Annotated in this window: 51 protein-coding genes (2 of these 51 running past the window's edge); 29 read left to right on the top strand and 22 right to left on the bottom strand. The window is 63.7% G+C overall.

The annotated features are described in order from the left end of the window. The 3 genes from NMB96_RS02095 to hemC form a co-directional block, all read left to right on the top strand. A protein-coding gene (locus NMB96_RS02095; protein WP_023905201.1) for a sensor histidine kinase crosses the window boundary here: on the top strand, window positions 1-190 show its end. Its footprint begins 863 nt before the window's first position; only the last 190 of its 1,053 coding nucleotides appear in the window; the start codon falls outside the window, past its left edge; it ends in the stop codon at window positions 188-190. A gap of 31 nt (window positions 191-221) precedes the next feature. Continuing rightward, window positions 222-953 carry a LytR/AlgR family response regulator transcription factor gene (locus NMB96_RS02090; protein ID WP_023905200.1) on the top strand — a complete coding sequence of 244 codons (732 nt, stop codon included), beginning with the start codon at window positions 222-224 and terminating at the stop codon, window positions 951-953. A 114-nt stretch (window positions 954-1,067) separates the two neighbouring features. Next, a complete protein-coding gene (gene hemC, locus NMB96_RS02085) occupies window positions 1,068-1,982 on the top strand; it encodes a hydroxymethylbilane synthase (RefSeq protein ID WP_023905199.1) in 915 nt (304 codons plus the stop codon). 223 nt (window positions 1,983-2,205) lie between these two features. Here the strand turns inward: hemC and NMB96_RS02080 are convergent, their stop codons facing one another. Then, window positions 2,206-3,006: a DUF481 domain-containing protein gene (locus NMB96_RS02080; protein WP_006451606.1), complete on the bottom strand. Its 801-nt coding sequence runs from the start codon at window positions 3,004-3,006 to the stop codon at window positions 2,206-2,208. Window positions 3,007-3,348: 342 nt separating this feature from the next. Between NMB96_RS02080 and NMB96_RS02075 the strand changes: the two genes are divergently transcribed. Then, window positions 3,349-4,314: a helix-turn-helix transcriptional regulator gene (locus NMB96_RS02075; protein ID WP_006451607.1), complete on the top strand. Its 966-nt coding sequence runs from the start codon at window positions 3,349-3,351 to the stop codon at window positions 4,312-4,314. 78 nt (window positions 4,315-4,392) lie between these two features. Here NMB96_RS02075 and NMB96_RS02070 read toward each other — a convergent pair whose 3' ends face one another. After that, the gene (locus NMB96_RS02070) at window positions 4,393-4,962 is read right to left on the bottom strand and encodes a lipocalin family protein (protein ID WP_006451608.1); all 570 of its coding nucleotides are present in this window, start codon (window positions 4,960-4,962) and stop codon (window positions 4,393-4,395) included. A 245-nt stretch (window positions 4,963-5,207) separates the two neighbouring features. On the opposite strand from NMB96_RS02070, the gene NMB96_RS02065 reads away from it, so the two are divergent. After that, on the top strand, window positions 5,208-5,519 hold the full coding sequence (locus NMB96_RS02065; protein ID WP_104552240.1) for a hypothetical protein: 312 nt from the start codon (window positions 5,208-5,210) through the stop codon (window positions 5,517-5,519). 71 nt (window positions 5,520-5,590) lie between these two features. Then, window positions 5,591-7,684 carry a prolyl oligopeptidase family serine peptidase gene (locus NMB96_RS02060; RefSeq protein ID WP_023905196.1) on the top strand — a complete coding sequence of 698 codons (2,094 nt, stop codon included), beginning with the start codon at window positions 5,591-5,593 and terminating at the stop codon, window positions 7,682-7,684. Between the two features lie 79 nt (window positions 7,685-7,763). Here NMB96_RS02060 and NMB96_RS02055 read toward each other — a convergent pair whose 3' ends face one another. Both NMB96_RS02055 and NMB96_RS02050 read right to left on the bottom strand, forming a co-directional pair. Next, window positions 7,764-8,024, bottom strand: coding sequence for a hypothetical protein (locus NMB96_RS02055; protein ID WP_255086100.1), 261 nt, complete (start codon window positions 8,022-8,024; stop codon window positions 7,764-7,766). A gap of 403 nt (window positions 8,025-8,427) precedes the next feature. Beyond that, the gene (locus tag NMB96_RS02050; RefSeq protein ID WP_023905195.1) at window positions 8,428-9,612 is read right to left on the bottom strand and encodes a pyridoxal phosphate-dependent aminotransferase; all 1,185 of its coding nucleotides are present in this window, start codon (window positions 9,610-9,612) and stop codon (window positions 8,428-8,430) included. A 336-nt stretch (window positions 9,613-9,948) separates the two neighbouring features. On the opposite strand from NMB96_RS02050, the gene NMB96_RS02045 reads away from it, so the two are divergent. The 8 genes from NMB96_RS02045 to hslU all read left to right on the top strand — a co-directional run bounded on the left by NMB96_RS02045 (window position 9,949) and on the right by hslU (window position 17,827). Continuing rightward, a complete protein-coding gene (locus NMB96_RS02045) occupies window positions 9,949-12,063 on the top strand; it encodes a S9 family peptidase (RefSeq protein WP_023905193.1) in 2,115 nt (704 codons plus the stop codon). A 161-nt stretch (window positions 12,064-12,224) separates the two neighbouring features. Then, window positions 12,225-12,623 (top strand): YbaN family protein, encoded by a 399-nt coding sequence (locus NMB96_RS02040; protein WP_023905192.1) that lies wholly within the window; start codon window positions 12,225-12,227, stop codon window positions 12,621-12,623. Between the two features lie 39 nt (window positions 12,624-12,662). After that, complete coding sequence (gene lptM / locus NMB96_RS02035) at window positions 12,663-12,917, top strand: LPS translocon maturation chaperone LptM (RefSeq protein ID WP_104549567.1); 255 nt, start codon at window positions 12,663-12,665, stop codon at window positions 12,915-12,917. Next, a complete protein-coding gene (dapF, locus tag NMB96_RS02030) occupies window positions 12,907-13,758 on the top strand; it encodes a diaminopimelate epimerase (RefSeq protein WP_023905190.1) in 852 nt (283 codons plus the stop codon). The genes lptM and dapF overlap by 11 nt, the downstream gene beginning before the upstream one ends. Continuing rightward, a complete protein-coding gene (locus NMB96_RS02025; RefSeq protein ID WP_006451316.1) occupies window positions 13,758-14,429 on the top strand; it encodes a DUF484 family protein in 672 nt (223 codons plus the stop codon). Before dapF ends, NMB96_RS02025 begins: the two co-directional genes overlap by 1 nt. Window positions 14,430-14,508: 79 nt before the next feature. Beyond that, entirely contained in the window at window positions 14,509-15,426 is a 918-nt protein-coding gene (gene xerC / locus NMB96_RS02020; RefSeq protein ID WP_023905188.1) for a tyrosine recombinase XerC, read from the top strand. 381 nt (window positions 15,427-15,807) lie between these two features. Continuing rightward, a complete protein-coding gene (gene hslV / locus NMB96_RS02015) occupies window positions 15,808-16,359 on the top strand; it encodes an ATP-dependent protease subunit HslV (RefSeq protein WP_006451318.1) in 552 nt (183 codons plus the stop codon). A 100-nt stretch (window positions 16,360-16,459) separates the two neighbouring features. Next, window positions 16,460-17,827 carry an ATP-dependent protease ATPase subunit HslU gene (gene hslU, locus NMB96_RS02010; RefSeq protein WP_043889451.1) on the top strand — a complete coding sequence of 456 codons (1,368 nt, stop codon included), beginning with the start codon at window positions 16,460-16,462 and terminating at the stop codon, window positions 17,825-17,827. Between the two features lie 142 nt (window positions 17,828-17,969). On the opposite strand, the gene atpC is transcribed toward hslU, so the two are convergent. From atpC to NMB96_RS01985, 5 genes are all read right to left on the bottom strand, one after another. Continuing rightward, complete coding sequence (atpC, locus tag NMB96_RS02005; protein WP_023905186.1) at window positions 17,970-18,416, bottom strand: ATP synthase F1 subunit epsilon; 447 nt, start codon at window positions 18,414-18,416, stop codon at window positions 17,970-17,972. Window positions 18,417-18,543: 127 nt separating this feature from the next. Then, complete coding sequence (locus NMB96_RS02000; RefSeq protein ID WP_006451321.1) at window positions 18,544-18,999, bottom strand: nucleoside deaminase; 456 nt, start codon at window positions 18,997-18,999, stop codon at window positions 18,544-18,546. Further along, entirely contained in the window at window positions 18,996-19,502 is a 507-nt protein-coding gene (locus NMB96_RS01995; protein ID WP_043889450.1) for a GNAT family N-acetyltransferase, read from the bottom strand. The genes NMB96_RS02000 and NMB96_RS01995 overlap by 4 nt, the downstream gene beginning before the upstream one ends. 476 nt (window positions 19,503-19,978) lie before the next feature. Beyond that, complete coding sequence (locus NMB96_RS01990) at window positions 19,979-21,067, bottom strand: HlyD family secretion protein (RefSeq protein WP_043889449.1); 1,089 nt, start codon at window positions 21,065-21,067, stop codon at window positions 19,979-19,981. Next, window positions 21,064-22,713, bottom strand: coding sequence for an MFS transporter (locus NMB96_RS01985; RefSeq protein WP_183086643.1), 1,650 nt, complete (start codon window positions 22,711-22,713; stop codon window positions 21,064-21,066). Before NMB96_RS01985 ends, NMB96_RS01990 begins: the two co-directional genes overlap by 4 nt. A gap of 88 nt (window positions 22,714-22,801) precedes the next feature. Between NMB96_RS01985 and ubiE the strand changes: the two genes are divergently transcribed. The 11 genes from ubiE (at window position 22,802) to NMB96_RS01930 (ending at window position 38,082) form a co-directional block, all read left to right on the top strand. Beyond that, window positions 22,802-23,563: a bifunctional demethylmenaquinone methyltransferase/2-methoxy-6-polyprenyl-1,4-benzoquinol methylase UbiE gene (gene ubiE, locus NMB96_RS01980; RefSeq protein WP_043889448.1), complete on the top strand. Its 762-nt coding sequence runs from the start codon at window positions 22,802-22,804 to the stop codon at window positions 23,561-23,563. A gap of 203 nt (window positions 23,564-23,766) precedes the next feature. Then, the gene (locus tag NMB96_RS01975) at window positions 23,767-24,657 is read left to right on the top strand and encodes a GGDEF domain-containing protein (protein WP_006452547.1); all 891 of its coding nucleotides are present in this window, start codon (window positions 23,767-23,769) and stop codon (window positions 24,655-24,657) included. Between the two features lie 75 nt (window positions 24,658-24,732). Continuing rightward, window positions 24,733-26,682, top strand: coding sequence for a M1 family metallopeptidase (locus tag NMB96_RS01970; protein WP_255086094.1), 1,950 nt, complete (start codon window positions 24,733-24,735; stop codon window positions 26,680-26,682). Window positions 26,683-26,904: 222 nt separating this feature from the next. Continuing rightward, window positions 26,905-27,624, top strand: coding sequence for a hypothetical protein (locus NMB96_RS01965; protein ID WP_023905179.1), 720 nt, complete (start codon window positions 26,905-26,907; stop codon window positions 27,622-27,624). Between the two features lie 158 nt (window positions 27,625-27,782). Further along, window positions 27,783-28,406 carry an HAD family hydrolase gene (locus NMB96_RS01960; protein WP_043889446.1) on the top strand — a complete coding sequence of 208 codons (624 nt, stop codon included), beginning with the start codon at window positions 27,783-27,785 and terminating at the stop codon, window positions 28,404-28,406. A 545-nt stretch (window positions 28,407-28,951) separates the two neighbouring features. Further along, window positions 28,952-30,970, top strand: coding sequence for a methanol/ethanol family PQQ-dependent dehydrogenase (locus NMB96_RS01955; protein ID WP_023905176.1), 2,019 nt, complete (start codon window positions 28,952-28,954; stop codon window positions 30,968-30,970). After that, on the top strand, window positions 30,967-32,742 hold the full coding sequence (locus tag NMB96_RS01950; RefSeq protein ID WP_023905175.1) for a quinoprotein dehydrogenase-associated putative ABC transporter substrate-binding protein: 1,776 nt from the start codon (window positions 30,967-30,969) through the stop codon (window positions 32,740-32,742). The genes NMB96_RS01955 and NMB96_RS01950 overlap by 4 nt, the downstream gene beginning before the upstream one ends. 37 nt (window positions 32,743-32,779) lie before the next feature. After that, window positions 32,780-33,418: a c-type cytochrome gene (locus tag NMB96_RS01945; RefSeq protein ID WP_023905174.1), complete on the top strand. Its 639-nt coding sequence runs from the start codon at window positions 32,780-32,782 to the stop codon at window positions 33,416-33,418. After that, complete coding sequence (locus NMB96_RS01940; protein ID WP_255086092.1) at window positions 33,415-34,497, top strand: beta-propeller fold lactonase family protein; 1,083 nt, start codon at window positions 33,415-33,417, stop codon at window positions 34,495-34,497. Before NMB96_RS01945 ends, NMB96_RS01940 begins: the two co-directional genes overlap by 4 nt. 35 nt (window positions 34,498-34,532) lie before the next feature. Beyond that, entirely contained in the window at window positions 34,533-35,639 is a 1,107-nt protein-coding gene (locus NMB96_RS01935) for an S-(hydroxymethyl)glutathione dehydrogenase/class III alcohol dehydrogenase (RefSeq protein WP_104549630.1), read from the top strand. Between the two features lie 151 nt (window positions 35,640-35,790). Next, complete coding sequence (locus NMB96_RS01930; RefSeq protein WP_255086918.1) at window positions 35,791-38,082, top strand: TonB-dependent receptor; 2,292 nt, start codon at window positions 35,791-35,793, stop codon at window positions 38,080-38,082. 70 nt (window positions 38,083-38,152) lie between these two features. Here NMB96_RS01930 and NMB96_RS01925 read toward each other — a convergent pair whose 3' ends face one another. Genes NMB96_RS01925 through NMB96_RS01890 form a run of 8 tightly spaced genes read right to left on the bottom strand, consistent with a single transcriptional unit; the run spans window position 38,153 to window position 46,777 of the window. Next, a complete protein-coding gene (locus NMB96_RS01925; RefSeq protein WP_255086089.1) occupies window positions 38,153-38,839 on the bottom strand; it encodes a class I SAM-dependent methyltransferase in 687 nt (228 codons plus the stop codon). 59 nt (window positions 38,840-38,898) lie between these two features. Further along, on the bottom strand, window positions 38,899-40,338 hold the full coding sequence (locus tag NMB96_RS01920; protein ID WP_255086087.1) for a hypothetical protein: 1,440 nt from the start codon (window positions 40,336-40,338) through the stop codon (window positions 38,899-38,901). Further along, window positions 40,320-41,156, bottom strand: a complete 837-nt coding sequence (locus tag NMB96_RS01915) for a sulfite exporter TauE/SafE family protein (RefSeq protein WP_255086086.1) — start codon at window positions 41,154-41,156, stop codon at window positions 40,320-40,322. Before NMB96_RS01915 ends, NMB96_RS01920 begins: the two co-directional genes overlap by 19 nt. Further along, on the bottom strand, window positions 41,156-42,724 hold the full coding sequence (phnY, locus tag NMB96_RS01910; RefSeq protein WP_255086084.1) for a phosphonoacetaldehyde dehydrogenase: 1,569 nt from the start codon (window positions 42,722-42,724) through the stop codon (window positions 41,156-41,158). The genes NMB96_RS01915 and phnY overlap by 1 nt, the downstream gene beginning before the upstream one ends. Further along, a complete protein-coding gene (asnB, locus tag NMB96_RS01905) occupies window positions 42,630-44,648 on the bottom strand; it encodes an asparagine synthase (glutamine-hydrolyzing) (RefSeq protein ID WP_255086082.1) in 2,019 nt (672 codons plus the stop codon). Before asnB ends, phnY begins: the two co-directional genes overlap by 95 nt. A gap of 10 nt (window positions 44,649-44,658) precedes the next feature. Continuing rightward, window positions 44,659-45,384 (bottom strand): phosphocholine cytidylyltransferase family protein, encoded by a 726-nt coding sequence (locus tag NMB96_RS01900; RefSeq protein WP_255086080.1) that lies wholly within the window; start codon window positions 45,382-45,384, stop codon window positions 44,659-44,661. Next, window positions 45,381-46,271, bottom strand: a complete 891-nt coding sequence (locus tag NMB96_RS01895) for a diiron oxygenase (RefSeq protein ID WP_233366533.1) — start codon at window positions 46,269-46,271, stop codon at window positions 45,381-45,383. Before NMB96_RS01895 ends, NMB96_RS01900 begins: the two co-directional genes overlap by 4 nt. A 59-nt stretch (window positions 46,272-46,330) precedes the next feature. Next, entirely contained in the window at window positions 46,331-46,777 is a 447-nt protein-coding gene (locus NMB96_RS01890) for a thiamine pyrophosphate-dependent enzyme (RefSeq protein ID WP_255086079.1), read from the bottom strand. A gap of 99 nt (window positions 46,778-46,876) precedes the next feature. Between NMB96_RS01890 and NMB96_RS01885 the strand changes: the two genes are divergently transcribed. Next, window positions 46,877-47,857: an IS5 family transposase gene (locus NMB96_RS01885; RefSeq protein WP_183086593.1), complete on the top strand. Its 981-nt coding sequence runs from the start codon at window positions 46,877-46,879 to the stop codon at window positions 47,855-47,857. Window positions 47,858-47,961: 104 nt separating this feature from the next. On the opposite strand, the gene NMB96_RS01880 is transcribed toward NMB96_RS01885, so the two are convergent. Further along, complete coding sequence (locus tag NMB96_RS01880; protein WP_255086078.1) at window positions 47,962-48,711, bottom strand: thiamine pyrophosphate-binding protein; 750 nt, start codon at window positions 48,709-48,711, stop codon at window positions 47,962-47,964. After that, complete coding sequence (locus tag NMB96_RS01875; protein ID WP_255086077.1) at window positions 48,708-48,899, bottom strand: hypothetical protein; 192 nt, start codon at window positions 48,897-48,899, stop codon at window positions 48,708-48,710. Before NMB96_RS01875 ends, NMB96_RS01880 begins: the two co-directional genes overlap by 4 nt. Window positions 48,900-48,926: 27 nt before the next feature. Between NMB96_RS01875 and NMB96_RS01870 the strand changes: the two genes are divergently transcribed. Continuing rightward, window positions 48,927-49,907 carry an IS5 family transposase gene (locus NMB96_RS01870; protein ID WP_183086603.1) on the top strand — a complete coding sequence of 327 codons (981 nt, stop codon included), beginning with the start codon at window positions 48,927-48,929 and terminating at the stop codon, window positions 49,905-49,907. A gap of 104 nt (window positions 49,908-50,011) precedes the next feature. Here NMB96_RS01870 and aepX read toward each other — a convergent pair whose 3' ends face one another. The 3 genes from aepX to NMB96_RS01855 all read right to left on the bottom strand — a co-directional run bounded on the left by aepX (window position 50,012) and on the right by NMB96_RS01855 (window position 55,290). Beyond that, window positions 50,012-50,836: a phosphoenolpyruvate mutase gene (gene aepX / locus NMB96_RS01865; RefSeq protein ID WP_255086076.1), complete on the bottom strand. Its 825-nt coding sequence runs from the start codon at window positions 50,834-50,836 to the stop codon at window positions 50,012-50,014. A 1,200-nt stretch (window positions 50,837-52,036) separates the two neighbouring features. Further along, the gene (locus tag NMB96_RS01860) at window positions 52,037-54,010 is read right to left on the bottom strand and encodes a sigma-54-dependent Fis family transcriptional regulator (RefSeq protein ID WP_255086075.1); all 1,974 of its coding nucleotides are present in this window, start codon (window positions 54,008-54,010) and stop codon (window positions 52,037-52,039) included. 347 nt (window positions 54,011-54,357) lie between these two features. Then, the gene (locus NMB96_RS01855) at window positions 54,358-55,290 is read right to left on the bottom strand and encodes a carbohydrate kinase family protein (protein ID WP_006452026.1); all 933 of its coding nucleotides are present in this window, start codon (window positions 55,288-55,290) and stop codon (window positions 54,358-54,360) included. A gap of 276 nt (window positions 55,291-55,566) precedes the next feature. Between NMB96_RS01855 and NMB96_RS01850 the strand changes: the two genes are divergently transcribed. After that, a complete protein-coding gene (locus NMB96_RS01850) occupies window positions 55,567-56,613 on the top strand; it encodes a rod shape-determining protein (protein ID WP_023905168.1) in 1,047 nt (348 codons plus the stop codon). A gap of 165 nt (window positions 56,614-56,778) precedes the next feature. Further along, window positions 56,779-57,671, top strand: the 5' portion of a protein-coding gene (gene mreC / locus NMB96_RS01845) for a rod shape-determining protein MreC (RefSeq protein ID WP_255086073.1). The gene runs 469 nt beyond the window's last position; only the first 893 of its 1,362 coding nucleotides appear in the window; its start codon is at window positions 56,779-56,781; its stop codon lies off the right edge, out of view.

Genomic DNA, 57,671 nt, shown 5'->3' with positions numbered 1-57,671 from the left:
CCAGTTGCAGATCCGCATCGTCAATCCGGCCCCGCAGCCGGGCACCCAGTTGCCGCTGCTTGCCGGCGCCGGGCACGCCCAGGCCAGCATCTCGCACCGGCTGGCGTTTCAGTTCGGGGCCGGGGCACGGATGGCGGCCAGCTGGGCTGAGGGCTACTATGCCTGTGAGATCACATTGCCGCTGCCGTGAGGGGAAAGTCACGGCAGCGAGGGGGGAGTCCATGACGGCCACGCAAGTGCGGGTGCTGATCGCCGATGACGAGCCGCTGGCGCGCGAGCGCCTGCGCATGCTGCTGGGCGAACATCCGCACGTCGAGGTGATCGGCGAGGCCGAAAACGGCCAGCAGGTGCTGCAGCAATGCCAGCATCTGCATCCGGACCTGGTGCTGCTGGATATCGCCATGCCCGGGGTCGACGGCCTGGAAACCGCGCGCCTGCTGCGCCAAGGCCAGCAACCGCCGGCGGTGGTGTTCTGCACCGCCTACGACCAGCACGCGCTGTCGGCCTTCGACGCCGCCGCACTGGATTACCTGATGAAACCCGTGCGCCCGGAGCGCCTGGCCGCCGCGCTGGACAAGGTGGCGACCTTTCTGGCCGGGCGCGCGCCCAGCGTTGCGCCGCCACCGCTACGCACGCATTTGTGTGCCCGTCTGCGCGGCAGTCTGCGGCTGATCGCCATCGGCGACATCCGCTATCTGCAGGCCGAAGAGAAGTACGTCATCGTCCACCACACCCGTGGCGAGGACCTGATCGAAGAGTCGCTCAAATCGCTGGAAGACGAATTCGCCGACCGCCTGGTGCGCATCCACCGCAATTGCCTGGTCGCGCGCGCCGAGCTGGTGGAACTGCGCCGCAGCGGCGATGGCCAGGTGCACGCAGTGCTGCGCAATGTGCCACAACCCCTGGAAGTGAGCCGCCGCTGCGTGGCCAGCCTGCGCGAGCAATTGCGTTAGGGCGCGTCATGCCGCTTGTGATGAGCTCCGTTGGCCGTCAGCGGCGCGGGTGCCGCGTGGTGCCCACTTGCGCTCCAGGTAGGCGTTACGCGCCCGCTCCGGGATAATGGCGGGATGACCACGCTCCGCATCGCCACCCGCAAGAGCCCGCTCGCCCTTTGGCAGAGCGAACACGTCGCCACCGCGCTGCGCCAGCACCATCCCGGGCTGGAGGTCGTGCTGGTGCCGATGAGTACCCGCGGCGACGAAGTGCTGGACCGCTCGCTGGCCGCGATCGGCGGCAAGGGCTTGTTCCTGAAAGAACTGGAGCTGGCGATGCTGCGCGGCGAGGCCGATTGCGCGGTGCATTCGCTCAAGGACGTACCAATGGAACTGGACGCGCCGTTCGTGCTGCCGGCGATCATGGAGCGTGGCGATGCGGCCGATGCGCTGGTGTCCAACCTTTACGCCACCGTGCAGGCGCTGCCGCTGGGCGCGCGTGTGGGCACCTCTTCCCTGCGTCGCCAGGCGCAGTTGCGCGCCGCGCGCCCGGATCTGGAACTGATCGACCTGCGCGGCAACGTCAACACCCGCCTGGCCAAACTCGATAACGGCGGTTACGACGCCATCGTGCTGGCCTGCGCCGGTTTGCAGCGGCTCGGGTTCGATGCGCGCATCACCGCGCGACTGGACGTGCCGGAGTGGCTGCCGGCACCTGCCCAGGGCGCAGTGGCGGTGGAATGCCGTGGCGACGATGCGCACATCCACGGCCTGCTTGCAGTGCTGGATGCCGGCCGCACCCGCGCCTGCGTGGAAGCCGAGCGGGCGATGAATCGTGCGTTGCATGGCAGCTGCCATGTGCCGGTGGCCGCGTTCGCGCGCTGGGACGGCGACGGGTTATTTCTGCAGGGCATGGTCGGCAGCGCCAGCGACGGACGCCTGATCCACGCCGAGGCGCACGGCAGTGCCGAGGACACCGAAGCACTCGGCCGCCTGGTCGCGCAGGGCCTGTTCGACAAGGGTGCCGCGCAGTTGTTGGCGGAGCTGTGACGCGGCTGGCGACCTGCAACGCAAGCGTTGACCTGTAACGCAACCGGCATGGGCGCCAGCGCCGATACGCAAACGCCCAACCCCACCTCCTCGATACTGCACACGCGCGGTAATCGCGTTTCGTAGGAGCGGCCTTGGCCGCGAGAGGCTTTACCGGTAAAACCCTCGCGGCCAAGGCCGCTCCTACCTTCGCGGCCAAGGCCGCTCCTACCTTCGCGGTCGCTTACTTGAACGTGTAGACCAGGTTGACCGTGGTCAGCGTGTCGGTCTTCTTGTCGCCTTCGCTGACCTCGCTGTTGTGGCGCATCTGCCACGCGGCCTTGAGCGCGAAGTGCGAATTCATGCTGACCTGCACGCCGAAATCGTTCTGCGCATAGGTGTTGTACTCGCCCGATTCCACCAGCAGCGTGTTGATCAGATCGGTGTTGTCGGTGACGGTGTATTTGAGATCGAACAGGCCGCGCCCGATCAGTCCGGTCTCGTTGCGATCTTCGTCGCTGTTGTGCGCGCGGCGGATACCCGGGCCCACCTGTGCATCCAGATAGAAACGGTCGGCGTTGATCAGCCGCGTGCCGTAGCCGATACCGAAGGTGGCCAGGCGATCGTAGGTGGCGAAGTCGTCGTGTTCGTAACGGCCGGTGGCGGTGAGCTGGCGGTGTTCGCCCAGCTGCAACGCACTGCCCACGCTGCCGGTGTAGCGCTCGGCAGTGGTCTGGCGCTCGCGTTCGGTGCTGCCGTCGTCGTTGGTATTGGTGTATTCCGAGCTGGAACGCAACGCGGTGGCATCCAGGCTGTGGATCCAGTCGCCGTCGGTATAGCGCAAGCGGACCCGGCCATTGAGGCTGTCGGTGGTGCTGTTGCCATGGGCGGCGGCGTAGCCGAGCTCGCCACTACTCCCGCTCCACGGCGACGGCATCACAGCGGCAGCGGGGTCCACCGGCGCCGGTGCAACTGCCTGGGCCCAGACGGTAGGCGTGATCAACAACAGCGGCAGCAGGGCAGACAACGGGGCACGGCGGGGCATGGGCGGCTCGCTTTGGAAGGCAGGGGCGTAAAGAGGGTGGAAGCGATTTCATGATAACGGACTGGGCGGCTGCGTCATGGCTAGGTGAACGCCGCGCTTCATTGGCGGTTCGGTCGGTCGTCGCCGATGGCACCCGATTGGCCTGATCGGGCCGAGCTGGCGCACCCCGATCAGGCGCACGACGATCGAGCGTGCCACTATCGCGAGTGTTACTTGCAGGAGCCATGCAACACCGCAGCAAGCCCGGCCCTGCGCGGGTCTGCGCATGCGGCCGGCCCGCTATTGTCGCTTCTGCCCATCCGCGCTCACCCTGCCGCGCAAAGACTCGGACATAATCCACGCATGGACCGCTACGAACGCATCAACTCCCTGCATCGCTTGCTCAAGTCGGCGCGCTACCCGGTGACGGTGGCGCGGCTGCAGGATGAGCTGAGCTGTTCCCGCGCAACCGTGTATCGCGATCTGGCCTTTCTGCGCGATGCGCTGATGGCGCCGGTGGAGGGCGATGGCGAATCCGGCTTCCGCTATCTGTCCGGCGAAAGCGACCGCTTCGAGTTGCCCGGGCTGTGGTTGAGCTCGGAAGAGCTGCACGCGTTGCTGGCGTCCCAGCAGTTGCTCGCGCGCACCGGTGGTGGGGTGTTGTCCTCGATGCTGGCGCCGCTGCAGCAACGCATCGAAGGGCTGCTGGCTGCCCAGGCCGGTGTCTCGCAATGGCCGGTGGATCGGGTGCGGGTGATTCCGCACCGCGGGCGCAAGCTGGACGAGGCGAGCTTCCGCACCGTGGCCTCGGGCGTGCTGGAGCGCAAGCAGCTGAGCTTCGACTACCGCGCACGCTCCACCGACGAATCGACCAAGCGCATCGTCTCCCCGCAGCGCATCACCCATTACCGCGACAACTGGTATCTGGACGCCTGGGATCACGGCCGCGACGGCGTACGCAGTTTTGCGGTGGACCGCATCAATCACGCGCGTCTGCTCGAAACCGTGCCGCGCGATGTGCCCGACAGCGAGCTGGACGAGCAGTTGGCGGCCAGCTACGGCATTTTTTCGGGTGCGCCAAAAGGCTGGGCGACGATCGCCTTCAGTGCCAAGGCCGCGCGCTGGGTCGCCGACGAGCACTGGCATTCCAAGCAGCAGGGGCGCTTTCTGCCCGACGGCCGTTACGAGCTCAAAGTGCCGTACAGCAACTCACGCGAACTGCTGATGGACGTGCTGCATTACGGCTCGGATGCGGAAATCGTCGAGCCGGTGTCGTTGCGCGAGCAGGCCAAGGCGCTGCTGTCGCTGGCATTGAGCAATTACGACTGAGCGTGGCGCGCAGGACGTAACGCGCACGCGTCAAGCGGCTGCGGACGGCGTGCAGAAACCGCCGCCCTACGCGTGAACTCAGCGCTTGTTCGGCACTTCAAAGCCCAGACGGTCCACCTGCTCGCGCAACTGCGGTACGCGTTTGAGCTTGTCGGTGTAGATCGAATAATCGTCGCGCATCTTGTCGACCAGCTTGCGGTACTGGTCGCGGCTCATGTCCGGCTTGCGCGCGAAGATCCAGGCCAGGTCGCGGCCGGGGTAGGAGATCAGCATCCAGGAACCGTCAGGTGCGATTTCCAGGATGCGCTGCTTGGCCGGGATGACCTTGTAGAACCACACCCGCCAGTCGCGGTTGCCGCTCTCCGCGTCTACCGAGGCGCGTGCACTGACTTCTTTTTCCGGCTCGCCGAAACCGTCGCGATACAGATAGCGCACCGCCACCTTGCCGTCTTCGACCAGGGTGTACTCGTCGCGGCTGGTGACATGACCGCGTTCCACTGGGTTGGGCATGCGCGCAATCACATACCAGGTGCCCATGATCTTGGACAGATCGACCGCTGGTTCGTCGGTTGGTGTGTCCTTGGCATGCGCCACGGGCAGGCCGAGGACGAGCAGGAAAGCGAGGGCGATCGAAACGGTCAGGCGCATCGCAACATCACGAAAGGGGCGGTTGGGTCAGCACACTACCTCATGCAGGGGGCAAGTTCGCGTCAACGGTCGTGTCTGGCGCCGGTGGCTGCGTTTTGCCCGCCTGAGCGGTAGGCGCAGGCGCCTGGATTGGTGGCGGCGATCGCATCCGTCTCCGCCGCGCCGCGGCCAGGTCGCAGTCGGTGAGATGGACGCAGGCAATCCTGCCGGCCTGTTGTGATCCTTACCTGCCACGGAGTGCCGCCATGTCGCATCGTCCTACCGCTCGTTCCGAACGTCCCGACCCGCGCGTGCTGCGCCCGGTCCGGCAGATTGCCCTGGCCGGGCTGGCCCTGGTGCTGGTGTGGCCGGCCGCGCGCGGCCATAGCGAGTGGATCGGCTGGCTGCCGCTGTGGCTGGTCGGCATGCCGATGCTGGCCTGGTGGAGCCTGCACCGGTTCGCGTTGCCGACCCTGCGGCGGCCCGGCACGCGACGCGCGGCGCCACGTCGGCGCGGGCCACAGGCGCAGCGCCGACGCAACGCTTCGCGAACCGCGCCACAGGTGCGCGCGGCCTGACCTTCGGCAGGGTCGAGCGGGCGGAGGGCTGTGCTACGGTCCGGCCGTCCGCTCGTTCTCCCGGAAAATTCATGTCCAAATTCGCCTCGATCTGCCTGGTTGCCGGCCTGATCACCGCTGGCGCCGTCTCTGCAGAGGAAACCGCCGTGTCCAACGATCCCTACGCCTGGCTGGAAGATGTGACCGGCGCCAAACCGCTGGAGTGGGTGAAGGCGCAAAACGCCAAGACCGAAGCGCGGCTGGCCGCCACGCCCGCGTTCACGCAGATGGAAACCAGCATCCGCGAAGTGCTGGATTCGGACGCCAAGATTCCCGGCGTCCAGAAGATCGGCCCGTACTACTACAACTTCTGGAAGGACAAGCAGCACGAGCGCGGGCTGTGGCGGCGCACCACGCTGGACGAATACCGCAAGCCGGCGCCCAAGTGGGAAACCGTGCTGGATCTGGATGCGCTCAACAAGGCCGAAGGCGAGAACTGGGTCTGGCACGGTGCCGACTGCCTGCGCCCGGACTACCAGCGCTGCCTGATCGCGTTGTCGCGCGGCGGTGCCGATGCCGATGTCACGCGCGAGTTCGATCTGGCCGGCAAGCAGTGGGTCAAGGACGGCTTCTTCCGCCCGGAAGCCAAGGGTGGGCTGGGCTGGGTCGATAAAGACACCGTCTACGTCTACACCGATTTCGGCCCCGGCGCGCTGACCAGCTCCGGCTACCCGCGCATCGCCAAGCAGTGGAAGCGCGGCACTCCGCTGAGCGCAGCCACGGTGGTGTACGAAGGCAAGCCGACCGATATGTATATCGCCGCGATGCACGACGACACGCCCGGATTCGAGCGCGATTTCGTCAGCCGCACGCTGGCCTTCTACAACGAAGAGCTGTATTTCAAGGGTGCCGACGGCAAGCTGGTCAAGGTGGATGCGCCCAACTCGGCCAGCAAGGCGGTCAAGCGCGAATGGCTGACGCTGGAACTGCGCGACCCGTGGACGGTGGGCGGCAAGACCTACAAGGCCGGCTCGTTGCTGGTCACGCGGTTTGACGACTTCATGGCGGGCAAGCGCAACTTCGATGTGCTGTTCGAGCCCACCGACACCACCTCGCTGGCGGGCATCGCCTGGACCAAGTCGCACCTGGTGTTGAACGTGCTGGAAGACGTCAAGAACCGCCTGAGCGTGGTCACTCCCTCGCAGGATGGCTGGAAGAAGAGCGCCTTCGTCGGTGCGCCGGCGTTCGGTACCGTGGATGTCAGCGCGGTGGACAGCGACGACAGCGACGCGCTGTGGTTGACCGTCACCGATTATCTGACCCCGACCACGTTGTCGTGGGTGGAGGTGGGCAGCGCGCCGCAACCGCTCAAGACCATGCCGGCGTTCTTCGATGCCGGCAAGGACAGCATCGAACAGCACTTTGCCACCAGCAAGGACGGCACCCGCGTGCCGTATTTCCTGGTGCGTCCCAAGGACCTGAAGCTCGACGGCAGTGCACCGACGCTGCTGTACGGCTACGGCGGTTTCGAAATCTCGATGACGCCGAATTATTCCGGCTCAATGGGCCGCGCCTGGCTAGAAAAGGGCGGCGTCTACGTGGTGGCCAACATCCGCGGCGGTGGCGAATACGGTCCGCGCTGGCACCAGGCCGCGCTTAAGCAGAACCGCCACAAGGCCTACGAAGACATGGCTGCGGTGGCCAAGGACCTGGTCACGCGCAAGATCACCTCGACCAAGCATCTGGGCGTGCAGGGCGGCAGCAACGGCGGCCTGATGACCGGCAACATGCTCACCCAGTATCCGGAACTGTTCGGTGCGGTGGTGGTGCAGGTGCCATTGCTGGACATGAAGCGCTATAGCCATCTGCTGGCAGGCGCGTCGTGGATGGCCGAATACGGCAACCCGGATACCGACGACTGGAAGTTCATCCAGACCTTCTCGCCGTATCACCTGTTCGACCCGAAAAAGACCTATCCGCCGGTGATCTTCCTGACTTCCACGCGCGATGACCGGGTGCATCCAGGCCACGCACGCAAGATGGCAGCCAAGATGATCGAGGCCGGCAAGGACGTGACCTACTACGAGAACATCGAGGGCGGCCACGGCGGTGCGGCCAACAATGCGCAGGCGGCGCATATGGCGGCGCTGGCGTATAGCTTCCTGTGGGAGCGGTTGGCCGATTGAGGCGCCGGCCGGAAGTGGTTCTGTAAGTCGAGTTGCTTTCGTTGTGTCTTGCTCTGAAGAAAGCCCTGGGTCGATTGGCTCAGGGCTTTTTTTGTGCTTCCTTCTCCCTGCGGGAGAAGGTGCCCGAAGGGCGGATGAGGGTACGGTTTGCACGCGATAGTTGATGCTTGTTCAATGAAGCAACTGCGGAAGTAGAGTCTCGAGCAGAGGCTTGAGGCAAAGCCAAAGCCAAAGCCAAAGCCAAAGCCAAAGCCAAAGCCAAAGCCAAAGCCAAAGCCAAAGCCAAAGCCAAAGCCAAAGCCAAAGCCAAAGCCAAAGCCAAAGCCAAAGCCAAAGCCAAGGCTTCCGCGCCTTGCGGCGCGGGTTACTTTTGTTTCGGCAAAAGTAACCAAAACCATGTCGCCCGACGCGATCCGGTGCGATGGATCCGCACCGGTGCCCTGCGCTCCTCGCCACACGCGGCACGGCGCCCAAACTCGCTACGCTCAGACAGGGCGCCTCTTCGGCCACGCGTGGCTGCGGTGCTCGGCTCGCTCTAGGGCGAGGGGAGGCACAAGCCAGCAGCCAGAAAGCAAAAGCGCAAAAACAGAAGCGCAAAAGCAAAAGCGCAAAAGCAAAAGAACAAAAAAGCTCAGAGGCAGAAAAACAGCAGCTTTGGCTGTCTATATCGACTGCAATGAGTGGGCTGCTGGCGCTCTAGACGCAGCTGAGGCGATGAGCCGTGCTAATCGCGTATCGCTAAATCAAAGATGCCGCAACCCACGCGCAATCCGCTCTACCGCCTGCTCAAGGCGCGGCAGGCTCTGGGTATACGCAATACGGACGTGTTGATTGGCGCGATGAAAGCCGAAGTCGATGCCGGGGGTGAAGGCGACATGCTCAGTTTCCAGGAAGTGGGCGCAGAAGGCCTGGGCATCGCCGGAGAATGCGCTGATATCGGCGTACAGATAAAACGCGCCTTGTGGCTCGACGTCGATCTTGAAACCCAATGTGCGCAAGGCAGGCAGTAAATAATCGCGACGTTGCTGAAACTCGGCCCGGCGGGCTTCGAAGATGGCGATGCTTTCTGGCGTAAAACAGGCCAGTGCGGCGTGCTGGGCGATGGTGGAGGCGCTGATGTAGAGATTCTGCGCGAGTTTCTCCAGCTCGGGCACTGCCCTGGGTGGGGCGATCAGCCAGCCCAGGCGCCAGCCGGTCATGCCGAAATACTTGGAGAAACTGTTCAACACGTAGGCGCCGTCGTCTACTTCCAGCACGCTGTGCGCATCCATGCCATAGGTCAGGCCGTGATAGATCTCGTCCACCACCAAGTGGCCGCCGCGCGCATGCAAGGCCTGCGACAACGCCGCCAGTTGTTCGCGCGACAGCACACTGCCGGTGGGGTTTGCCGGCGAGGCGACCAGTGCGCCGACGCTATCGGCATTCCAGCAGGCGTCCACCAGGCCGGGCGTCAGTTGGTAATCGGTGTCCGCGCCGACCGGCACCAGTTGTGCGGCGCCTTCGACCAGGCGCAGAAAGTGACGGTTGCACGGATAGCCGGGGTCGGCGAGCAGCCAGTGTTTGTTCGGGTCGACCAACAGACTGCTGGCAAGCAGCAAGGCGCCGGAACCGCCGGGCGTGACCAGGATGCGTTCCGGATCGATGTCGCAGCCATAGCGCTGCGCATAAAACCCAGCGATGGCTGCGCGCAGTGCAGGAAGGCCGCGTGCGGCGGTGTAGCGGGTGTGCCCGGCGGCCAATGCGGCCTGTCCGGCGGCAACGATCGGTGCGGCGGTGGTGAAATCCGGTTCGCCGATTTCCAGGTGGATCACATCGTGGCCGGCCTGTTCGAGCGCGTTGGCGCGCGCCAGCAGCGACATCACATGGAACGGCGCGATGTCCTGACTGCGACGGCTATAACCGGAGGAGTGCGGAGGCGTGGTATCCATCGGCAGGATGGTAGACCAGTCATTGCACAGGTTTTGTTACCGCGCGGCAAAGATCACCGCGCGCCCGGGCGTGTGCGTCACCATGGATAACCATCGGGACCAGGTGCGTTCCCGCCGAATGCGAACGTAGTCCTTACGCGCAGACACGCACGGCCATCGGATTCTAGCGGTCGCTGCCCGGCCTGCCGCAGGCCACACACGATCATCCTGATCCCGGACGTCGCAACTTCGCTATCGCGCGCGGCACCAGACTCCTGGCACATGACGCTGCGCGCCGGTCTCTTCTACACTCGGGCGCTGGGATGGCATTGCGTTCATCCAACGGACCCCAATCTGATGAAGCCTGTCCTGACTCTTCTGATCGCCAGCCTGATGACCACATCTGTTCCCTCCGCCTTTGCAGCTCTCCCGTCGCCGCCGGACGTGGCCAAGCACCCACATGTGGTCAAGGCCCCGTTCGGTGCAACCCGCAACGACGATTACTACTGGTTGCGCGACGACAAGCGCGAAGACAAGGCGATGCTGGCCTACCTCAACGCCGAGAACGCCTACACCGACAAGGTGATGGCGCCGCTGAAGCCGTTGGAAGACACGCTGTATACCGAGATCGTCGGGCGCATCAAGCAGGACGACGCCAGCGTGCCGTATCGCGCACGTGGCTACTGGTATTACACCCGTTTCGAAGCCGGCAAGGATTACCCGATCCAGGCGCGCCGTAAAGGCAGCATGGAGGCACCGGAAGAGATCCTGCTGGACGTCAATCAGATGGCCGCAGGCAAGGGCTATTTCAGTGTCGGCGATGCGGAAGTCAGCCAGGACAATCGCATCCTGGCCTGGGCCGACGATGCCGTGGGCCGTCGCCAGTACACGATCCGTTTCAAGAATCTGGACACCGGCGAGATCTACCCGGACACCGTGGAAGGTGTCGCTGCGAACGTGGTCTGGGCCGACGATAACAAGACCCTGTTCTATATCGAAAACGATCCGGAAACACTGCTCACCGTGCGGGTGAAGAAGCACGTGCTGGGCACGCCCTCCAAGAGCGACGTGCTGGTCTATGAAGAGAAGGACGACAGCTTCTACATGGGCATCAGCCGTACCCGCGACGACAAGTACATCGTCATCGGCGTGGAAAGCACGGTGTCGTCCGAATCGCGCTACGCGCCGGCCGACAAGCCCGAGCGCTTCACCGTGCTGGCCAAGCGCGAGCGCGATGTCGAGTATCACCCCGAGCATTTCGATGGCCGCTGGGTGATCCGCACCAATGCCGATGGCGCCAAGAACTTCAAGCTGGTGACTGCGCCCACCGATGCGACCACGCGCAAGCAGTGGACCGATTGGGTGGCGCACGACGACAACGTCTACATCGAAAATTTTGAGCTGTTCGATGGCTTTACGGCGATCGAAGAGCGCTCCGGTGGGCTGGAACGCGTACGCCTGCTCAAGCGCGATGGCAGTCATGAGTACGTCAAGGCGGACGAGCCGGCGTATTCGATGGGCCTGGCGATCAACGCCGAGCCTGACACGGCCTGGTTGCGTTACAGCTATACCTCGCTGACCACACCGGCAACGACGTACGAGCTCAATACGCAGACCGGCGAGCGCAAGTTGCTCAAGCAGCAGCCGGTGATTGGCTACGACTCCAGCAAGTACGTCACCGAGCGCGTGTGGGTGACTGCGCGCGACGGCGTCAAGGTGCCGGTGTCACTGGTCTACAAACAGGGCTTCAAGAAGGACGGCACTGCCGCGCTGTTCCAGTACGCCTATGGCAGCTACGGCATGTCGATGGACCCGGCGTTCAATCTGCCGGCGATCAGCCTGGTGGACCGTGGCGTGGTGTATGCCATCGCGCATATCCGCGGCGGGCAGGAAATGGGCCGGCAGTGGTACGACGACGGCAAGTTGTTGCACAAGAAGAACACCTTCACCGACTTCGTCGATGTCACGCGCGGGTTGGTTGCGCAGGGCTATGCAGCCAAGGATCGCGTCGCCGCATCCGGTGGCAGCGCCGGTGGCCTGCTGATGGGCGCGGTGGCCAACATGGCCCCGCAGGACTACCGCGTGATGGTCGCGCAGGTGCCGTTTGTCGATGTGGTCACCACCATGCTCGACGCCAGCATCCCGCTCACCACCAACGAATACGACGAGTGGGGCAACCCGGAAAACAAGGCCTATTACGACTACATGCTGTCGTACTCGCCGTACGACAACGTGCGCAAACAGGCCTACCCGGCGTTGTTCGTCGGCACCGGTCTGTGGGATTCGCAGGTGCAGTATTGGGAGCCGGCGAAGTGGGTCGCCAAACTGCGCGACGACAACACCGGCACCCAGCCGATCGTGTTCCGCACCAACATGGAAGCCGGCCACGGCGGCAAATCCGGCCGCTTCCGTCGCTACCGCGAGGCGGCCGAATCGTATGCGTTTGTGCTGGATCAGCTTGGGGTCAAGTAGGTTGAGGGGCGGGGATTTGGGAATCGGGATTTGGGATTGGTAAGAGCAGGGCTCCAGTTCCTGCGTGCAGACGTACCCTCATCCGCCCTTCGGGCACCTTCTCCCGGTGGGAGAAGGGGGGCGCTGACCACCTCACCCCCCACTGGTCGTATCATTTACCCATGACGCGACCGACTCGATTCCGCTGGGCCTGGTGGTTGCTGGCCTACGCCAGCCTGGCCACCGGCATCGTCGGTATCTTCGTGCCCGGGTTGCCGACCACCGTCTTCATTCTTATTTCCGCCTGGGCCGCCTCGCATGGCTCCGAGCGTCTGCACAACTGGCTGCTCTCGCATCCGCGCTTCGGCCCGGCCATTGTCGAATGGCAGACCTATCGCGCGGTCAGCCGCAAGGCCAAATGGATGGCCACGCTCACCATGACCGTCTGCGCCGGCATCATGCTGTGGTGCGTGCCGGTGTTCTGGGTCAAATGCCTGTCGATCGGCAGCATGGCGGTGGTGGCGATCTGGCTGTGGCTGCGCCCCGAGCCGCCACCGCGCACCTTGCCCACCGCGCCCTGAGCGCACGGCAGTCAGGGTGTTCTGGCTATACTTCGGTGCATGAGTATTCTGTCCCGACCATCCGTTCGCCTCGCACTGGTTGGTGCGACCTTTGTCCTGCTTGCCGCTTGCGGTAACAAGGGCCCGCTGGTGATGCCGCAGAAGCCGGTGCCGGTGGAAGCCCAGCCCGTGCCGCAGCCGCCGGATGCGCCGCAACCGCTGGACGAGTCGACGCCGGCGCCTGCGCCGGTGAACACCGACACCCAGCCCGCGCCCACCACCGACCAGCCCGCTAGCCGCGGCAATGAGCGCTGACGGTCGCAGCGGGCGCCTGCGTTTCACCAAAATGCATGGCGCCGGTAACGATTTCGTGGTGCTGGACCTGCGCGACGGCACGCCACCGCCGGATGCCGCGCTGGCCGCACGTCTGGCCGACCGTCACTTCGGCGTGGGCTGCGACCAGATCCTGACCATCGAAGCGCCACGCAGCAGTGAGGCGGTGGCCGCTTACGGCATCTGGAATTCCGACGGCTCGGCCGCGCGCCAATGCGGCAACGGTGCGCGCTGTGTCGCCGCCTGGTTGGTGCGCGATGGCACGGCGCAGGGCGATGATTTCGTCATCGACAGCCCGTTCACCGCGCACCGCGTGCAGCGTCTGGACGCCGGCACCTATGCGGTGGCGATGGGCGTGCCGCACTTCGAGCCCACGCAGATCCCGTTGGCCGGCTTTGCACATGCGCGCGAGGAATACGCGCTGCCGGTGCACGGCGAGACCGTGCGCTTTGGCGCGGTGTCGATGGGCAACCCCCACGCCGTGATCGAGGTGGGTCGCGTGGATGCTGCGCCGGTGGAGCGCGTGGGTGGATTGTTGCAGCAGAATGCCGCGTTTCCCGATTCGGTCAACGTCGGCTTTGTGCAGGTTGTCGAGCCCACGCATGTGCGTCTGCGCGTGTTCGAGCGCGGCGTCGGCGAAACCCTGGCCTGCGGCAGTGGCGCGTGCGCAGCCGCCGTGGTGCTGATGCAGCGCGGCCGTGTGGAACGCGATGTGCGCGTGTCCTTGCCCGGTGGCGAGCTGCGCATCCGCTGGGCCGGCGATCAGCAGGAAGTGGTGATGTCCGGCCCGGCCGTGTTCGTTTTCGATGGAGAGTGGAACTGATGAGCGAGAGCGTGGATAAATTCAGCGCGCACGAGGTGGCCACGTGGTTGCGACGCCACCCGACCTTCCTCAAACAGTTCCCGGATCTTGCGGTGAGTTTGCTGGTGCCACGCGACGACGGCCCGACCGCCTCGCTGGCCACCTATCAGCTGGAAGTGTTGCGCGACAAGAATCGTGAGCTGTCGCGGCGATTGCACGAACTTGGCCACAACGCCCAGGACAACGAACGCCTGGCGGTGCGCACGCATCAACTGACGCTGGCGCTGATGCGTCAGACCAGCGCGGCCGACACGCTCAAGGCGATGGCGGCCTCGCTGGCAGAAGATTTCAATGGCGAACTGGTGCGGCTGGTGTTGCTGACGCCGGTCGCCGGACTGGACGCGGACTGGCTGCAGGTCATCGCCGCCGATGACGCGCGCTTGGCGCCGTTCCGCGATTGTCTGAGCGACGGCGAGCCGATCTGCGGCCGCCTGCAGACCGAAAAACATGCACTGCTGTATGCCGAGCAAGCCGCCGAGGTGCAATCGACCGCGCTGCTGCCGTTGCCCGGCATCGGCCTGATCGCGGTCGGCAGCAGCGATGCCAATCGTTTCTATCCTGGCATGGGGACGCTGTTTCTGCGCATGATGGGCGAATCGTTGAGCGTCGCACTGCAACGCTTCGACGCATGATGCGCACCGCAGGGCGCGCCGATGCGAGCGACCTGCAGTGGATGGTTGCTCCGATGGCGCGGCAGCGAGGAATTTAAAGATGTCTTCGGTCGAAGACTTTCTTGCATATCTTCAGGTCGAACGGCAGGTGTCTGCGCACACGCTGGATGCCTATCGGCGCGATCTGGCCGCGTTGGTGAGCTGGGCGGCCGAGCAAAAGAGTGAAGATGGCGCGCCGTTGGATGTTGCGCTGCTGGACAGCGCGCAACTCACCAGTGCGCAGTTGCGTCAGTTCGTCGCTGCCGAGCATCGACGCGGTCTGTCGCCCAAGAGCCTGCAGCGCCGGCTCTCGGCATGCCGCAGCTATTACGCCTGGCTGCTCAAGCATGGCCGCATTGCGGCCAGCCCGGCAGCAGCGATGCGTGCGCCCAAGGCGCCGCGCAAATTGCCGCAGGTATTGGATGCCGATGAAGCGGTGCGCCTGGTCGAAGTGCCGACCGATGCGCCGCTGGGTTTGCGTGACCGAGCCTTGCTGGAACTGTTCTATTCGGCAGGACTGCGCTTGAGCGAGCTGTGCGCACTGCGCTGGCGCGATCTGGATCTGGAGAGCGGCCTGGTGATGGTGCTGGGCAAGGGCGAAAAGCAGCGCCTGGTGCCGGTAGGTTCGCATGCGATCACCGCACTGCGCGCGTGGCTGCGCGATAGCGGCGGGCGTGCCGAAACGCATGTGTTCCCCGGCCGTGCGGGCGGTGCGATTTCGCAGCGTGCGGTACAGATCCGCATCAAGCAACTGGCGGTGCGCCAGGGCATGTTCAAGGACGTGCATCCGCATATGCTGCGGCACAGTTTTGCCAGCCACATTCTTGAATCGTCCGGCGATCTGCGCGGCGTGCAGGAGTTGCTCGGCCACTCGGATATCGCCACTACGCAGATCTACACGCATCTGGATTTCCAGCATCTGGCCAAGGTGTACGACGCCGCGCATCCGCGTGCCAAGCGCAAGAAAGCTGATGAGTGAGTAGTGCGTAGTGCCGGAAGCCGCGGATTGAGTGGTGTGCAGCGCAGGAGGTCGCCGATTGAGTTGTGTGCAGCCGCGTGCAGTTGATGCACGTCGCTGAGCGACCACCGCACGCATGACGCTGTTAAGCCCCTCTCCCGGCGGGAGAGGGGTTGGGGTGAGGGTACGAGCGCCAGCGCCGCTCAACGTCATCGAGGATTTCCTGCGCCAACGCCGAGATGAGTGAGTGCGGGCGAAGCGCGCGCACACTGACATGTCCGCGCAGTGCGCTCGCACTCCTGCCCTCTGAGCGCGCTGCATCAGCCGCCCGCAGCACATGCGCGCAGCGCGCTTGAACCCGGCAGGGGCGTCCCCACCTCATTGGAAACCCCCGGAGGACCCATGGACCCCAGCCAGAATCCCAACATCGTTCACGCCACCACCATCATTTCGGTTCGGCGTGGTGGGCATGTCGCCGTTGCCGGCGATGGCCAGGTCACGCTTGGCCATACCGTCATGAAGGGCAATGCGCGCAAGGTGCGCCGGCTTGGCCGCGAGGGTCAGGTGTTGGCCGGTTTTGCCGGCGCTGCCGCCGATGCGTTCACCTTGTTCGAGTTGTTCGAAGCCAAGCTCGACAAGCACGGCCAGCTGACTCGCGCAGCGGTGGAATTGGCCAAGGATTGGCGCACCGAGCGCCGCCTGGGCAAGCTCGAAGCCCTGCTTGCAGTCGCCGATAAAGAGACCTCGCTGATCATCAGCGGCACCGGCGATGTCATCGAGCCGGAAGACGGCATCATCGCCATCGGCTCGGGCGGCTCGTACGCCTTGTCGGCCGCCCGCGCGCTGCTGGCGCACACCGAACTGGATGCCAAGACCATCGCCACCGAAGCGATCCACATCGCTGGCGATATCTGTATCTATACCAATCGCAATGTGGTGGTCGAAGAGCTGTGAATCGGGATTTAGGATTGGGGATTTGCAAAAGCACTCCTTTCCCTGCGCCCGGACACGCATCGATCGTTCCTACTCCGCTTTTACGAACCCCCAATCCCCAATGCCAAATCCCGATACCTCAACCATGACTCCGCGCGAAATCGTGCAGGAGCTCGACCGTCATATCGTTGGCCAGCACGACGCCAAGCGCGCGGTCGCCATTGCGCTGCGTAATCGCTGGCGCCGGATGCAGTTGCCGGAAGAACTGCGCAACGAAGTGATGCCCAAGAACATCCTGATGATCGGCCCCACCGGCGTCGGCAAGACCGAGATCGCGCGACGTTTGGCCACATTGGCCAATGCGCCGTTCGTCAAAGTGGAAGCCACGCGCTTTACCGAAGTGGGGTACGTCGGCAAGGACGTGGAGCAGATCATTCGCGATCTGGCCGACACCTCGGTCAAGTTGTATCGCGAGCAGGCCAAGGTGCGCGTGCGCAACCAGGCCGAAGAGCGCGCCGAAGATCGCATCCTGGATGCGCTGCTGCCGCGCCGCGCAGCGGGGATTGGCTTCGATCCGGAAGCCGCGCGTAACGAGCCGTCATCGCAAGACAACGAAACCCGCATCAAGTTTCGCCGCATGCTGCGCAATGGTGAGCTGGACGAGCGCGAGATCGAACTGGAAGTCGCGGTCAATGCCAGCATGGACATCATGACCCCGCCGGGCATGGAAGAAATGGGCCAGCAGTTGCGGCAGATGTTTTCCAATCTGGGCAGCGGCAAGTCGCAGAAGCGCAAACTCACCATCAAGGCCGCGCGCCCGCTGCTGATCGAAGAAGAGGCCGGCAAGCTGGTCAACGAAGACGACGTGCGTGCTGCAGCGATCGAAGCCTGCGAGCAGCACGGCATCGTGTTCATCGATGAGATCGACAAGGTCGCCAAGCGTGGCGAAGCCGGTTCGACCGGTGGCGATGTCAGTCGCGAAGGTGTGCAGCGCGATCTGCTGCCATTGGTGGAAGGTTCCAACGTGTCGACCAAGTACGGCACGGTCAAGACCGACCATATTCTCTTCATCGCGTCCGGCGCGTTCCATCTGGCCAAGCCCAGCGATCTGATTCCCGAATTGCAGGGCCGTTTTCCGATCCGGGTGGAATTGACCGCACTGACCAAGGCCGATTTCGTGCGCATCCTTACCGAGCCCAAGGCCGCGTTGATCAAGCAGTACGAAGCCTTGTTGCAAACCGAGGGCGTGAACTTGACCTTCGGTGCCGATGCGGTGGACCGGCTGGCCGAGATCGCCGCGCAGGTCAACGAGCGCCAGGAGAATATCGGTGCACGTCGTCTGCACACGGTGTTGGAGCGCTTGCTGGATACGCTCAGCTACGAAGCCCCGGATCGCGATGGACAGAGCGTCGCCGTAGACGCGGCGTATGTCGATGCGCAGTTGGGTGAGCTGGTGCAGGATCCGGATCTGAGCCGCTACATCCTTTAAGGCATGCAGTGTGTTGCAACGCAAAGGCCCGCCGATTCGGCGGGCCTTTGCGTTGTGTGCATCGCGCATCGAAATCAGCAACGCGTGACGTGCCTGTTTACAGCGCGCATGCACAAGGCTGCGCGGCGACTGCGTGCCATCGTTAGCGAGAACCACCATGGCGCAGATTGGCGCTGTAGCGATGCAGTAACTCCATGTGCACCTGCGCGTAGGCGGTGTCGGTCAGGCTGGTGGCCAGTGGCGAGGTGACTGCAGCCCGCGCCGCTTCCGCGCGCGCCTGGTCCAGATCTTCGCTGCGTGCGGCCAGATCGGCGAGCACGAACACCTTGTCCGGCTGCACTTCCACGTAGCCACCGCAGACATAGATCTGCAACGGCTCGCCGCTGACCGGGTGGATATGCAGCATGCCTTCGGCCAGGATGGTCAGCAGCGGCGTGTGCCGTGCCATCACGCCGAAGCGGCCCTCGCTTCCGGGAAGGCTGACCTCGCGCACTTCGCCGCTCCACAACGCACCGCTCAGGCTGACGATGTCCAGTTGCAGGGAGTGCGCAGTGGACGTGTTGGACACCTGTTCGTTGGCCGCTGCCATCAATGATCCATCGGGTAAAACGCGAGCTTAGCGCCGGGCGTGTCAAAAGACCTTGATTGATATCAACTCGGATGAGCGTGCCAGGCATTGCGTGCCGGCAAGCGCTGTCCAGTCTGCTCAGCTGGCATCAGTCCTCGCCGATGTCTTCGTTCCACACGTCGGGGTTGGCGGAAATATAGCCGCCCAGCAGGTCGATGCATTCCTGGCTTTGCAGGTCGATGACGTTGACGCCGTGCTCGCGCAGCCAGGACACACCGCCCTGGAACGTGACCGACTCGCCAACCACCACCGTGCCGATATTGAACTGGCGTACCAGCCCGCTGCAGTACCAGCAGGGCGCCAGCGTGGTGACCATGATGGTGTCCTTGTAGCGGCGCTGGCGGCCGGCCTTGCGGAAGGCATCGGTCTCGCCGTGCACGGACGGGTCGTTTTCCTGTACGCGGCGGTTGTGACCGCAACCGAGCAGACGCCCGTCGTTGTGATACAGCGCAGCGCCGATCGGGATGCCGCCTTCGGCCAGGCCTTGGCGGGCTTCGGCGATGGCGGTGTCGAGCAGGGCGCGGTAGTCGGGGGTGGTGATCATGCAGGCTCCTGGGTGGCGGCGTCGGCGCGACGCAGCATGTCGATGTGGGGAATGCCGTCTTCCAGATACACGGCGGAAGATGGCGTAAAACCGTGTGCGGCGTAGAACGCTTGCAGGTGCGATTGCGCACCCAGTTGCACGGCGCTGGCCGGCCAGTGTTGCTGCATCACGCGCAAGCCTTCGCGTAGCAGCGCATGCGCAAAGCCGTGACCACGCTGCGCGGCGGCAATGACCACCCGGCCGATACTGGGTTCGGAATAACTCACGCCGGGCGGCAACACGCGCAGATAAGCGGCCAACGCAGCGTCGTCAGTGCTGCCGAGCAGATGCAACACGCCCGGCAACACGTCCTTGCCGTCCAGCTCCGGATACGCGCACTGCTGCTCCACCACAAACACATCCGAGCGCAGCCGCAGCAGCGCATACAGCTGCGTGGTGCTCAGTTGCTCGAAGCGCAGACATTGCCAGCGCAGCGAGAGCGAATGGGAGGACGAAGAAGACATCACCGCATGATAGCGGCTGCGTCGGCTTAGAGTGGCTAACAAAACGTAGCGAGCGAGCGCCTGTCAGTGAGTGCAGCGGTTTTGTCGGCCGCATCTCGATGGATGCAGTCAAAGGTCCAGATCAAACGCTGAGTGGGTCGAATGCGCGGTGCCCTCACCGCTCGCTGGACACGCCGCAAGTACGTCCATGTAGGCTCGGTGGCGGCATCCATGCCGCCACACGGTCCCGCAATCGGCGAGGGCACCGCACAGAGAGTGGATTGGTTGCTTTGTTTAAAACCATGCATAACGACCATCTCGACTGGTCCTTGCCCGCCCACCGTCGCGGGACCTTACGCGGCATGGATGCCGCGTAAGAGCTTACAAGGACGTACTTGCAGCGTGTCCCGCGATGGTGGGCGGGCAAGGACCTGCAGCCAGACAGCAGATCAGCCGGCCTGCAGTGGACTGGCGTGAAGTAGTTTTGTTAGCCGCTCTTAGTCGACTGCGCTGCCGGTGTCGATTGCCACCACTACCGACATGCCCGCGCGCAGGCGCGCTGCCATCGGCTGGCCGGGATCGATGCTGATGCGCAGCGGAATACGCTGGGCGATCTTGACGAAATTGCCGGTGGCGTTATCGGCCGGCAACACGCTGAACTCCGAACCGGCGGCCGGGGAAATTTCCTGTACGCGTCCTTGCAGACGTGCATTGTTGAGCGCATCCACCGTGAAGCTGGCGCGCTGGCCGATGCGGATCTTCGCCATCTGGGTTTCCTTGAAATTGGCCACGATCCACAGCGTGTCCGGCACCAGCGACATCAGCTGCGTGCCATTGGTGACGTAGGCGCCCTGGCGCACGCCGAGCTGACCCAGCTGACCATCGCGCGGGGCAACAATGCGCGTATTGTCCAGATTGATCTGCGCCAGTTTCACGGCCGCTTGCGCATTGGCAACCGCCGCTTGCAGCGCGGCGCGATTGACGGTGACGCTGCGTGCATTTTCTTCGGCGGCCTGCACCGCGGCGCGTGCCTGCGCCACGCCGGCATCGGCCTGCGCGCGTGCGGCGAAGGCGGTGTCGCGATCCTGCTCGGAGACCAATTGCTGGCTGGCCAGTTGCTGCGTGCGTGCGTAGGCCGAGCGGGTACGGTCACGTTGCGCCTGATTGCTGCTCAGTGCCGCGCGTTGTTCGGCGATGGTGGCATCGGCGCTATGCCGCTGCTGGTCCCAGTTGGACAGGTTGGCTTGCGCGGTCTGCACCTGCGCCCTGGCCTGCTCGAGTTGCTGGGCATAGATGCGGTCGTCGATCTTTGCCAGTAACTGGCCGTGTTTGACGTGCGCAAAGTCCTGCACCGGCACCTGCGTGACATAGCCGCTGACCTGTGGCGCGATCACGGTGATCTGCCCGTGCACCATCGCGTTCTCGGTGCGCTCGATGGCACTGACGAACGGCGGCAGGCGCCATGCATACAGCACCAGCAACACGCCAATGAGCGCCAGCCCGCCGAAGCCGAGTGCGCCAGCGATGCGGCGACGTCTGCGACGTTGCTGATCGGCGAGAGAAGTTGAATCTGCAGGTGTATTCATGGGCGCGCAGTGGAAACAGGAGAGAGGGGCGACACGGGTGGGCGCACATAACGCCGCCACACCAGCACGGACAGGATCCATAGCCCGGTGGCGATGGCGATGCAGCCGATCAACAGAAACACGTCGTTATAGGCGAGTACATTGGCTTCTCGCGTGGCCACGCTGCCCAATGCACGCACGCCTTGGGCCTGGCGCAGCGCCGGGTCGCCGATGCTGCGGCCATACAGGCTTGCATAGGCTTGCACGCGCGCGGCCACTTGCGGGTCGCTCAATACCAGATGTTCGACGAGCTGGCTGGAATGGTATTTCTCCCGCACCACCTGCACTGTGCCGAGCAGGGCGCTGCCAAGCAGGCCGCCCATGTTCTGCGCCATGCCGAACAGCACCACGAAGCTGATCAGATTGCCGGGTTGCGCAATCACCCGGCCCAGCCCCGCGACCATTGCCGGGCCGATGAAGAAGGTGCTGCCGAAGGCGAGCAGAAACTGGCTGACGTACATCTGCTCAGGCCGGGTCAGGCTGGTGGCATCGGCATCCATGAAGCAACCGATACAGATCGCGGCAACCGCAATGATCAGATGCTCGGCCACCCGCGCCGGATTGATCAGCCACGCGCTGGCGGCCACCCCGGCCACCGCGCCCAACAGCATCAGCGCGAACAGGGTCTGCAATTGTGTGTTCGCCAGTCCCAGGGTCTGGAAAAAGCCGATCGCGCCAGTGCTTTGTTCGGACAGCACCAGCCGGATCAGCAGAATCGCCAGGCCCAGCCGCAGCATGTCGCCGCTAGCCAGCCAGCGCGTGTTGATCATCGGGTTACGGCGGTTGTGCTCGATCCACGCTGCCGTGCACAGCAGCACGATGGAGGCGGCAAGCACCACGCCCAGCCACGGCGTACTGGTCCACCACAGCAACCGTCCCAGCGAGAGCATCGCCGCCAGACCGGCCGAACCGGCGGCGAACAGGCTGAAGGTGAGGAAATCCAGTGGCTCGAACACGCGATAGCGATCGCTCGGCGGCAGCTTGAGCGCCAGCACGCAGGCCAGCGCGAAGACCGCCAGACCGAATTCGAACAGATACAGGCCCTGCCACTCGCCAAATTCCAGCAAATCGGTGGAAAACACCCGCGCCAACGGCAATGCGAGTTGGGTGACGCCCAGCCCGGTCACCACCGCCTTGAGCCGGTACCTGGCTGGAAACGCCTGGATCACGTAATACAGCCCCAGCGAACTGAGCGCCGCGCCCACCAGCCCGTGCGCAGCACGCACGGTAATGGCCGAGCTCAGGCTGTGCACGAACAGATGCGCGAAGGCGATGGCCGCATACAGCGCCAGGAAGATCTCGGTGAACCGGCGCAGCCCGAACTGCTGGCGAAATTTCACCAGCAGCAGGTTGGCCGACATGTTGGTCATCACATACGCGGCCGGCAGCCAGGCCATTTCAGTGGCGTAGGCGCCCAGCGTGCCTTGCAGATAGGTCAGGTTGGCGGTGACCAGCGCATTGCTCAGCCCACCGGTCAGCGCCACCACCACGCCGACCAGCCCGTACTGGATGCGCCGCCGGGTGGGGTGCAGGGGCGTGGAGGCCGACCCCGGCAGGGTGGGCTTCTCATGGGGCTGCCAGTCGCGCTGGACGTACTTGTCGCGCACCGAATGCTCGCTGGGCCAGTCGCTGAAGAAGACGGCGATTGTGGTCCGGTTGCGGTCATGGCGGCGTCAGCAGTGCGATAATCCGCCCATGAGCGAATCTCCCTATACCTCCGGCACCACCCATTTCGGCTTCCGCGACGTCGCTGCCAAGGACAAGCAGAAGCTGGTCGGCGAAGTGTTCACCTCGGTCGCGCGCAACTACGACCTGATGAACGATCTGATGAGTCTGGGCGTGCACCGCGCATGGAAACGCTACTTCGTGGCGACCGCGCAGGTGAAGCCGGGCGACCGCGTGCTGGACCTGGCCGGCGGTACCGGCGATATCGCCGTGCTGCTCAAGGAGCGTGTGGGCAACGAGGGCGCGGTGGTGCTGGGCGACATCAACGCCGGCATGCTCTCGGTGGGCCGCGACCGGCTGACCAACCGTGGCCTGGTGGCTGGCTTCGACTACGTACAATGCAATGCCGAGGCGCTGCCGTTCCCGGATCAGAGCTTCGATCTGGTGACCATTTCCTTCGGCTTGCGCAATGTCACCGACAAGGACGCCGCGCTGCGCGAGATGTACCGCGTGTTGAAGGTGGGCGGGCAGGCGCGCGTGCTGGAATTTTCCGAAGTCACCGCCGAGTGGTTCAAGCCGATCTACGACTTCCACTCGTTCAAGATTTTGCCGAAGTTGGGCCAGCTGTTCGCACGTGATGCCGACAGCTACCAGTACCTGGCCGAGAGCATCCGCAAGCATCCGCCGCAGGAATCGCTCAAGGGCATGATGGGCGAGGCCGGATTTGCGCGTTGCCACTTCAAGAATCTGACCGGCGGCATCGTGGCGATCCACTCCGGTTACAAGATCTGAGAGTGATCCGACGCGGCGTTGGCTGAGCGTCTGGTCCGGCGTGCATCGCGCGCCGGATATCGCGCAAGGACGCTGCGCTTGTGTTCGCTTGCCGCGCCATCACGACTTGCGCGCCTGCGTTTGCCGACAAACTTTTGAGACTCCCGTCGCGTTGGCTCCACCAATGGTCGGCGACACTAGGCCACCTTTCGCTGGAGACGTGCATGCGCTTGTACGCAGGACTGTCGCGCGTGTTTCCTCGCTCCTTCAGCGCCAAGCTGCTGGCGGTGACGTTTGTCGGCATCCATTTGCCGCTGCTGTTGCTGATCGTCTGGCTGGCATCGCAAAGCGAGTTGGGTGGACGCCCGCTGTGGTCGGTGGTGATCGTGGCATTGCTGGCCACGCTGGCGGGCACCGCGCTGACGCTGTCTGCACTGTATCGCCTGCTCGCGCCACTGCGCATCGCCGCCGACGCGCTGGATGCGTACTACGCCGACCAACGCCTGCCCACGCTGCCCGAACATGGCGACGACGAGTTGGGGCGTTTGCTGCGCGGCATCAATCGCAGCCTGCGCGGTATCGATGCCGGCATGCGCGATCTCAAGAAGCACGCCTTGTTCGATTCGCTGACCGAGGCGTTGAACCGGCGCGGCTGCGAGCAGGCGATGCTGGACTCGGTCACCGCCGCGCAGCGCGAAGGCTGGCCTTTCGTGTTGTTCGTGCTGGACATGGACAACCTCAAGACGATCAACGACCGTTTCGGCCATCTGGCCGGCGACCGCGTGTTGGTGCGGCTGGTGGAATCGGCGTACGGCTGGCTCGGTGCGCAGGACTGGATCGGGCGTTGGGGCGGTGATGAATTTTTGATCGGCGTGCATGCCGGCGAAGACGAGGCCACGCTCAAACTCAATCAATGGCTGTCGATGCTCGAACGCGACGATGCCGACGAAGCGCCGCTGCATGTCAGCGCCGGCAGCGCGGTCTGCGAGCAGGGTCTGGATGCCACCGAGTTGTATCGACGCGCCGATGCGGCGATGTACCGCGCCAAGTTCTCCGGCGGCCGGCGCCTGGTGCGCGACGGGCACGATACCCCGCGCAGTCATCCGGTGACCTGAGCCGCCAGCGATGGCACGGGCAGGCAATGGCCCAGAGCGCTAAAATGCCCGATTCCCCTTGCTGCGGTGCCGTCGATGCGCTTCCCGTTCCTGTCGCTGTCTCTGGCCGTCTCCATTGCGCTGGCCGGCTGTTCCAACGAGTCCACACCGCCAGCCGCGACCAACGCGGCACCGGCCGCCACCGTCAAGGCCCCCGTGAAAGCAGACGCCCGCAACCACGACGAAAGCTCCTACGCCCAGCCGCAGCTGGTGGTCATCAAGGATCTGGCGCTGGACCTGAAGCTGGATTTCGACGCCAAGCAGATTGGCGGCACCGTCACCTACACGCTGGAGTGGAAGGACAAGGCCGCCAAACAGCTGGTGCTGGACACGCGCGAGCTGAGCATCGCGCAGGTGCAGGCCGACGATGGCAAGGGCACGCTGGCGCCGCTGCAGTTCGCGCTGGCGCCGGCCGACAAGACCTTCGGCAGCAAGCTCACCATCGAGACGCCGACTCAGCCGTCCAAGATCGTGATCACGTATCACACCGCACCGACCGCCTCGGGCCTGCAGTGGCTGGAGCCGTCGATGACCGAAGGCAAGCAGCTGCCTTTCATGTTCAGCCAGTCGCAGGCGATCCACGCGCGCAGCTGGGTGCCGTTGCAGGACACCCCGAGCGTGCGCTTCACCTATAGCGCGCATGTGACCTCGCGCCCGGACGTGATGGTGCTGATGAGCGCCGACAACGACCCCAAGGCCGCGCGCGATGGCGATTACAGCTTCAAGATGCCCGAGCCGATTCCGTCCTATCTGCTGGCGATTGCTGCAGGCGATGTGGTGTTCAAGCCGATTTCCGCGCGCTCGGGTGTGTGGGCCGAGCCGGCCATGGCCGACAAGGCCGCCAAGGAATTCGAAGACACCGAAAAGATGATCGGTGCCGCCGAAAAACTCTATGGCCCGTATCGCTGGGGCCGTTACGACATGCTGGTGCTGCCGCCGTCGTTCCCGTTCGGCGGCATGGAGAATCCGCGCCTGACCTTTGCCACGCCCACGGTGATCGTCGGCGACAAGTCGCTGGTGTCGCTGGTCGCGCACGAACTGGCGCATAGCTGGTCGGGCAACCTGGTGACCAATGCCAGCTGGAAGGACATCTGGCTCAACGAAGGTTTCACCACCTACGTGCAGGCGCGCATCACCGAGGCGCTGTACGGCGCCGAGATGGCCGAGATGGAGCGCGAGATCGACCAGGGCGATCTGCTGGCCGAAGTAAAGGACATGGCGCCGGCCGACCAGGCATTGGCATTGCCGCCGCTGGCCGAGCGTGACCCCGACGAAGCCTTGAGCCAGGTGGCCTACGTCAAGGGCGCGTGGTTCCTGCAGTTCCTGGAGCAGCGTTTCGGCCGCGAAGTGTTCGACCCTTTCCTGCGCGGCTGGTTCGACGATCACGCGTTTCAGAGCGCCACCACCGACCAGTTCGTCGATTACCTCAACAAGAACCTGCTGGACAAGCATCCCAATACCGTAAGCGCGGCCGAAGTGGATGCGTGGTTGAAGCAGCCGGGCATCCCGGCCTTCGCCACCAAGGCCCGCTCGCGCAGCTTCTCGATCGTGGACACCGCACGCATCGCCTGGAGCGGCAGCGGCACGCTACCCAACAAGCAGGTCACCGGCGAGTGGGGCACGCAGGAGTGGGTGCATTTCCTCAGCGGCATGGGCGCCACGCTCAAGCCTGAGCAACTCAAGCAGCTGGATGATGCCTACCACTTCACCGGCACCCCGAACGGCGAAATCGCGATGCGTTGGTACCCGCTGGCGATCCGTAGCGGCTACACCGACGCACAGGCCGCTGCAGGCGAGTTCATCGAACGCGTTGGTCGCCGCAAGCTGGTGCTGCCGATCTACGCCGAACTGTTGAAGACCCCGGACGGCATCGCCTTCGCCGAACAGGCCTTCGAAAAAGCCAAGCCCAGCTATCACCCGATCACCACCGCCTCGGTGGCCGAGATGATTGCCAAGGCCAAGGCGGCACCGCCCAAGCAGCCGTAATGGCAGGGGAGGGCGGTGCAGACGCCTTCCCGCCGCTTCCATCGCTGTTGTAGGAGCGCACCCGGGCGCGATGTGGCATTCCCGGTGCAGCCCCATCGCGCCCAGGTGCGCTCCTACAGTGTCTGGCCGTCTGATCGCGGGCAGGCTGTCTGCGTAGGCCCTCGATCAATTCCATCGGGGCAGGCTAGTATCGTTGCCATTGAATTCGCCCCGGAGTCGACGATGAAGTATCTGTTGAGCGCGGCCCTGTGCGTCGCTGCATTGAGTGGCTGTACTGACCGCGAGGCACAACGTCAGGCGCAGGAGACCGCGCAGGCACAAGCCAAGGAACAGCAAGCCGATGCGCTCGCCAAGCAATACGACGAGGCAGTGAAGGCTGAAAACTGGGATATGGCACGCGCGCATGGCGCCGCGTTGCTGGAAGGCTACGCCGGCACCGCTGCGGCCACGCGCATCGAGCCCGGTTACGCCGACATCAAGGCCAAGGGCGAGCAGGCGCGCGAACTGCGCCGCATGCAGGCGTTATGGCAATACTCACAGGTGCCGGCCAAGGGCGGCACGCAGCGCTCGGCGATGATCGATGCCAAGGACCGCGTGGATGTGGACGGCAGCGGCCCGAAGCCGGTGAGCCTGGTGTTCCGCGATCACCCGCAGTGGAAGCGCCACAGCTATCTGGTGCTCAAGGCCGGCGACTTCAACTGCTACAGCGGCTGCAAGGTGCAGGTCTCGGCCGACGGCGGTGCAGCGCGCCCGATGGCCGCGCATCGCCCCGACACCGACGAAGCGATCGCGATGTTCATCGACGACGACAAGGCGCTGTGGAAATTGGTGCGTAATGCCAAGCGCATCAGCATCGCGTTCCCGGTGAAAGCCGGCGGCACGCGCACCGCCGAGTTCGAAGTGGGTGGGCTGGATAACACGCAGATGCCGGGCTGGAAATAGACGCCACTGCCGACCGAGCGGCACATAGACGCGCGGTCGGTGCACTGCATCGGCACGTGCCGCGCGTCTATCCTGGTGATTGCGCAAGGTGTGCATTCGCCTAACGATGGCCTGCCGTGTTGCGTTCACCACTCTCACGTCTTAGCACGTATGCACGTATGGACTGCATGACCATCACACAGACATCTCCCGCGTTGTCCGGGTACCGCCACTGGGTGTTCGACATGGATGGCACGCTGACCGAAGCCGTGCACGATTTCGCGTTGATTCGACGCGCGCTGGAGATCCCGGCCGAGGCCGACATCCTGCATCACCTGGCATCGCTACCTGCCGACCAGGCTGCAGCCAAACACGCATGGCTACTCGAGCACGAGCGTGAGCTCGCACGGACCGCACGCGCCGCGCCCGGTGCAGTGGAATTGGTGCGTGCATTGCAGGCGGCCGGATGCCAACTCGGCATGCTCACCCGCAACGCACGCGAACTGGCGCAGGTGACGTTGCAGGCGATCGGCCTGCACGATGCATTTGCCTGGGACACCATCGTCGGCCGTGATGAGGCCGCGCCCAAACCCGCGCCCGATGGCCTGCAGTATTTCGAACGACGCTGGTCGGTCGATGGTGCGGCATTGGTGATGGTCGGCGACCACCACAACGACCTGGCCTGCGGTCGTGCCGTTGGCGCCTGCACCGTACTGGTCAACACGCCGGGTGACCCCTGGCCTGGCTTTGCCGACTGGCGTCTGCAGGATTGCACGCAGTTGCTGATGCGGTGGAAAGGTTAGCGCGCTGTCTGCAAGCAGGCGGAAAGCGCGGATTCCGACGCCGCGCACAGACCAACCCACGCATGCAACGTCTGTCAGTCTTGTGCGAATGCTTCGGCTCATGGAGGGCGCTTGCACGCGTACCGGCGTGGGACACGCCGCAAGTACGTCCGTGTAGGCTCTTACGCGGCATCCATGCCGCGTAAGGTCCCACGCCGGTACGCGCGCAAGCGCCACCGGTTGTTGTCGGTGGTTGAAGGAAAAGCGGGGTCTGACTTACCTAACGTGCGTTGGAACGTGGGCAAAATCCAACCATCTGCACCACCGATGTAACAGCACGCCCGGTGCAAACTGTGCCAAAACCGTGACAGTGCACCTCGCTCAAGCGACTGCCATCACAGCAAAGCCCCACTGCCCCGACATGGTGCATCGCACCAGTGCACTGGCATGGCGTTTGCTCTCTTCTCCCTCGACGTTTCCGACGTCTGCGACGCAACTGGCTGCAACAGTGCCTGCGCTGCGGATGTTTCAACCGACTGGTTGTTCAATCGAAGGGGTAGACGCATATGCATCAATCTTCCTGTCGCAGCATTCGCAGCGGTGCGCTGCTCATGCTTGCGCTGAGCGCCGCGCTGTCCGGCTGTAAAAAGGACGCCGCCACTGAAACTGCAGCGCCCGCACCGGCAGCCGCGCCCGCCGCTGCGCCGCCGGCCGCCGCCGTGGTCGACACCGATGGCGAATTCACCACCAATGCCAGCAACCCGGATAACTGGGGCGGCATCGGGCGCGACTTCGCACTTACCCGGCATAGCCCGCTGGCCGAAATCAATCGCGACAACGTCAAGAATCTCAAGATGTCGTGGGAGATGAAGACCGATGCCACGCGCGGCCACGAAGGCCAGCCGCTGGTGATCGGCAGCATCATGTACATGGTCAGTGCCTACCCGAACAACGTGTTCGCCATCGACCTGGCGGCGCAGGACGACGGCGGCAAGGTGTTGTGGAAATACACCCCGCAACAGGACGAGCGCTCGGTAGCGGTGGCGTGCTGCGATACGGTCAACCGCGGCGCCTCGTATGCCGATGGCAAGCTGGTGTTCGGCAGCCTGAGCGGTGATGTGATCGCACTCGATGCCAAGACCGGCAAGGAAGTGTGGAAGCAGAAACTCGGGCATCCGGACAAGGGCGAAACCATCACCATGGCGCCGATCATTGCCGACGGCAAAGTGATCGCCGGCATCAGCGGCAACGAGTTCGGCGTGCTCGGGCGCGTGGCTGCCTATAGCCTGGCCGATGGCAAGCAGGTGTGGTCCTGCGATGCGGCCGGTACCGACAAATCGATCTGCCTGGGTGCGGATTTCAACAAGGCCAATCCGCAGCATGGTCAGCTCGGCGATCTGGGCGTCAAGACCTTTCCCAACGACGAATGGAAGCGTGGCGGCGGTGCGGCCTGGGGCTGGTATAGCTACGACCCGAAATTGAAGTTGCTCTATTACGGCACCGGCAATCCCGGCCTGTGGAGCCCGTCGTATCGCTGCGGCAAGACCTCGCAGGAGGAGTGCAACAACGGCGAGCATGACAACAAGTGGTCGATGACCCTGTTCGCCCGCAAGATCGATACCGGCGAAGCGGTGTGGGGCTATCAGAAGACCCCGTTCGACCAGTGGGATTACGACGGCATCAACGAGCCGATCCTGGTCGATCTGACCATCGACGGCAAGGAAGTTCCCTCGGTGGTGCAGTTCGATCGTAACGGCTTTGCGTATGTGCTCGATCGCCGCGACGGCACCTTGCTGCGCGCGCACAAGTTCGTACCGGCCAATTGGGCCGAACGCATCGACATGAAGACCGGCCGCCCGGTCAAGGTGGCCGCGCATTCGCCACTGGAACGCGGCAAGAAAGTGCAGGCGTTCCCCTCGGCAATGGGGGGCAAGGACCAGCAGCCGTGCTCGGTGGACCCGGCCAATTCGGCGGTGTTCTTCTGCGGCACCAACAACTGGCATATGGAGCTGGAACCGCAGGAACGCGGCAACACCATGATGGGTCTGCCCTACGTGTTTGCCAACGTGATGATGAAGCCCAACGAGCCGGGTGCACTGGGCATCGTCAAGGCATTCGATGTGGTGGAAGGCAAGTCCAAGTGGGAGATCAAGGAGAAGTTCCCGGTGTGGAGCGGCACCCTGGTCACCGATGGCGGGCTGGTGTTCTACGGCACGCTGGATGGCTGGTTCCGTGCGGTGGACAAGGACACCGGCAAGAAGCTGTGGGAGATGAAACTGCCCTCCGGCATCATCGGCAACCCGATTGCCTACAAGGCCAACGGTCACCAGTACGTAGCGGTGTTCTCCGGTATCGGTGGCTGGATCGGCTTGCCGGTGGCCGCAGGTCTGGACCCGGCCGATCCGTATGGCGCGCTGGGTGCTGCGGGTCTGGCATTCGGTGCCGGCTTCGACAAGATCCCGCTCGGCGGCATGGTGCACACCTTCCGCATCGATGGCGCCGGCAAGATCGTGACCGCCAGTGCCACCGCCACTGCGGCCGCAGGTGGCGGCACCGCCAACGCCGCAGCGAAGACCGCACGATGAGATCCAGGCAAGGCGTTGGAAGCGTGCACCGGCAGTTCGCTGCCGGTGCGCGTGGCATGAGCCGGCAGCTGCGTCAGCTGCTGGTGCTTTGCAGCCTCGGATTCGTCGCCGCAGGCTGCACACGCGAGCCGTCCTCACCGGCGGCTCGCGCTTCTGATTCCGGTGCGGCGCCCACAGCGGCGCCTGCATCCACTGCAGCGCCAGCCTCCGCGCAAACGCCGGCCAACACGCCGCCACCTGCGCCCGATCCCACTGTGCTGCGCGTCTGCGCCGACCCGGGCAACATGCCGTTGTCCAACAAGGCCGCCGAGGGCTTCCAGAACAAGATCGCGCAGGTCGTGGCCGATGCCATGGGCCGGCGCCTGGAATACGAGTGGCGCACCTACTACCAACGCGGGCTGGCACGCAGCACCATCAATGCCGGCCGCTGCGATGTGTTGATGGACCTCAACAGCGATTTCGAGCAGGGCCTGACCACGCGCCCGCTGTATCGCTCGGCCTATGTGCTGGTGACGCGCAAAGGTTTAGATCTGGTGCCGACCTCGCTGGACGACCCGGCACTGAAAAAACTGCGGCTGGGCGTGTTCCAGAGTTCCCCCGCACGCCAGGCCTTGTATGAGCACGGCATCAGCGGCGATGTGCAGTATCTGTTCTATGACTCGGCCACCGCGCCGGAAGAACATCCCGGCAAGCTGGTCGAACGCGTCGCCGCCAATGAACTGGATGCGGCCGAATCCTGGGGCCCGGTGGCCGGGTATTACGCGCAACGCAGCGGGCTGGGCGTGGTGCCGCTCAACACTATCGACGATTCGGTCTTGGAGTACTCGATGGCGTGGGCGGTGTCGCGCAAGAACGCAGACCTGCGCGATGCGTTGAACACGGCCCTGCAACAGAGCGCGGCAAAGATCGCCGAAATTCTGCGCAGTTACCACGTGCCGCTGGTGCGGTGTAGCGACTGCGTGGTGGCCGGCGATCTGGCATCGCACGGGCCGTATGCGACGCCGACGCCAGCGTCGAAGGCACCGAGCCCGGCCGCGTCGTCGCAGGAACCGGCGCAGCTGCAACTGCGCATTGCCGATGGTGCCGACCCGAACCAGGAACTGGCGCATGCGCTGGATGCCGGCGATGGCGTGCGCGCGGCGTGGCTGTTGCGGCATGGCGCCGATGCCAATCGTCCCAGCCTGCTCGGCGAGCCGCCGCTGCATCAGGCGATCCGCAATCAGGAACCGGATCTGGTCAGCCTGTTGCTCGATGCCGGTGCACGCCTGGATGCGCGCGATAGCAGCGGCTGGACCGCCTTGATGAAGGCGGCCTGGGCCAACGACGCCGACAGTGTGGCCAAGTTGCTGGGCAAGCGTGCACCGGTGGACACGGTCTCCAGCGACGGCTGGAGCGCGCTGGAGTTGGCGGTGTCCTACGCCGATGCCGGCGTGGTGCAGGCATTGCTGGCAGCGGGTGCGAATGTGCGGCGTGCCAATCCCACCGGGTTCACGCCGGTGATGTTTGCGGTAGCGCGTGACGACCCGGCGATTCTCGATGCGGTGCTGGCACGCGGGGCCGACGTCGGCCACGCAAACCAGGCTGGCGTCACCGCATTGATGCTGGCCGCAGCGGCCGGGCGCGAATCAGTGGCCAAGCGCTTGTTGGCGGCCGGTGCCGATCCTGCCGCACGTAATCGCGATGGCAAGACCGCCGCCGCGTTGGCGCAGGCACGCGGCGACACCGCGCTGGCCACGCTGCTCACGCAGGCCAGGCGTCCGTCTCGGCAATGACTTCGGCAATGACTGTGTCACCTGCCGCGTGCACGGGGTGCGCGGTGTTCCCTCCGATCAGAAAGGTTCGTTCATGCGCAAGTCCACTGTGGGTTGTTTCGATCGTTCCATGCGCGCACCGCTGTGCGCGTTGATGCTCAGCGTTGTGCTGGCCGCGTGCGGCAAGGAGGCGCCGCCGCCCGCTCCCGCATCTGAGGCGGCTGCTAATACCCCGGCCACCGGCACCGCCGCGCCTGCGCCTGCAGCGGCGACCGCCGGGGTGCCCAACCCGGCCGCCGGGCCCGCGCCGGATCCGGCCACGCCACCGGCGCCGCCGGCTGCGGTCGTGCCGATTCCGAAGGGACCCGAGGTCAAGGTCACGCCCGAGCTGATTGCCGAAGGCAAGAAGATCTATTTCTCGGCCGGTTGCAACGCCTGCCACGGCGGCACCGGTGGCGGTGGCATGTGCCCGCCGTTGACCAACGATATCTGGGTGTATGGCAGCGACGACGACACCTTGCGCGCGCTGATCAGCGAAGGCACGGCAGCGATGATCACCCACGGCAAGACCCGCGTCGGACATGAAAAAGTGGTCGGGCAGATGCCGCCGTTCGCGCCGGTGCTCAAGCCGGGCGACACCGAAAAACTGCTCGCCTTCATCCATTCGATCAACAAGACCGCGGGCAAGGCGCAATGAGGTCAGCAGCAATCTGTTGGCGGCGCGTCTGTGCAACAGGCGTGCTGGGCGCACTCCTGGCACTGGCGGGCTGCCAGCGCGACGCGGCTGCGCCTGCGTCGCGCGCTGCACCGGCGGCGGCCACGGCTGCTGCGAGTCCTGCAGATCCGGCAGCCGCTGCCGCAGCACCGCCGCCCTCAACGCCGCCGGTGTTTGCCTACGTGCCCAATCAGCGCAGCGGCACGGTGTCGGTGATCGACACGCACACCGACACCGTGGTGCGCACGCTCAGTGCGCAAGGGCAACTGGGCAAGCGTCTGCAGCAGCTGTTGCCGGGCCCGCACGGGCATCTGTATCTGATCGATGCCGAGCATCATCGTTTGATCGAACTCGATACCGAAAAAGACGCGGTGCTGCGCAGCGTGGAGATCGGCGAAAACGCCGAAGGCATCGCGTTGTCGCCGGACGGCAAACAGTTCGCGGTGTGTGTGGAAGGGCAGAACCAGGTGATGTTGATCGATGCCGCGCAGTTCAAGCTGCAGCAGGTGATCGCCACGCGCGGGCAGGCGCCGGAGCATTGCGCTTACACGCCGGACGGGCAGTGGTTGCTCACCAGCAACGAGGGCTCCAACGACATGGACATGATCGAACTGGCCACCCATCGATCGCGCGGTGTGGTCGCAACCAGCGGCCATCCGCGCGGCATGGCGTTCGCACCGGACGGGCACAGCGTGTACATCGCGCAGGAAACCGCCAACGTGGTGGACGTGATCGACCTGAAAACGCGGCAACGCCGCGCCAGTCTGCCGGCCGGCGTGCGCACCGCGGGGGTGGCGTTGTCGGCCGATGGCACGCGTCTGTACGCATCCAATGGCGGTGCCGGCACGGTCAGCGTGATCGACACCAAAAGCGCGCGCAGTCTTGCCGAAATTGCAGTGGGGCTGCGGCCGTGGAATCCGGCGCTGACACCGGCTGGCGACAAGCTGTATGTCGCCAACGGGCGCTCGAACACGGTGAGCGTGATCGACACCGCGACGTTGCAACAGATCAAACAGATCCCCGTCGGCGAATTGCCGTGGGGCGTGGTGATCGCGCGCTGAGCGGCGGCCATGCCGACGCGCGCCAGGGAGGCCGGATGAAGACACGCGCTGCGGTGGCATGGGGTCCGCACCAGCCGCTGACCATCGAAGAGGTGGACCTGCAGCCGCCGCGGCCCGGCGAGGTGCTGGTGCGCCTGGTCGCCACCGGTATCTGCCATGGCGATGCGCATGCATTGGCGCACGGGCACGCGGGCAGCTTTCCGGTGATCCTGGGGCAGGAGGGCGCCGGCATCGTCGAAGCCGTGGGCATCGGCGTCACCAGCGTGCGTGTCGGCGATCACGTCATCCCGCTGTACATGCCCGAATGCGGCGTGTGCAAGTTCTGTCGCTCCGGGCGCACCAACCTGTGCCAGGCGATCCGCAGCAGCCAGGAGCGCGGGCTGATGCCTGATGGCAGCAGCCGGTTTTCGTTGAACGGGCGGCCGATCCTGCATCACATGGGCACCAGCACGTTTTCCGAATACACGGTGTTGCCGGAGATCGCGGTGGCGCGTATCCATCCGGATGCACCGCTGGATCAGGTCTGCCTGCTCGGCTGCACGGTCACCACCGGTGTCGGTGCGGTGCTCAACAGCGCGCATGTGCGGCCCGGCGATTGCGTGGCGGTGTTCGGGCTGGGTGGGATCGGTTTGTCGGTGGTGCAGGGCGCGGTGCTGGCGCAGGCCGGGCGCATCATCGCAGTGGATATCGATCCGGCCAAGTTCGCGCTGGCGCGTGCGTTGGGCGCCACCGATTGCCTGGATCCGCGCGACTACGGCGCACCAATCCAGCAGGTGATTGTGGACCTCACCGACGGCGGCGCCGACCACAGTTTCGAATGCGTCGGCGATGTCGGCGCGATGCGCGCGGCATTGGAGTGCTGCCACAAGGGCTGGGGCGAGAGCGTCATTCTCGGCGTGGCCGACGACGCGCAGGAAATCAGCACGCGCCCGTTTCAACTGGTGACCGGGCGGGTCTGGCGCGGCAGCGCATTCGGCGGAGTAAAAGGGCGCAGCGAGCTGCCCGGCTATGTCGAGCGCTATCTGCAAGGCGACATCCAGCTGGCGCCGTTGATCACGCGCACATTGGCGTTGGACGACATCAATCAGGCGCTGGCGGATCTGCGTGCAGCGCGCGGTATCAAATCGATCGTGCTTTATTGAGGGAGACGACATGAGGTCGACGCATCACTTACTGGGGTATCGCAGCACACCGCCGCTTCGCGCCGCACGCCATGGCCGCGATGCATTGCAACGACATCGGCTTGCCTGCGCCTGCGCAGCGCTGCTGTGCGCTGGCACGCTCGGCACTGCAATGGCCGAAGACGCGCCGCAGGTGACCTGGCTGGACCGCATCGAGGTCACCGCCACGCCGATTCCCGGCACCACCATCGACGCGGCGCAGTTGCCGTACATGGTGCAATCGGCCACCAATGGCGAGCTGTCGCGCGGGCGCAGCAACAACCTCAGCGATCTGCTGCAGCGGCGCTTTGTCGGTGTGGACGGCAACGATGTGCAAGGCAGTCCGTTCCAGAACGATCTCACCTTCCACGGCTTTCGCGCGTCCGCCTTGCCGGGCGCCTCGCAAGGGGTATCGGTGTATCTGGATGGCGTGCGCTTCAACGAACCGTTTGCCGATATCGTCAGCTGGGACATGCTGCCCGAGTCGGCAATCAACGCGGTGACCTTGATGCCCGGCTCCAATCCCTTGTTCGGGCCGAACACGCTCGGTGGCGCGGTGGTGTTGTCCACCGCCTCCGGTTTGACCGCACCTGGATTGCAGGGCGAAGTGAGCATCGGCAGCGGCGCACGCAAGCGGCTGGACGCCAGTTACGGCCTCGCCAGTCAGGACGGGTGGCATGGCTTTGTCGCGGTCACCGGCTTCGACGAAAACGGCTGGCGCGATGCCTCCGAAGGTCGCCTTGGCACGCTGTTCGGCAAGGTCGGCAAGCAAGGCGAGCAGACCGATTGGAGCCTGTCGGTGCTGCACGGGCGCAGCCGCTTGATCGGTAATGGCCTGTTGCCGGATACCAGCTACACCGACGAAGGCCCTGTGCCCGGCTTGTATCGCGCCGACCGCCGCTCGGTGTACACCTCGCCCGATCTCACCCGCAATCGCAATACGTTGTTCACCGCACAGCTGGACCACCGTTTCGATGCGGACACCGCACTGCATGCACTGGCTTATTCGCGCGTGGGCCGGCGCGATACCGTCAATGGCGATATCGGCGAGGACTACGAAGAATTCGTCGAAGAATGCGCATCGGGTTATGCCGCCGATGGCAGCGCACTGGATACCGATTGCGATGTGGCACGCGCCGATGCCGATGCATTGCCCAGCGGCGCGCTCAACACCACCCAGATGCGTCAGGAGGCGCAGGGGCTTGCGCTCAACCTGAGCAAGCAATGGGGCGAGCATGCGCTCAGCGCCGGCGTCACCTTTGATCGCGGCCATGTGCGTTATCAGCAATTCGCCCGCGATGGTTGGGTGCAACCGGACCGCTCGGTCGCTGCCGATCCGGATGCCGAGCGCGCGTTCTTTTCCGGCGTGCGCGGCAGCACCAAAACGCTGGGCGTATTTGTTGCCGACACCTGGGCAGTGGACGATGCCACCCATTTCACCGCTGCAGTGCGCTGGAATCATGTGGTGGTGGACAACATTCTTTCCACCGCCGAAGACGGCGACCGCCCGCGCGAGCGCTTCGTCTACGCCAAGGCCAATCCGTCCCTGGGTTTGACCCACCGGCTCGATTCCGGGCTGACGGTATACGGCTCGGTCGCGCAAAACAGCCGCGCCCCAACGGCAATCGAACTGGGCTGCGCCGATCCCACCCAGCCGTGCCGCTTGCCGACCGGCCTGCAAGCCGACCCGCGCCTGGAGCAGATCATTTCGCGCACCTACGAACTTGGCGCGCGCTGGACGCCGTCGGCCAACACCAATGCCACGGTGTCGGTGTATCGCGCCGACAATCGCGACGATATTTTGTTCTTGCGCGCGCCGGATACGCAGTTGGGTTACTTCGACAATGTTGGCCGCACCCGGTATCAAGGCGCGGATCTGTCGCTACGCCTGCGCAGCGGCGATTGGCAGTGGTCGGCCGGCTACAGCTTTCTGGATGCGACCTATCGCAGCGATGGCGAATTGCTTTCCGGCGAGCGTGTAATCACCTTGCGTCCCGGCTTACGCATCGCCGCATTGCCGCGCCACAACCTCAAGCTCGGGGTGGAATGGCAGCGCGATGCGCTGACCTTGGGTGCCGGTATGCGTGCGGTCTCCGGCCGCGTGGCCAGCGGCAATGAAGATGGCCAGGTCGACAACGCCGAAGACGGCGAGCCCGCACCCGAGCGCATCGACATCGGTACCGCCGGCTATGCGCTGGTAGACCTGCAGGCACGTTGGCAATTCAGTGACCGGCTATCGCTGTTTGCCCGCGTCGACAACGTCTTCAACCGCCGCTACGCGACCTATGCGGCAGTGGCCGAAGACGTGTTTCCCGATGGCGAACTGGCGCGCCCGCAGGATGCACCAGTGGAAACCGGCCCGGCGCGTTTTCTTGCGCCGGGCGTGCCGCGGCAGTATTTGATCGGATTGCGTTGGAATCTGTAGCGCATTGCATGCGTCCGCCATGGGCCGTCAGCCCCGGATAGGCGCGCTAGCCGGCCGACCGCCCAAGGCGTCAGCGACGATATCCGACCCCGTACTGAAAGAACGTGGGTGTCTGGCTCACCACTACGTCCAGTCCTGCAGCGCTGCACGCGGCCTGCAATTCGCTGGTCGCGTAGTAGTTCTTGACGATCGTGCTGACGTTGCCATTGCGCAGGCGGCGCTGCATCAACTGGCCTTCCACGTCCACGACGTGCGGCGACAGCGCCTCGGGTTTGGGGAGATTGTCGATAAAGAAGAACTTCCCGCCCACATCCAACGCATCTGCTACCTTGCGCAGGAACTGCGGCAACAACTCGCGTGGTACGTGCGAGACCCAGAACGCGAATACCACTGCATCGTAGGTCCGCGTGGCTTGCCATTGGAAGAGATCTGCCTGCACCGTACGCACCCGCGGGTCACAGGTTGCCGGATTGAACTTCAGCATCTGCGCCGATCCATCGACCAGGGTCAGTGAGCGTGCTTTGGGCAGCAACTGGACGCTCCAGATGCCGGTACCGGCCGCCAGCTCCAGGATGTCGCCCTCCAGCGCAGCGGTATCCAGTGCGTCCTGCACGCGTGCGGCCTCCTCGCGCCACCTGACATTAGACGCATCACCCTCATCGAAGGATCCGCGACGGAACCACCAGTCGTCGTATTCCGCTGCGCGGTCGTCGTAGTAACGTTGTTGTTCGATTAGTACCGATTGCCATTGCGTCATGATGTGTTCCTGGTCGTGGGAGGTGGCAATGGAAGGCAGCAGCGTGTGGCCTGATGCCGTCAGGCCGCCTGCAATGCCTGGAAGCGATGCTGGCCCTGGCGGATAGCTGCGATGATGTCGGCGGTCGAGCACATATCCAGCACCTTGGGATACTCCAGGATAGTTGGTGCTACGCCCTGATCGAGTAGGAGTTTGTTCAAGCACAAAAAGCCAATCGTACGAATGTTGGCTTCGGCGAACAGATGGTGCTGGTTGAGCTGCTGACAGCACTGCGCGATGGCGTGCATCGTCGCATCGTCTAGCTCGGCACGCTGGCGGCAGTTCGAGGGCGGGGGCACCTGAGCGGCATATTGCGACAGGATGTCTTGTGCCTTGTCGAAGCACAGAGCGGGACTGCGCGTCTGTGCGAGCAATCGTCCGGGTTGTCCGCGCGTTGGCGGTTCGACCTCGATCCAGCCGTCGGTGGCGGCCGCGGAGCGGTGAAACTCTGCTAGTCCCTGGGCCGAGCAGTTGCGCCCCAGGCTTAGTGCAAATTCGACCGGCTGCGCTCGGTAGCCCGACTGGAACCGCTCACGCAGCGGAGGCGAGCTGCGTTTGAAGACATCGGCCACCGCAAGGTCGTGCAGCTGGCAGAGCAGATGCGCATCCAGGATCCGATCGTGTGCTTCCATCAGAGCACCGAAGGCGCGCAGGCAGCCAACCATATAGCCCAACTCGTTTTCGAAATAGTATTTTCCCCACGACGATTCATGGCATTCGCCATCCATGAACAGATAGGGGATGGCAGCATCGTGATGCGCCAGTTGCCAGGTTTCCGGAAGCCTGTCCCGCGATGCCACGATTTCGACCTGCACGCGGACAGCATTGCGGATGCTCAGAACGCAAGGCGCAGCGCCAAGCGTGTCCTCCACCCAGGCGAGCAGGGCGGCGAGCGCGTCGGCTTCGGTGGTGTGCAGCGGGCGTGCCAGGCGGACATCGAATATTGCTGCATTCACCGCGTTCAACAACCCTGCCGCCATTGCATCGGCATCGCCGTTGCGCACGGTGAGCGCAGCGGGCGCGACGTGGCCCAACGCGTGTGCCAGCGCTTTCAGGCGCGCTTGGGTATCGCCAGTTTGCGGATCATCGGCCAGCAGCGCGGCGCGGGCCTGCGCGTGTGCGTGCAGGAACTGCTGCATTGCCGCGTCGCCGCGCTGCTGAAGCTGTTCTGCGCTGAACTGGCGACGATAGACGATGCCATCGGACAACGCGTCGTAGCACAGCTCGCCGCCAAACGATTGGGACAACGCTTGCATCTGCGCTGCAGGCAGAGCATCGCGGCCCACTATTCCGGTTACCCATGCGGTCCAGCGCTGTCCCGCAGGCATATCGATGATATGCACCACTGCTGAGGCGGTTAGCACGGTCCGCTGTTGCTCGATTGTGCGGTCAGGGTGGTCGAGTCGTGACAGTTGCAGGCGCAGGGGGCGTACGGCAGGCATCAGCAGAACACCTTCCATAGTGTCACCAGTGATGCGGACAACATGACCAGGCCGAAGGCCCGCTTGAGCTTGCGTGTGGGCCAGCGGTGGGCGGCAGAGACGCCTGTGGGCGCCAGCAGCGTGGCAGGCAGCGCCACCGCAATGGCGGCTGTCCAACACACCAGCCCGACCAACCCCCGGCTGTCGTCCATTGCAGGCACCGGGCCAAGGACGAAGGTGAGAGCACCGATCAGGGAGATGGCCAGCCCGACCGCACTTCCCACTGCGACCGCGTTACGCATCTCCAGGCGGTCGTGCTGGGCGAGCACGTACGGTACGGTGAGGCTGGCGCCGCCGACGCCGGCTGTCGCGCTGAACAACCCGATCAATCCACCGATCAGACGCGCCGGCATACGTGTGGCGAGGGTGTGTATCGGCGGGTCGTCAGGCGGCACTTGCATTCCCGCGCCTCGGATCATGCGTAGGCCGAAATAGGCGGCATACGCACTGAAGATCGCCGCTACCCAGACGCCGTGGATGCGGCCTGCGATGATCGCGCCGATGGCGGCGCCGGCGCCGGCGGTCGGTGCCAGCCGTACCGCCCAGCCAATCGGAAGCGCGCCGCGTCGATACTGCGCGATCACGGCACTGGCTGTGGCTGGAATGGTGGCGGCCAATGCAGTGGCCACTGCCACCTGCGGCAGGACGGCGATGTCTATCCGGAACCGCAGTGGTAACAACACAATGAAGACCGGCACCATCAGAAAACCGCCTCCCACGCCGAGCAGGCCGGAGAGGAATCCGGACAGCATACCGGTCAGAATCAACAGCGGGTAGATCCAGCCCATGCTGTCCATCAAGCCACCGTCCTTTCGCCCCAGGGAAGCGAGTAAGTTTTGACGTTGGTGTAGGCGGACATGGCTTCCAGAACGCCTTCTTTATAGCCCAGCCCAGAGCTCTTTATGCCGCCAAACGGAGTGGACTCGAGTCTAAAGCCCGGCACCTCGCGTATGTTCACCGATCCGGTCTGCAACTCGGCCACGCAGCGCTGTATGTAGTCCCAGCGGTTGCTGCACAGCGCCGACGATAGTCCAAAGTCGCTGGCATTGGCGATCCGGATTGCATCGTCGATCGAGTCGATGCGAATGATCGGTGCCACCGGTCCGAACGTCTCCTGCTGCACCAGCTCCATGGTCGGCATGACGTGGTCGACGACCGTGGGGAGGTACTGCGCGCCGTTGCGCCGATGTCCGCACAGGACCTGGGCGCCAGCGGCGGCCGCTGCATCGACGCGGCGTTCGATCTGCGCGGCTGCCGCATCGTCGATGACGGTACCCAGATCCGTCTGTGGATCGAACGGATCACCCACCTTCAGTCCCTGCGTGGCCTGCACCAGGCGCTCCACGAACGCATCTGCGACCTGCCGATGCACCAGCAATCGCTTGATCGCGGTACAGCGTTGCCCGCTGTTGCGATAGGCGCCGGTCACTGCCAGCGAGACAGCTTCGTCGAGATCGGCATCTTCCATCACGATCATCGGGTCGTTGCCCCCAAGCTCCAGCACCTGTCGTTTGTAGACGCAGCGGGCAGCGATCTGCTTGCCTGCGGCGACGCTGCCGGTGAAGGTCACCAGATCCACCTGTTCGCTGGTCAGTAGCGCGTCTCCGATGACCTCCGGTTTACCGGTGATGACCGTCAGCATCGGTCCGGGAAGCCCCGCATCGGTAAGCAGATCGGCAAACAGCAAGGCGGTCAGTGGAGTCTTCTCACTGGGCTTGAGGATCATCCTATTGTTGGTTGCGATGGACGGCGCGATCTTGTGTGCCACTTGGTTGAGTGGGTGGTTGAACGGTGTGATCGCCACGATCACACCAAGCAACGGGTCGCGCTGTGTGTAGACGCGTCGTTGCTGTCCGCTCTGGGTAATGTCGCATGCGTAGATGTCGCCATCGTCGATCAGCACCTGATGCGCTGCCGTGCGAAGCACCTCTGCGGCACGGCCGACTTCGTAGCTGGCATCGCGCACGCATAGCCCGCTCTCGGCCACGATCGACTGCACGAATGCAGCGGTGCGTGCGATCAACAGATCGCGCGCGGTCAACAGGATCGTATGCCGCTGATGGCGGGTGAGCGTCGCACGGTAGGCGTACGCCTGGGCGAGTGCAGATCGCACGTCTTCGGCCTGCGCCAACGGCACCGTTCCGACCAGCGCCCGGTCGTACGGGAAGCGCACTTCCAACCGATCGGTAGCGCCATCAACCCGTGCACCGGCGATTCGCCATTGCTCATGTCGCAATTGCATCTTGCCCACGTCGGCTCCTTCTTCTCGGTCAATGCATCTGTGCATGGGCGCTGTGAGCATCTGCATCAGCAGTGATCGGCACTGCATGCGACGGTGACGCAGCGCTTGCAGCCGGCGCGGCATCGACCACGCCCCGGAACCAAAGCTCCACGTTCATCAGCATCCACACCTTCTTGCCGTAGAAGTCGTAGTCCAGCGATTGCGGATGCGACAGGAAATGCTCCAGCCGTTTGGCATCGAATAGCCCGCGCTCGCGCGAGCGCTGGTCGAGCAGGATCGCTTTCGCGTCGTCGAGCATGCCGGCCTTGAGCCAGTCGTCTAGCGGAGTGGGGAATCCCATTTTCTTGCGCTGCGCAAGATGCGGCGGCAACAGGCGTTGGGCGGACGTGCGCAGCAGATATTTGTTCTGATCCAGCACTTCGGATGCGTTGAATGCCGAAGTGCCCAGTGCGCGGACCAGCGCTAGCGGGGAGCGCCATTTCATCTTCAGACGATGCGGCATATGGACGAACGTCTCCACGAGCTCATGATCGACAAAAGGTACGCGTCCTTCCAACGACGCGAGCATTCCGATGGTGTCCACCTTGTCCAACACGCATCCCAGATGGATTTTCTGGAATACATGCAACACCCTGTCGTGTGGATCACAATCGCGGGTTTGCTCGAAGGCTTCTTCGAACGGGGCCAGCGTTTTGCGGTCGCCGTTCAGACGGCTGCGTACATCAGGAGAGAACAGCGCCATCTTCTCGTTCAGTGGCATCCAGTGGTAAACGTTGAAGAAGTGCTCGATCTGCCGTGCGCACCCGAGGTTGCTGACAGGTCCATACGGGTCTCGACCCAGCTTGCTCAACCATTGCGCCGCCGGGCCCAGTACGCGCCGCGCCGCTGCAATCTTCTTCCAGTCGAATGGCGAGCGCATGACCCGCCCGTAGCCGCCGAAAAGTTCGTCCGCGCCATCGCCGCTAAGGGCCACTTTGACGTGGCGACGAATCTCCTTCGAGAGCTTCAGTCCTGCCACCATCTGCGGAATCATCAGTGGGGCATCGCACTGCACGATCAGTGGTGCCATGCCGTCGATGTATTCCTTCCGGTCGATCACCAGATGGGTATGTTCGGCGCCGACCGCAGCAGCGGCCTCGGCCGCATAGGCGCCTTCGTCGTAGCCGTGCGTGCCATAGCCGACCGAAAAGGTCTGCGGAGGCGATGTCATATGGCGGGCCATGAGCGCCACCATGATGTTGGAATCCAATCCGCCGCTCAGGTAGGCGCCGAGTGGAACATCCGACACCAGGCATCGCCGCACCGCCGCGTCGAGCTTCTCGGAGAGCACCTCCAGCCAATCGGCTTCACTCCTGCCTTGCTCCGGCATAGGCGTGGGCAGCGCCCAGTACCGGTGCCGGTGCACCTGTGCCGGCGTAACAACCAGCATCTCGCCGGGCAGCAGCTTGTGGACGCCTTCGAAATAGGTGTTGTCCCACACCGGCTGACGGAAGCTCAGGTAGCTCGAGATGCCGTCCAGATCGGCACGCCGTTCGAATCCGTGATGCTGGAAGAATGCCTTGACCTCCGAGGCGAACACGAAATCCGAGCCAATCTGCGTCCAGTACAGCGGCTTAACGCCCAAGCGGTCGCGCGCGAGTGTCAGTGTGCCCGTGCGTGGATCCCAAGCCGCGAATGCGAACATGCCGGACAACCGCTCCACGCACTGCGCACCCCAATGGATGAAGCTGCGCAGTAACACCTCGGTATCCGAACGCGTCCGGAACTGCGCGCCTAGCGCTTCGAGTTGTTGGCGCAATTGCTTGTAGTTGTAGATCTCGCCGTTGAACACCAGCGCCACGCCGGTATGCTCGTCGATCATGGGCTGATGGCCGCCCGGTACGTCGATAACGCTGAGCCGCCGGAAGCCCAGACCGACCGGGCCGGAGAGATGGATGCCTGCGTCGTCCGGACCACGGTGCACGATGGTCTGGTTCATCGCATGCAGCATGTCGTGTTGCTCGAAACGTGCACCGTCACGATGAAAGATACCTACGAATCCGCACATGGTTTTTCCTTTAAACAGGCACTGCAGGCGCAGGCGTGGAGGATGCGATGGGAAGCCGATGGGCCTTGCGCAGGTCGTCCTCACAGTCGATTTCGATCCAGCGACGACCGCCCATCCACACGATCAGCGCAGGAGATGCCACCGGCAGTTCGGGGATGACGCTGGTGTAATACGACTGCTGGAGCTCGCCCCGACGGACGCGTTCGACGATGCATTCGCCCAGCGCGGACGCGGCGCGCGCACTGAAGCGGGCGATGCCGATGAAATTGCCATCGCCCTGCTCCACGGCGATATGGCTACCCAGGTCGACGAGTCGCTCGCCCTGTGCCAGTACCCGCATCGTGCCTTCAAGGCAGGCGCGCCCATCGGCCAGCACAGCGATCTCCGCCTCGGTGTTGACCAGATCGCGCAGCGCATCGCTGTCGACCCAGACATCGGCGAACAGAATCACGCATGTGCCGGAAAGCAATGTCGCGAAGGCGGCCAGGGTCCAAAGGTTGTTGGTGTCCGCAAAGCCGGGATACACGTGACGATGGACATGCGGCGGCAGTACCCGGGCCACGTCGTCGCTGCGGTAGCCGAGTATGACGTGGATGTCATCGACGCCAAGCGTTACGAGCGCATCGATCTGATGCTGGACCAGATACTTGTCCCCCAGTGTCAGCAGGCACTTGGGCAGCTCGGTCTGCGCTCTGAGCCGGCTGCCTGTTCCAGCGGCCAGGATGATCGCCCTCATGGCAACGTCTCCTCAGGAAGAGGGTCCAGCAAGCCCAGACGCACGCATTCGTCCTGGACCTGCGCACTTTCCAGGATATTGACCTTGCGTAGCGTGCCGATGCATGCTCTTGCCGCCTCACGCCGGACCTGCGCCAACTGCTGCGGCGAGTAGCAGTCGTTGATCACCTCATCGGTTTGCGCTTCGTTCAAGCCGATATCGTGCAACTGACCTCGCACGGCGACCAAGTCGGGATCGGTGAAGATTGCAATGAACGAGGGTAACAGCGGGCCGATGCGACGCTTGAGTCGCTCGCTCAACTGCGGCCAGGCATGGGCGATGAAGCTCGCAAAGAAACGGTGGTGTCTACTCTCGTCTTCCGCATGGTCTTTCATGACTTGACGTACTGCGTCGATCACCCGCGGATCCCGAGGGATTTCGACCAGATTCCTGGTGATCAGTGTTTCGGAAATCGAGCAGAAGAACAGTGGCAGCAGCTCGGCGGTGGAGGGATCGGCGCGCGCAAACTCGCGTTGCAGGCGTTGATAGAACGCAGGAATCTTGGCCGATGTTCCAGGGATTGCAGTGTGGGCCTGCACCAGGCGCGCCAGATCGGCGGTGAGTTTGCCGTGGTAGGACTCGTCCACCAAAATGTTCCAGGCGTCGGTGACCATGCCCTCTGGAAGTTCGAATCCGCTGTCGCCGCGCGCGATCCGATATACCGCCGTGTTGACCACCTGATGTTCCAACACCTGTGTGAACTCTAGGTTGTTGTACAGCGCCTGCGCCAACAACCAGCGCAAGGCGTCCGGACCCTGCGCCTGCACAAGATGATGGCGATGACACGACACCAGTTCGGGTGTGAAAAGCAATCCGTGTTGCCAGTCATTGGCGTCGGGTGCGTACATCGGTAGCGGGCCGCGTACCTTCGCGTGGCGCGCCCATTCTTTGAATGGCATTGGGTAGTTCATAACGCCGCCGACCTCTCGGTTGTGTTGGCGCGTGCAGCGGCAGGGTGGGCGACCGCGTCGGATGTGGAGATCCTCCGCTGCTGTAGATGCGCCGCAAATCGTCTGCCGACTTCGCTGGGCGAAACGGTTGGGCGCGGTAGCGGATGCATGGAACCAGGTCGTATACGCAAATGGATGAAGTGCGGTCCGGCACTGTGTAAAGCGATATCCAGTGCTTGTTTCAGCGCGGCATCCCCGTGGCAGGCGTAGGTGGCCCGGTAGCCACAGGCTGCAGCCACGCTTGGGAAATCGATGTTTCCCGAGTTGGTTGGCTGACCTCCCGTACTGTCATGCACGCCATTGTCCAGCAGCACATGAATCAAACTGGCCGGTTGATAGCGGCCGATGGTGGAGAGGTTGCCGAGCTTCATCAGCGCAGCGCCATCGCCATCGAGCACTATCACGGGATGATCAGTGTTGAGCGCAGCCCCCAGACCTAGGGAACCTCTGAACAACGCACCACAGATACGCGACACTACCCGCCTCATGTTGAGGAGTGATCCATGCAACTGACGTTCGGTGACGCTGAGGGCCTGGGCAAGCGCAAGCAGACCCGGCGGGAGATCTTTCTGGCCGAGATGGAGCAGGTGGTTCCGTGGCAGCAACTGCTCGGTCTGATCGCGCCGCACTATCCGGTATCGGGCCGGCCAGGTCGGCAGCCGTACGCACTGGCGACGATGTTGCGGATTCATCTGCTGCAGCAGTGGTATGCGCTGAGCGATCCGGCGATGGAAGAAGCACTGCACGAGATCCCGACCTTGCGGCGGTTTGCCCAGCTCGGTGGCTTGGACAACGTTCCGGACGAGACCACGATTCTCAACTTTCGGCGCCTGCTGGAGACCCATGGCCTTGCCGCGCGGATGCTGGAAGCGGTCAACGCGCATCTGGCGCGCAAGGGCCAGAGCCTGCGGTCGGGCACGATCGTCGATGCGACGCTGATCGCGGCGCCCAGTTCGACCAAGAATGCCGACAACGCGCGCGACCCTGAGATGCATCAGACCAAGAAGGGCAATCAGTGGTATTTCGGGATGAAGGCGCACATCGGCGTGGATGAATTTTCCGGGTTGGTGCACCACGTCCATTGCACAGCCGCCAACGTCGCCGATGTCACGGTGATGCACACGTTGCTGCATGGCAAAGAAGACAGCGTGTTCGGCGATAGCGGCTACACCGGTGCGGACAAACGCGAAGAACTGCAGGCCTGCAAGGCTGCATTCTTCATCGCCGCCAGGCCCTCGACGATGCAAGCCCTCGGCAACAAACGCGAGCGTGCTCGGGAAAGACGTTGGGAACACTTCAAGGCCAGCGTGCGCGCGAAGGTGGAGCATCCATTCCGGGTGATCAAGCGCCAGTTCGGCTACACCAAGGTCCGCTATCGCGGCCTGGCCAAGAACACCGCGCAGGTGCTGACCTTGTTTGCGCTATCGAACCTGTGGATGAAGCGAAAGCAGTTACTGCCGACGATGGGGAACGTGCGCCTGTAACCCGGGCAACACCCTGCAAACGCGCCGGAAACGGCAAAAAAATCGAGGATCTGAGCGCCGTCAGCCTGGTCGATGTGGTTAGGCTCATCCTCCGATGCCGTTGATCAGACCATCCCTAGCGCACTGGCGCATCCCATGGATCCCACCAGGTAGAGATTGCGCGCATCGTCGCGGACGCAGAATAGTTCCCGCCCGGTCTTGCCCGTGGTTGCGATGATGGCGGAGTTATGCGGTGTCATGGAGACCACTGTGCGCAGCGCGTCTTCCCTGCTTGGTAGCGGCAGTTCGGATGTTCCGAACTGCGATCGCGTCGCTGCCGGTACTCGGATCACCGCTTGCGCCAGCAGATGCTCGTCTTCGAGTACGTTGGGTTCCACGACCAGCGCGTAAGGCAAACGCGTCTGCTGGATGCAGGCATGGGCAGCCCGTAGCGTGGACTCGATCTGATCCGGTTCGGATGGGAAGCGTGCGTGCGGAATACGCAACACATCGAGCAGACTCTGGGTGATCTCGCCCATCACAGCATGCTGGGGCTCGTCTGCGACACCGGGGGAGCCCCGCCAGCTGCAGATCAGCAGACAGGGAATCTGAAATACGTGGTTGAGCGAGGTCAATGGATTGACAGCGTTGCCCAAGCCCGAGTTCTGCAACATCACCACTGGCAGGCGCCCCGCAAGATAGGCGCCTGCCGCGATGCCAATGGCTTCGCCCTCGCTGGCTGCGGTGACATGATGCACATGTGGGTCGCCGAGGACTCCATTGAGCAGGGATGTCAGATAGGAGCAGGGCACGCTCGTGTAGAAATCGAACCCCAGCCGCGACGCGGTCGCGACAAATTCCTTGCCGTTGATCATCGTGCAGCCTCTGCGTCGTAGCTGTTGCTGGCCAGCGCGGCCACTTTCTCCTTCTTGGGGAGATAGATGCTTTCGGCCTGCGTCAGTTCGTCCTGATCGACCAGGTCGAATATTTCCTTTACCCGTGGCAGTTCCTTCTCGATGCCGCTTAGGGAACCTCTGAACAACGCACCACAGATACGCGACACTACCCGCCTCATGTTGAGGAGTGATCCATGCAACTGACGTTCGGTGACGCTGAGGGCCTGGGCAAGCGCAAGCAGACCCGGCGGGAGATCTTTCTGGCCGAGATGGAGCAGGTGGTTCCGTGGCAGCAACTGCTCGGGCTGATCGCGCCGCACTATCCCGTGTCGGGGCGGCCAGGTCGGCAGCCGTACGCACTGGCGACGATGTTGCGGATTCATCTGCTGCAGCAGTGGTATGCGCTGAGCGATCCGGCGATGGAAGAAGCGCTGCACGAGATTCCGACCTTGCGGCGCTTTGCCCAGCTCGGTGGCTTGGACAACGTTCCGGACGAGACCACGATTCTCAACTTTCGCCGCCTGCTGGAGACCCATGGCCTTGCCGCGCGGATGCTGGAAGCGGTCAACGCGCATCTGGCGCGTAAGGGCCAGAGCCTGCGGTCGGGCACGATCGTCGATGCGACGCTGATCGCGGCGCCCAGTTCGACCAAGAATGCCGACAACGCGCGCGACCCTGAGATGCATCAGACCAAGAAGGGCAATCAGTGGTATTTCGGGATGAAGGCGCACATCGGCGTGGATGAATTTTCCGGGTTGGTGCACCACGTCCATTGCACAGCCGCCAACGTCGCCGATGTCACGGTGATGCACACGTTGCTGCATGGCAAAGAAGACAGCGTGTTCGGCGATAGCGGCTACACCGGTGCGGACAAACGCGAAGAACTGCAGGCCTGCAAGGCTGCATTCTTCATCGCCGCCAGGCCCTCGACGATGCAAGCCCTCGGCAACAAACGCGAGCGTGCTCGGGAAAGACGTTGGGAACACTTCAAGGCCAGCGTGCGCGCGAAGGTGGAGCATCCATTCCGGGTGATCAAGCGCCAGTTCGGCTACACCAAGGTCCGCTATCGCGGCCTGGCCAAGAACACCGCGCAGGTGCTGACCTTGTTTGCGCTATCGAACCTGTGGATGAAGCGAAAGCAGTTACTGCCGACGATGGGGAGCGTGCGCCTGTAACCCGGGCAACACCCTGCAAACGCGCCGGAAACGGCAAAAAAATCGAGGATCTGAGCGCCGTCAGCCTGGTCGATGTGGTTAGGCTCATCCTCCGATGCCGTTGATCAGACCATCCCTAGCGAACGCTCCCGGTGAATGGTCGCGCAGATCCTGCGCATGCTGGCCACGGACGCGCGCAGGTTGTGGTTGGCCCAGATGATGCTGGCGATCTTTGCATCGATGAATGCTTGAGTCGGCACCGCGTAATACGTGGTCGGCACGATCACCAAGGGACAGCGGTCTTGCCAGTGCTCGGCAAATTTCAGGATCTCCGCACCGTCGCTTTTCTTCGAGTGGATCAGGATCGCATCGGCTCCGGCGGCGTGGTATTGCTCGGCCCTGCTCAAGGCCTCGGTGAGCCCACGCCCGGCGATCAGTGCCTCCACCCGCGCCACAACGCAGAATGCGTCGTTGCTCTGGCTATCCTTGGCAGCCTTGATCTTGCCTGCGAACTCGGAAGGGTCCGCCAGCTCCTGATCCTCGCCGATGAAGGAGTTGGTCTTGGGGAACATCTTGTCTTCGAGGCAGACTCCGGCAACGTTGCGTTGGCAGAGTTTTTGGACAAGCCTGCGCACGCTGTTGAAGTTGCCGTAGCCGGTATCTCCATCCAGCAGGATCGGCAGATCGGTGCTGTCGGTCATGAACTCGACCACTTCCAATGTCTGTGTCCAGGAGGCTTCGTTGGCGTCGCGCACACCCAAGGAGGCTGAGATGGACAGGCCCGATGCCCATATCCCCTCGAAGCCTGCTTCGGCAACGATGCGCGCAGATAAGCCGTTATGCGCTTCCATCAGGAACGAAGTGCTCTGTCCGGTGAGCAGACCGCGCAGCTTCGAAGCCAGGTATGCGTCACGATGACGCCCATCGATTTTTTGAGTTGAGGTGTTCAAGGAGTGAACTCCATATGTTTATTGGTTATGTTTTTTATATATGCCGATCGTGGAGAAAAACCTCCCGCGCCACTTGCCGCATTGGCGGAGGGGATCAAAGGGGGGAGGTCGATCAGTTCTTTCAGAATTTTACGGTTCACTGAAATAATGGCGGTAAGCGCCATTGGCTACGCAAATAAAAATTCGTGATTTACGTTGCATCTTTTCTGTCGCAAGAATGAAATAAGTGAATAAATAAAACGTGTAAGAGCAAATTAAAATCAGTGCGAGTTGTCACGATTGCCGTGCTAATGGCGTAGTGATACTGATCTGCCGCCATGCGGGGTGCGAATGCAGTCGCCTGGCTCGGTCAGGAGGTTGCCTGGTCCGAATCATTGACGCTCAATGGAGCGTCTTTATAGTTCAGAAGCAAATGAAGAGGGATTTTAGGGTATGGAGGCCGAGCGCCTGTATGTGGACCGGCGGGTCAAAAGCCACTTGCCTTGCAGTCTCTGTCCACTCTCAGGCATCGCATCCGCAAAGTTGCACACACATCTTAATAATTATGTCGATGTCGATGTCGAGCGTGCATTGCTGTACGCGCATCGCTGAAGGCCATTGTGAATATCTTCATGGCGTTTCGACTCGACCACAGTGCAATCAGGAGTTGCACGGAAATATCCTGTGTATACGGGTGCCGATATCAGTAGAAACCGATAGCACTCTTGCAAGTGCTTTTATTCAAAAATCGGTCTCTGCTCTTGTCCATCGTCCCTGATCTGTTCAGATTCTGTTGGTGTCGTATGGATGTGCTCGGTGAGTTATTGATAATTCTTCTGTCACCTAACTGTCAACAGAAAAATAGTCAAATCAGGCGAGAATCTCTCTATTGCGACTAGGGTCTAGATTTTTTTGGATTGACAACCCAGTTGAAATTGGCGCCCGTTGTTATTTGCCAGTCGATGACATGATTCTGGGCGCGCTGGTGAGGTTTCGCGTGAGCGACCCGAGTGGATCGGGATCATGTCGATCCAAGCCAGCTCCGGGACGCTTCAAGAGCGGAGCAACGCGGCGCTAACCCAAGCATGCGTATCGAAATGGTTCAATCAGTGCGTAGGACGCAGATGTCGAGCGACACGTCTGATCGCAGCGAGTGATCACTCGGGCGAACACCGGCATTTGCCTCCGGGATGCAGCGATTAGCCACAGGCAGCACAGCGCTTAGCCCGTATCCAACCCATGCTTGCGCAGCTTGCGATACAGCGTATTGCGGCTGATACCCAGGGCATCGGCGGTGCGGCTGACGTTCCAGCGATGGCGTTCGAGTTGCTGCTGCAGCACCAGGCGCTCGGCCTGATCGAGTGCGACGCGGCCGGGCATGTCGTCGGCCGCCACCGCGCGGCCATCGACCAGACACGGCGCGCTGCCGGCATCGACGATTTCCTGCGGCAGATTCGGTAGCCGGATTACGCCATCGCTGCACAGCACTGCCGCCGTGCGCAGCACATTGCGCAACTGGCGTAGATTGCCCGGCCAGGCGTAGCTCAGCAGTTTGTGCATTGCTTCTTCGCTGATGCGCACGCTGTGCTCGCTGTTTTCTTCGCGCAGCAAGGTGCGGATCAGCTCGGCCTTGTCGCTGCGCTCGCGTAGCGGCGGCAGATGCAGTACCACGCCGTTGAGCCGGTAATACAGATCCTCGCGGAACTCGCCGGCTGCCACCCGCTGCGCCAGATCGCGGTGGCTGGCGCTGATCACGTGCAGTTCCAATGGCACCGCGCGTTCGCTGCCTAACGGCGTGACGGATTGTTCTTCCAGCACGCGCAACAGGCGGCTCTGCAACGGCAACGGCATGTCGCCGATTTCATCCAAAAACAGCGTGCCGCCACTGGCCTGCAGCAATTTGCCGTGGCGGCCTTCGCGCGCGGCATCGGTAAACGCACCGCGTGCGTAGCCGAATAATTCGCTTTCGATCAAGGCCTCGGGAATCGCGGCGCAATTGATCGCCACAAACGCACCATTCGCCCACGGCGAGCCCCGATGCACTGCCTTGGCGAACTCCTCCTTGCCGGTCCCGGTGTCGCCACGCAGCAAAATCGACACGCGGTGGGCTGCCAGTTTCAACGCATTGGCCAGGTTGTGGCGCATGCGCGGATCCGAGCCCACATGCTCGCCGGGTTGCAGCTCGGTATCCGGCGCCAGCTGTGCCGGCCCACCCACCGCCGGCAGCGCAGGACGCGCACGCGGCGGGCGCACCAGTGCGTAGAAACGCCGCCCGTGGCAGGCGCAGCGGATCGACCACAAGGTGCCGGCATCGCTGCCGGCGCGGTGCTCAAGGGTGTCGAAGTCCAGCTGCATCACCTGAGAAATATTGCGGCCCACCAGCTGGCTGCGGTCGATCTTGCCGAGCTGCTCCAGTACCGCCTCGTTGACCGCCAACACACGGCCGTCCGTATCGATCGCGATCAGCGCTTCATGCAGTAACCCGGCAAACTCGGGCCGGCTATGGAAGCGCAGGATGAAAGCGTGACCGAACTGATTGAGAAAATGCGAGCGCGAGATCTGCGCCGCCGACATGCTCACCAGGGCCACGGTGTGGCGCTGGATCTGCTTGCCGTCCTGCGCATCGGGCGTGGAGGCATCCAGCACCGCCAGCAGACCGCCGTGCGGGTCCAGGATCGGCGCGCCGCAGCATGACAACGGCAGATGGCGGGTCAGATAGTGTTCGCCACGGTGCACGCTCACCGCCGTGCGCTCCACCGCGCAGGTGCCCAGCCCATTGGTGCCCTGATGACATTCGGCCCAACTGGCGCCGCAGAACAGGCCGGCCTGGCGAAATTCGCGCAGCAGCGTCGGGTCGTGCACGCTGTGCAGCACGGTCGCTTCGGCATCGGCAAAGATCACCGCATAACCGCTGCCGGCGATCTGCTCGTAGAGGTTTTCCATTTCCACCTTGGCGATGCGCAGCACCTCGCCCAGACGCTGCTGGCGCTCGCGCACGTGCAAGGCATCGTGCACCAGCGCTTCGGGTGGTGCCTCGGGCAACAGCGAATGCTCGTCCAGGCAGCGTCGCCACGAGCGCGACAGTGGCGCGGCCAACGGGGCGATGTCGCGCAGCCGGCGGATCTGCCGGAGCACATCCGGTTCGATCTCAGGCAGGACGATGGACGTAGCGGCGACAACGCTTGGCTCGGACATGGGCCAGCGTTCCTCAATGAGCGCGAAGCGTCAGTAGAGGCACAGATCGGGCTGATGCTCAAACTGCATTGCAGCAACTGCATTGCAGCAAATTGCGTTGCATCAACTGCATTGCTGATGCGGGTGCCATGGCCAGCGATGGCAGGTGCCGGATGTGGTAGTCGTCCGCTCAATACCGAGTGAGGCCAACGAGCCCCTCTCCTGCGGGAGAGGGGTTGGGGTGAGGGTACGGTGCGAAGCCTCATGCTGTTGGAACTGCACGTGGCTTCGCTCGTACCCTCATCCGCCCCTGCGGGGCACCTTCTCCCGATGGGAGAAGGGTCAAGCGTTGATCAGGGCGGTACGCCTCAGAGCGCGTAACCAAACTGCTGCTTGAACTGGTCGTTGAACTCGGTGAAATCGAAGCGCTGATTCTGTGTGCCCGGATGTTCCACCTTCAGTGCGCCCATCAGGTTGCCCATCCGACCGATCGTCAGCCAGTCGTAGCCGCCCTGGATGCCGTAGATCAGCCCGGCGCGGAAGGCGTCGCCACAGCCGGTCGGGTCGACCACGCGGCGCTCGTGCGCCGGCGGGATGTCGTAGGTCTTCTCCGGCGTATGCACCAGCGCGCCCTTCGGGCCTTGCGTGGTGATGTAGGCCTGCACGCGCGAGACGATGTCCTTCTCGTCCCAGCCGGTGCGTTCCTGCAACAGATTTGATTCGTAGTCGTTGACCACTACGTACTGGGCCTGCTCGATGAACTGGCGCAGCTCCGGGCCGTTGAACAACGGCATCGCCTGGCCGGGATCGAAGATGAAAGGGATACCGGCGGCAGCGAACTCTTCCGCGTTCTGGATCATGCCTTCGCGCCCGTCCGGGCCGACCAGGCCCAGGGTCACGCCGGGCACGTCGCGCACGTGGTTTTCGTAACTGCGCATCATCGCGCCCGGATGGAACGCGGTGATCTGGTTGTTGTCGTGGTCGGTGGTGATGAACGCCTGCGGGGTGAACAAATCATCGATGATCTTCACCCGCGACAGGTCGATGCCCAGCGCTTCGAAGTGTTCGCGATAGGGGCCGAAGTCCTGGCCAACGGTGCCCATCGGAATCGGCGCGCCGCCGAGCAGATGCAGGTTGTAGGCGATGTTGCCGGCGCAGCCGCCGAACTCGCGGCGCATGCGCGGTACCAGGAACGACACATTCAGGATGTGCACCTTGTCCGGCAGGATGTGATTCTTGAACTGGTCCGGGAACACCATGATGGTGTCGTAGGCGAGGGAACCACAGATCAGTGCGGACATCGAGTCAGGCCTTTGCGTAGGGAAATACCCGCCAGTTGCCGGGCATGGCAGCGGGGCGGCGCGAACGCCGCGGCGCAAAGGGTAACGGCTGCGACCGATCAGGGCCACAACCGCATGCCATGCCCGGCGTGACCGGCACATGAAAACCCGGCCGAAATACCTGATTTTTCCTTGCTCGCACCGGGGTGGATTGCTAGGCTAGTGGACTTCGTTTTTCGCCCATTTTTTCGCCACTCTGGCGGCAGGGCACGCGACTCCTCAGGAACGGCTCCCCCGATGTTCAAGAAACTCCGCGGCATGTTCTCCAACGACCTGTCCATCGACCTGGGCACGGCCAATACGCTGATCTACGTGCGCGGGCAGGGAATCGTACTGAACGAACCATCGGTGGTTGCGGTACGTCAGGACCGCGCGATCGGCGGCACGCGCTCGGTGGCCGCCGTCGGCGCCGAAGCCAAGCAGATGCTCGGCCGCACGCCTGGCCACATCACCACGATCCGCCCGATGAAGGACGGCGTCATCGCCGACTTCACCTACACCGAAGCGATGCTGAAGCACTTCATCAAGAAGGTTCACAAGTCGCGCTTCCTGCGTCCGAGCCCGCGCGTGCTGGTGTGCGTGCCGGCCGGCTCCACCCAGGTCGAGCGCCGCGCCATCAAGGAATCGGCGGAAGAGGCCGGTGCGCGCGATGTGTATCTGATCGAAGAGCCGATGGCTGCAGCGATCGGTGCCGGCATGCCGGTGACCGAAGCGCGCGGTTCGATGGTCATCGATATCGGCGGCGGCACCACCGAAGTGGCGGTCATCTCGCTCAACGGCATCGTGTACTCGCAGTCGGTGCGTGTGGGTGGCGACCGCTTCGATGAGTCGATCACTAACTACGTGCGCCGCAACCACGGCATGTTGATCGGTGAAGCCACCGCCGAGCGCATCAAGCTGCAGATCGGCTGCGCCTACCCTCAGGATGTGGTGCAGGAGATGGAAATCTCCGGCCGCAACCTCGCCGAGGGCGTGCCGAAGATGATCAAGATCAACTCCAACGAAGTGCTCGAAGCGCTGCACGAGCCGCTGTCGGGCATCATCTCCGCGGTCAAGCTGGCGCTGGAGCAGACCCCGCCGGAACTGTGTGCCGACGTCGCCGAGCGCGGCATCGTGCTCACTGGTGGCGGCGCGCTGTTGCGCGACCTGGACCGCCTGATCTCCGAAGAAACCGGCCTGCACGTGCAGGTGGCCGACGACCCGCTCACTTGCGTGGCGCGCGGCGGTGGCCGTGCGCTGGAGCTGGTGGACATGCACGGCAACGAGTTCTTCGCGCCGGAGTGAAGCTTTCGGGATTCGGGAGTCGGCATTGGGGATTCGCAACGCGTGTCCCGGCCTTCGGCCTTGACCGATTGCGGTACAGCCCTGTTTGTCTAACGCTTAGTCGTATCGGGGGCAGCCGACCGCTCCTCGAATCCCCAATCCCGACTCTCAAATCCCGGCCTTAAAGTGCCCTCCTACGCCGGTCCTCCCGTCGCCTCCCGTCCTGGCGAAGTCACCTCCACGCTGCGCCTGCTGGTCTATCTGGTGCTGGCGATCGTGCTGATCGCGCTCGATAGCCGCGGTAGCTGGCTGAGCCAGCTGCGCATGCAGGCCAATCTGCTGATCCAGCCGATCTGGGCGGTGGCCGGGCTGCCGGGGCGGATCGGTTCGCAGGTGCGCGACAACGCCGCCACCCACGCGCAGCTGGTGGAAGAAACCCGCTCGCTGCGCAATCAGCTGTTGGTGGCCAATGCACGCCTGACCCGGCTGCAGACCGCCGCGCTGGACAACGCGCAGCTGCGCGAATTGCTCAACGTGGCCGAGCGGCGCGGCCTGGACGTACAGCTGGCGCCGATCCTGGATATCGACCTGGACCCGACCCGCCAGCGCCTGTTGCTGGATGCCGGCAGCCGCGATGGCGTGCTGATGGGCCAGGCGGTGATCGATGCCGGCGGCCTGATGGGCCAGGTGATCGAAGTCACCCCGCTGCATTCGACCGTGCTGTTGCTCACCGACCCCGACCACGCAGTCCCGGTCAGCGTCGCGCGCAACGGCGTGCGGCTGATCGTCTACGGCCGCGGCGACCGGCTCGAATTGCGCGACATCCCGCTGAGCGCCGGCGTGCAGGTGGGCGACGAGATCGTCACCTCCGGCCTGGGTGGCCGCTTCCCGGCGGGTTTCCCGGTCGGCAAGGTCTCCGAGCTGCATCCGGACGACACCCACGCCTTCCTGGTCGGCGAACTGACCCCCGCCGCCAAGCTCGATCGCGGCCGCGACGTGTTGTTGCTGCGCGCCGGCAAACCGCTGCGGGTGGTGCCTGGGGCCGGGAGTGGGGAGTCGGGAGATGGGATTCGCAACGG

This window comes from Xanthomonas hortorum (assembly GCF_024339125.1).
In the GTDB taxonomy this organism is placed as follows: domain Bacteria; phylum Pseudomonadota; class Gammaproteobacteria; order Xanthomonadales; family Xanthomonadaceae; genus Xanthomonas; species Xanthomonas hortorum.
Note: the sequence above shows the minus strand (reverse complement) of the source record. Positions and strands in the feature narration are given on the sequence as shown.

Coding starts and splice junctions, on each gene's coding strand:
- NMB96_RS02090 (WP_023905200.1), top strand. CDS start 222: ATGACGGCCACGCAAGTGCGGGTGCTGATCGCCGATGACGAGCCGCTG.
- hemC (WP_023905199.1), top strand. CDS start 1,068: ATGACCACGCTCCGCATCGCCACCCGCAAGAGCCCGCTCGCCCTTTGG.
- NMB96_RS02080 (WP_006451606.1), bottom strand. CDS start 3,006: ATGCCCCGCCGTGCCCCGTTGTCTGCCCTGCTGCCGCTGTTGTTGATC.
- NMB96_RS02075 (WP_006451607.1), top strand. CDS start 3,349: ATGGACCGCTACGAACGCATCAACTCCCTGCATCGCTTGCTCAAGTCG.
- NMB96_RS02070 (WP_006451608.1), bottom strand. CDS start 4,962: ATGCGCCTGACCGTTTCGATCGCCCTCGCTTTCCTGCTCGTCCTCGGC.
- NMB96_RS02065 (WP_104552240.1), top strand. CDS start 5,208: ATGTCGCATCGTCCTACCGCTCGTTCCGAACGTCCCGACCCGCGCGTG.
- NMB96_RS02060 (WP_023905196.1), top strand. CDS start 5,591: ATGTCCAAATTCGCCTCGATCTGCCTGGTTGCCGGCCTGATCACCGCT.
- NMB96_RS02050 (WP_023905195.1), bottom strand. CDS start 9,612: ATGGATACCACGCCTCCGCACTCCTCCGGTTATAGCCGTCGCAGTCAG.
- NMB96_RS02045 (WP_023905193.1), top strand. CDS start 9,949: ATGAAGCCTGTCCTGACTCTTCTGATCGCCAGCCTGATGACCACATCT.
- NMB96_RS02040 (WP_023905192.1), top strand. CDS start 12,225: ATGACGCGACCGACTCGATTCCGCTGGGCCTGGTGGTTGCTGGCCTAC.
- lptM (WP_104549567.1), top strand. CDS start 12,663: ATGAGTATTCTGTCCCGACCATCCGTTCGCCTCGCACTGGTTGGTGCG.
- dapF (WP_023905190.1), top strand. CDS start 12,907: ATGAGCGCTGACGGTCGCAGCGGGCGCCTGCGTTTCACCAAAATGCAT.
- NMB96_RS02025 (WP_006451316.1), top strand. CDS start 13,758: ATGAGCGAGAGCGTGGATAAATTCAGCGCGCACGAGGTGGCCACGTGG.
- xerC (WP_023905188.1), top strand. CDS start 14,509: ATGTCTTCGGTCGAAGACTTTCTTGCATATCTTCAGGTCGAACGGCAG.
- hslV (WP_006451318.1), top strand. CDS start 15,808: ATGGACCCCAGCCAGAATCCCAACATCGTTCACGCCACCACCATCATT.
- hslU (WP_043889451.1), top strand. CDS start 16,460: ATGCCAAATCCCGATACCTCAACCATGACTCCGCGCGAAATCGTGCAG.
- atpC (WP_023905186.1), bottom strand. CDS start 18,416: ATGGCAGCGGCCAACGAACAGGTGTCCAACACGTCCACTGCGCACTCC.
- NMB96_RS02000 (WP_006451321.1), bottom strand. CDS start 18,999: ATGATCACCACCCCCGACTACCGCGCCCTGCTCGACACCGCCATCGCC.
- NMB96_RS01995 (WP_043889450.1), bottom strand. CDS start 19,502: ATGTCTTCTTCGTCCTCCCATTCGCTCTCGCTGCGCTGGCAATGTCTG.
- NMB96_RS01990 (WP_043889449.1), bottom strand. CDS start 21,067: ATGAATACACCTGCAGATTCAACTTCTCTCGCCGATCAGCAACGTCGC.
- ubiE (WP_043889448.1), top strand. CDS start 22,802: ATGAGCGAATCTCCCTATACCTCCGGCACCACCCATTTCGGCTTCCGC.
- NMB96_RS01975 (WP_006452547.1), top strand. CDS start 23,767: ATGCGCTTGTACGCAGGACTGTCGCGCGTGTTTCCTCGCTCCTTCAGC.
- NMB96_RS01970 (WP_255086094.1), top strand. CDS start 24,733: ATGCGCTTCCCGTTCCTGTCGCTGTCTCTGGCCGTCTCCATTGCGCTG.
- NMB96_RS01965 (WP_023905179.1), top strand. CDS start 26,905: ATGAAGTATCTGTTGAGCGCGGCCCTGTGCGTCGCTGCATTGAGTGGC.
- NMB96_RS01960 (WP_043889446.1), top strand. CDS start 27,783: ATGGACTGCATGACCATCACACAGACATCTCCCGCGTTGTCCGGGTAC.
- NMB96_RS01955 (WP_023905176.1), top strand. CDS start 28,952: ATGCATCAATCTTCCTGTCGCAGCATTCGCAGCGGTGCGCTGCTCATG.
- NMB96_RS01950 (WP_023905175.1), top strand. CDS start 30,967: ATGAGATCCAGGCAAGGCGTTGGAAGCGTGCACCGGCAGTTCGCTGCC.
- NMB96_RS01940 (WP_255086092.1), top strand. CDS start 33,415: ATGAGGTCAGCAGCAATCTGTTGGCGGCGCGTCTGTGCAACAGGCGTG.
- NMB96_RS01935 (WP_104549630.1), top strand. CDS start 34,533: ATGAAGACACGCGCTGCGGTGGCATGGGGTCCGCACCAGCCGCTGACC.
- NMB96_RS01930 (WP_255086918.1), top strand. CDS start 35,791: ATGGCCGAAGACGCGCCGCAGGTGACCTGGCTGGACCGCATCGAGGTC.
- NMB96_RS01925 (WP_255086089.1), bottom strand. CDS start 38,839: ATGACGCAATGGCAATCGGTACTAATCGAACAACAACGTTACTACGAC.
- NMB96_RS01920 (WP_255086087.1), bottom strand. CDS start 40,338: ATGGAAGGTGTTCTGCTGATGCCTGCCGTACGCCCCCTGCGCCTGCAA.
- NMB96_RS01915 (WP_255086086.1), bottom strand. CDS start 41,156: ATGGACAGCATGGGCTGGATCTACCCGCTGTTGATTCTGACCGGTATG.
- phnY (WP_255086084.1), bottom strand. CDS start 42,724: ATGCCGCGCCGGCTGCAAGCGCTGCGTCACCGTCGCATGCAGTGCCGA.
- asnB (WP_255086082.1), bottom strand. CDS start 44,648: ATGTGCGGATTCGTAGGTATCTTTCATCGTGACGGTGCACGTTTCGAG.
- NMB96_RS01900 (WP_255086080.1), bottom strand. CDS start 45,384: ATGAGGGCGATCATCCTGGCCGCTGGAACAGGCAGCCGGCTCAGAGCG.
- NMB96_RS01895 (WP_233366533.1), bottom strand. CDS start 46,271: ATGTACGCACCCGACGCCAATGACTGGCAACACGGATTGCTTTTCACA.
- NMB96_RS01885 (WP_183086593.1), top strand. CDS start 46,877: ATGCAACTGACGTTCGGTGACGCTGAGGGCCTGGGCAAGCGCAAGCAG.
- NMB96_RS01880 (WP_255086078.1), bottom strand. CDS start 48,711: ATGATCAACGGCAAGGAATTTGTCGCGACCGCGTCGCGGCTGGGGTTC.
- NMB96_RS01870 (WP_183086603.1), top strand. CDS start 48,927: ATGCAACTGACGTTCGGTGACGCTGAGGGCCTGGGCAAGCGCAAGCAG.
- NMB96_RS01860 (WP_255086075.1), bottom strand. CDS start 54,010: ATGTCCGAGCCAAGCGTTGTCGCCGCTACGTCCATCGTCCTGCCTGAG.
- NMB96_RS01855 (WP_006452026.1), bottom strand. CDS start 55,290: ATGTCCGCACTGATCTGTGGTTCCCTCGCCTACGACACCATCATGGTG.
- NMB96_RS01850 (WP_023905168.1), top strand. CDS start 55,567: ATGTTCAAGAAACTCCGCGGCATGTTCTCCAACGACCTGTCCATCGAC.